This window comes from Pseudochrobactrum lubricantis (assembly GCF_041929865.1).
Classification (GTDB): Bacteria; Pseudomonadota; Alphaproteobacteria; order Rhizobiales; family Rhizobiaceae; genus Pseudochrobactrum; species Pseudochrobactrum saccharolyticum.
On record NZ_JBHEEE010000001.1, the window covers coordinates 634,387 to 692,057 of the forward strand.

At 51.5% G+C, this 57,671-nt stretch carries 51 protein-coding genes and 1 pseudogene (2 of these 52 only partly in view); 20 read left to right on the forward strand and 32 right to left on the reverse strand.

Annotated elements, in window-relative coordinates; all coding sequences use genetic code 11:
• Both JNC80_RS02685 and JNC80_RS02690 read right to left on the reverse strand, forming a co-directional pair.
• Positions 1 to 387: the 5' end (the start) of a sulfate ABC transporter substrate-binding protein gene (locus tag JNC80_RS02685; RefSeq protein ID WP_370637792.1), read on the reverse strand. The gene continues 633 nt to the left of window position 1, outside the view; 387 of the gene's 1,020 nt are visible here — the first part of the coding sequence; the start codon lies at positions 385 to 387; its stop codon lies beyond the left edge, outside the window.
• A 170-nt stretch (positions 388 to 557) separates the two neighbouring features.
• A complete protein-coding gene (locus JNC80_RS02690; RefSeq protein WP_306402117.1) occupies positions 558 to 953 on the reverse strand; it encodes a hypothetical protein in 396 nt (131 codons plus the stop codon).
• Between the two features lie 246 nt (positions 954 to 1,199).
• Between JNC80_RS02690 and JNC80_RS02695 the strand changes: the two genes are divergently transcribed.
• From JNC80_RS02695 to ilvD, 3 genes are all read left to right on the forward strand, one after another.
• The gene (locus JNC80_RS02695; RefSeq protein ID WP_022711318.1) at positions 1,200 to 1,589 is read left to right on the forward strand and encodes an MliC family protein; all 390 of its coding nucleotides are present in this window, start codon (positions 1,200 to 1,202) and stop codon (positions 1,587 to 1,589) included.
• 123 nt (positions 1,590 to 1,712) lie between these two features.
• The gene (locus JNC80_RS02700) at positions 1,713 to 1,949 is read left to right on the forward strand and encodes an Lrp/AsnC ligand binding domain-containing protein (protein WP_022711319.1); all 237 of its coding nucleotides are present in this window, start codon (positions 1,713 to 1,715) and stop codon (positions 1,947 to 1,949) included.
• A 233-nt stretch (positions 1,950 to 2,182) separates the two neighbouring features.
• The gene (gene ilvD / locus JNC80_RS02705) at positions 2,183 to 4,027 is read left to right on the forward strand and encodes a dihydroxy-acid dehydratase (protein ID WP_376709440.1); all 1,845 of its coding nucleotides are present in this window, start codon (positions 2,183 to 2,185) and stop codon (positions 4,025 to 4,027) included.
• Positions 4,028 to 4,070: 43 nt separating this feature from the next.
• On the opposite strand, the gene JNC80_RS02710 is transcribed toward ilvD, so the two are convergent.
• On the reverse strand, positions 4,071 to 4,886 hold the full coding sequence (locus tag JNC80_RS02710; RefSeq protein ID WP_376709441.1) for an aminotransferase class IV family protein: 816 nt from the start codon (positions 4,884 to 4,886) through the stop codon (positions 4,071 to 4,073).
• A 78-nt stretch (positions 4,887 to 4,964) separates the two neighbouring features.
• Between JNC80_RS02710 and JNC80_RS02715 the strand changes: the two genes are divergently transcribed.
• Entirely contained in the window at positions 4,965 to 5,318 is a 354-nt protein-coding gene (locus JNC80_RS02715; protein WP_376709442.1) for a MerR family transcriptional regulator, read from the forward strand.
• 50 nt (positions 5,319 to 5,368) lie between these two features.
• Here JNC80_RS02715 and JNC80_RS02720 read toward each other — a convergent pair whose 3' ends face one another.
• The 5 genes from JNC80_RS02720 to ccmA all read right to left on the reverse strand — a co-directional run bounded on the left by JNC80_RS02720 (position 5,369) and on the right by ccmA (position 8,362).
• Complete coding sequence (locus JNC80_RS02720) at positions 5,369 to 5,986, reverse strand: DsbE family thiol:disulfide interchange protein (RefSeq protein WP_376709443.1); 618 nt, start codon at positions 5,984 to 5,986, stop codon at positions 5,369 to 5,371.
• Between the two features lie 2 nt (positions 5,987 to 5,988).
• Positions 5,989 to 6,147, reverse strand: a complete 159-nt coding sequence (ccmD, locus tag JNC80_RS02725; protein WP_075654044.1) for a heme exporter protein CcmD — start codon at positions 6,145 to 6,147, stop codon at positions 5,989 to 5,991.
• Positions 6,144 to 6,959 (reverse strand): heme ABC transporter permease, encoded by an 816-nt coding sequence (locus JNC80_RS02730; RefSeq protein ID WP_376709445.1) that lies wholly within the window; start codon positions 6,957 to 6,959, stop codon positions 6,144 to 6,146. The genes ccmD and JNC80_RS02730 overlap by 4 nt, the downstream gene beginning before the upstream one ends.
• A gap of 81 nt (positions 6,960 to 7,040) precedes the next feature.
• Positions 7,041 to 7,706: a heme exporter protein CcmB gene (gene ccmB / locus JNC80_RS02735; RefSeq protein ID WP_022711326.1), complete on the reverse strand. Its 666-nt coding sequence runs from the start codon at positions 7,704 to 7,706 to the stop codon at positions 7,041 to 7,043.
• Positions 7,703 to 8,362: a heme ABC exporter ATP-binding protein CcmA gene (gene ccmA, locus JNC80_RS02740; RefSeq protein WP_376709630.1), complete on the reverse strand. Its 660-nt coding sequence runs from the start codon at positions 8,360 to 8,362 to the stop codon at positions 7,703 to 7,705. The genes ccmB and ccmA overlap by 4 nt, the downstream gene beginning before the upstream one ends.
• A 346-nt stretch (positions 8,363 to 8,708) precedes the next feature.
• On the opposite strand from ccmA, the gene acnA reads away from it, so the two are divergent.
• Both acnA and JNC80_RS02750 read left to right on the forward strand, forming a co-directional pair.
• Positions 8,709 to 11,399 carry an aconitate hydratase AcnA gene (acnA, locus tag JNC80_RS02745; protein WP_374828045.1) on the forward strand — a complete coding sequence of 897 codons (2,691 nt, stop codon included), beginning with the start codon at positions 8,709 to 8,711 and terminating at the stop codon, positions 11,397 to 11,399.
• A gap of 178 nt (positions 11,400 to 11,577) precedes the next feature.
• The gene (locus JNC80_RS02750) at positions 11,578 to 14,235 is read left to right on the forward strand and encodes an autotransporter family protein (protein WP_376709446.1); all 2,658 of its coding nucleotides are present in this window, start codon (positions 11,578 to 11,580) and stop codon (positions 14,233 to 14,235) included.
• A gap of 67 nt (positions 14,236 to 14,302) precedes the next feature.
• Here the strand turns inward: JNC80_RS02750 and JNC80_RS02755 are convergent, their stop codons facing one another.
• The 3 genes from JNC80_RS02755 to JNC80_RS02765 form a co-directional block, all read right to left on the reverse strand.
• Complete coding sequence (locus JNC80_RS02755; protein WP_075654041.1) at positions 14,303 to 15,034, reverse strand: Bax inhibitor-1/YccA family protein; 732 nt, start codon at positions 15,032 to 15,034, stop codon at positions 14,303 to 14,305.
• A 209-nt stretch (positions 15,035 to 15,243) separates the two neighbouring features.
• Complete coding sequence (locus JNC80_RS02760; protein WP_376709447.1) at positions 15,244 to 17,838, reverse strand: ABC transporter permease; 2,595 nt, start codon at positions 17,836 to 17,838, stop codon at positions 15,244 to 15,246.
• On the reverse strand, positions 17,835 to 18,572 hold the full coding sequence (locus JNC80_RS02765; protein ID WP_376709631.1) for an ABC transporter ATP-binding protein: 738 nt from the start codon (positions 18,570 to 18,572) through the stop codon (positions 17,835 to 17,837). The genes JNC80_RS02760 and JNC80_RS02765 overlap by 4 nt, the downstream gene beginning before the upstream one ends.
• Before the next feature lie 187 nt (positions 18,573 to 18,759).
• Between JNC80_RS02765 and JNC80_RS02770 the strand changes: the two genes are divergently transcribed.
• Both JNC80_RS02770 and thpR read left to right on the forward strand, forming a co-directional pair.
• Complete coding sequence (locus JNC80_RS02770) at positions 18,760 to 19,425, forward strand: arylesterase (protein ID WP_225685856.1); 666 nt, start codon at positions 18,760 to 18,762, stop codon at positions 19,423 to 19,425.
• A 302-nt stretch (positions 19,426 to 19,727) separates the two neighbouring features.
• The gene (gene thpR, locus JNC80_RS02775; RefSeq protein WP_022710200.1) at positions 19,728 to 20,348 is read left to right on the forward strand and encodes an RNA 2',3'-cyclic phosphodiesterase; all 621 of its coding nucleotides are present in this window, start codon (positions 19,728 to 19,730) and stop codon (positions 20,346 to 20,348) included.
• A gap of 178 nt (positions 20,349 to 20,526) precedes the next feature.
• Here the strand turns inward: thpR and JNC80_RS02780 are convergent, their stop codons facing one another.
• Complete coding sequence (locus JNC80_RS02780) at positions 20,527 to 21,015, reverse strand: low molecular weight protein-tyrosine-phosphatase (RefSeq protein ID WP_376709448.1); 489 nt, start codon at positions 21,013 to 21,015, stop codon at positions 20,527 to 20,529.
• Positions 21,016 to 21,253: 238 nt separating this feature from the next.
• On the opposite strand from JNC80_RS02780, the gene JNC80_RS02785 reads away from it, so the two are divergent.
• From JNC80_RS02785 to JNC80_RS02805, 5 genes are all read left to right on the forward strand, one after another.
• The gene (locus JNC80_RS02785; RefSeq protein ID WP_376709449.1) at positions 21,254 to 21,547 is read left to right on the forward strand and encodes a 4a-hydroxytetrahydrobiopterin dehydratase; all 294 of its coding nucleotides are present in this window, start codon (positions 21,254 to 21,256) and stop codon (positions 21,545 to 21,547) included.
• Positions 21,548 to 21,629: 82 nt separating this feature from the next.
• Complete coding sequence (locus JNC80_RS02790) at positions 21,630 to 22,022, forward strand: YkvA family protein (RefSeq protein ID WP_022710203.1); 393 nt, start codon at positions 21,630 to 21,632, stop codon at positions 22,020 to 22,022.
• A gap of 278 nt (positions 22,023 to 22,300) precedes the next feature.
• Positions 22,301 to 22,804, forward strand: coding sequence for an invasion associated locus B family protein (locus JNC80_RS02795; protein WP_022710204.1), 504 nt, complete (start codon positions 22,301 to 22,303; stop codon positions 22,802 to 22,804).
• Positions 22,805 to 23,104: 300 nt separating this feature from the next.
• Positions 23,105 to 24,343 carry a dual-specificity RNA methyltransferase RlmN gene (gene rlmN, locus JNC80_RS02800; RefSeq protein ID WP_221719157.1) on the forward strand — a complete coding sequence of 413 codons (1,239 nt, stop codon included), beginning with the start codon at positions 23,105 to 23,107 and terminating at the stop codon, positions 24,341 to 24,343.
• A gap of 14 nt (positions 24,344 to 24,357) precedes the next feature.
• A complete protein-coding gene (locus tag JNC80_RS02805) occupies positions 24,358 to 24,828 on the forward strand; it encodes a hypothetical protein (RefSeq protein WP_376709450.1) in 471 nt (156 codons plus the stop codon).
• A gap of 60 nt (positions 24,829 to 24,888) precedes the next feature.
• Here the strand turns inward: JNC80_RS02805 and JNC80_RS02810 are convergent, their stop codons facing one another.
• The gene (locus tag JNC80_RS02810) at positions 24,889 to 25,548 is read right to left on the reverse strand and encodes a LysE family translocator (RefSeq protein WP_022710207.1); all 660 of its coding nucleotides are present in this window, start codon (positions 25,546 to 25,548) and stop codon (positions 24,889 to 24,891) included.
• Positions 25,549 to 25,767: 219 nt separating this feature from the next.
• On the opposite strand from JNC80_RS02810, the gene JNC80_RS02815 reads away from it, so the two are divergent.
• Entirely contained in the window at positions 25,768 to 26,988 is a 1,221-nt protein-coding gene (locus tag JNC80_RS02815; protein ID WP_028233458.1) for an argininosuccinate synthase, read from the forward strand.
• Between the two features lie 177 nt (positions 26,989 to 27,165).
• Here JNC80_RS02815 and trhA read toward each other — a convergent pair whose 3' ends face one another.
• From trhA to JNC80_RS02855, 8 genes and pseudogenes are all read right to left on the reverse strand, one after another.
• Positions 27,166 to 27,825, reverse strand: a complete 660-nt coding sequence (trhA, locus tag JNC80_RS02820) for a PAQR family membrane homeostasis protein TrhA (RefSeq protein WP_376709451.1) — start codon at positions 27,823 to 27,825, stop codon at positions 27,166 to 27,168.
• Between the two features lie 322 nt (positions 27,826 to 28,147).
• Positions 28,148 to 29,044: pseudogene (locus JNC80_RS02825) on the reverse strand (transglycosylase SLT domain-containing protein); the annotation flags it as partial.
• On the reverse strand, positions 29,044 to 29,232 hold the full coding sequence (locus JNC80_RS02830) for a hypothetical protein (RefSeq protein ID WP_028233459.1): 189 nt from the start codon (positions 29,230 to 29,232) through the stop codon (positions 29,044 to 29,046). The pseudogene JNC80_RS02825 and the gene JNC80_RS02830, both read right to left, overlap by 1 nt.
• A 234-nt stretch (positions 29,233 to 29,466) precedes the next feature.
• On the reverse strand, positions 29,467 to 30,165 hold the full coding sequence (locus JNC80_RS02835) for a fumarylacetoacetate hydrolase family protein (protein WP_376709453.1): 699 nt from the start codon (positions 30,163 to 30,165) through the stop codon (positions 29,467 to 29,469).
• Between the two features lie 46 nt (positions 30,166 to 30,211).
• Entirely contained in the window at positions 30,212 to 30,856 is a 645-nt protein-coding gene (locus JNC80_RS02840) for a nucleoside triphosphate hydrolase (protein ID WP_376709454.1), read from the reverse strand.
• Positions 30,853 to 31,641 (reverse strand): ATP-binding cassette domain-containing protein, encoded by a 789-nt coding sequence (locus JNC80_RS02845; RefSeq protein WP_022710214.1) that lies wholly within the window; start codon positions 31,639 to 31,641, stop codon positions 30,853 to 30,855. Before JNC80_RS02845 ends, JNC80_RS02840 begins: the two co-directional genes overlap by 4 nt.
• On the reverse strand, positions 31,638 to 32,735 hold the full coding sequence (locus JNC80_RS02850) for an ABC transporter permease (protein ID WP_376709455.1): 1,098 nt from the start codon (positions 32,733 to 32,735) through the stop codon (positions 31,638 to 31,640). The genes JNC80_RS02845 and JNC80_RS02850 overlap by 4 nt, the downstream gene beginning before the upstream one ends.
• 187 nt (positions 32,736 to 32,922) lie before the next feature.
• A complete protein-coding gene (locus tag JNC80_RS02855; RefSeq protein ID WP_022710216.1) occupies positions 32,923 to 33,945 on the reverse strand; it encodes a substrate-binding domain-containing protein in 1,023 nt (340 codons plus the stop codon).
• A 311-nt stretch (positions 33,946 to 34,256) separates the two neighbouring features.
• Here JNC80_RS02855 and JNC80_RS02860 point away from each other — a divergent pair, with 311 nt between their 5' ends.
• Together JNC80_RS02860 and JNC80_RS02865 are read left to right on the forward strand one after the other, a co-directional pair.
• Entirely contained in the window at positions 34,257 to 35,516 is a 1,260-nt protein-coding gene (locus JNC80_RS02860; protein ID WP_220158845.1) for an ROK family transcriptional regulator, read from the forward strand.
• 159 nt (positions 35,517 to 35,675) lie between these two features.
• A complete protein-coding gene (locus JNC80_RS02865) occupies positions 35,676 to 37,307 on the forward strand; it encodes an alpha-D-glucose phosphate-specific phosphoglucomutase (RefSeq protein WP_376709456.1) in 1,632 nt (543 codons plus the stop codon).
• 49 nt (positions 37,308 to 37,356) lie between these two features.
• Here JNC80_RS02865 and JNC80_RS02870 read toward each other — a convergent pair whose 3' ends face one another.
• Positions 37,357 to 38,514, reverse strand: coding sequence for an Mrp/NBP35 family ATP-binding protein (locus JNC80_RS02870; RefSeq protein WP_376709457.1), 1,158 nt, complete (start codon positions 38,512 to 38,514; stop codon positions 37,357 to 37,359).
• 251 nt (positions 38,515 to 38,765) lie between these two features.
• On the opposite strand from JNC80_RS02870, the gene JNC80_RS02875 reads away from it, so the two are divergent.
• From JNC80_RS02875 to JNC80_RS02890, 4 genes are all read left to right on the forward strand, one after another.
• A complete protein-coding gene (locus tag JNC80_RS02875; RefSeq protein ID WP_151158746.1) occupies positions 38,766 to 39,197 on the forward strand; it encodes a hypothetical protein in 432 nt (143 codons plus the stop codon).
• A gap of 119 nt (positions 39,198 to 39,316) precedes the next feature.
• Positions 39,317 to 40,318 (forward strand): DUF1775 domain-containing protein, encoded by a 1,002-nt coding sequence (locus JNC80_RS02880; RefSeq protein ID WP_376709458.1) that lies wholly within the window; start codon positions 39,317 to 39,319, stop codon positions 40,316 to 40,318.
• 560 nt (positions 40,319 to 40,878) lie between these two features.
• Positions 40,879 to 41,385, forward strand: a complete 507-nt coding sequence (locus JNC80_RS02885) for a hypothetical protein (RefSeq protein WP_220158841.1) — start codon at positions 40,879 to 40,881, stop codon at positions 41,383 to 41,385.
• Positions 41,386 to 41,488: 103 nt separating this feature from the next.
• Positions 41,489 to 41,683: a hypothetical protein gene (locus JNC80_RS02890; protein WP_022710224.1), complete on the forward strand. Its 195-nt coding sequence runs from the start codon at positions 41,489 to 41,491 to the stop codon at positions 41,681 to 41,683.
• Between the two features lie 191 nt (positions 41,684 to 41,874).
• Here the strand turns inward: JNC80_RS02890 and JNC80_RS02895 are convergent, their stop codons facing one another.
• The 10 genes from JNC80_RS02895 to JNC80_RS02940 form a co-directional block, all read right to left on the reverse strand.
• A complete protein-coding gene (locus JNC80_RS02895; RefSeq protein ID WP_022710225.1) occupies positions 41,875 to 42,588 on the reverse strand; it encodes a L,D-transpeptidase in 714 nt (237 codons plus the stop codon).
• A 191-nt stretch (positions 42,589 to 42,779) separates the two neighbouring features.
• Positions 42,780 to 47,549, reverse strand: a complete 4,770-nt coding sequence (locus JNC80_RS02900; protein WP_376709459.1) for a translocation/assembly module TamB domain-containing protein — start codon at positions 47,547 to 47,549, stop codon at positions 42,780 to 42,782.
• Positions 47,546 to 49,441 (reverse strand): autotransporter assembly complex protein TamA, encoded by a 1,896-nt coding sequence (locus JNC80_RS02905; RefSeq protein WP_116086191.1) that lies wholly within the window; start codon positions 49,439 to 49,441, stop codon positions 47,546 to 47,548. The genes JNC80_RS02900 and JNC80_RS02905 overlap by 4 nt, the downstream gene beginning before the upstream one ends.
• Positions 49,442 to 50,001: 560 nt before the next feature.
• On the reverse strand, positions 50,002 to 50,520 hold the full coding sequence (locus tag JNC80_RS02910) for an SH3 domain-containing protein (protein WP_225685804.1): 519 nt from the start codon (positions 50,518 to 50,520) through the stop codon (positions 50,002 to 50,004).
• 212 nt (positions 50,521 to 50,732) lie between these two features.
• Positions 50,733 to 51,086, reverse strand: a complete 354-nt coding sequence (cyoD, locus tag JNC80_RS02915; RefSeq protein ID WP_022710229.1) for a cytochrome o ubiquinol oxidase subunit IV — start codon at positions 51,084 to 51,086, stop codon at positions 50,733 to 50,735.
• On the reverse strand, positions 51,083 to 51,709 hold the full coding sequence (cyoC, locus tag JNC80_RS02920) for a cytochrome o ubiquinol oxidase subunit III (RefSeq protein WP_022710230.1): 627 nt from the start codon (positions 51,707 to 51,709) through the stop codon (positions 51,083 to 51,085). The genes cyoD and cyoC overlap by 4 nt, the downstream gene beginning before the upstream one ends.
• A complete protein-coding gene (cyoB, locus tag JNC80_RS02925; RefSeq protein ID WP_022710231.1) occupies positions 51,706 to 53,691 on the reverse strand; it encodes a cytochrome o ubiquinol oxidase subunit I in 1,986 nt (661 codons plus the stop codon). The genes cyoC and cyoB overlap by 4 nt, the downstream gene beginning before the upstream one ends.
• Positions 53,692 to 53,767: 76 nt before the next feature.
• The gene (gene cyoA / locus JNC80_RS02930; protein WP_022710232.1) at positions 53,768 to 54,712 is read right to left on the reverse strand and encodes a ubiquinol oxidase subunit II; all 945 of its coding nucleotides are present in this window, start codon (positions 54,710 to 54,712) and stop codon (positions 53,768 to 53,770) included.
• Positions 54,713 to 55,641: 929 nt separating this feature from the next.
• Positions 55,642 to 55,860: a hypothetical protein gene (locus JNC80_RS02935; protein WP_022710234.1), complete on the reverse strand. Its 219-nt coding sequence runs from the start codon at positions 55,858 to 55,860 to the stop codon at positions 55,642 to 55,644.
• 280 nt (positions 55,861 to 56,140) lie between these two features.
• Positions 56,141 to 57,671, reverse strand: partial view of a DNA translocase FtsK gene (locus tag JNC80_RS02940; RefSeq protein ID WP_445482804.1) — the 3' portion only. 1,046 nt of this gene lie beyond the right edge of the window; the window shows 1,531 of its 2,577 coding nt (coding positions 1,047-2,577); the start codon falls outside the window, past its right edge; it ends in the stop codon at positions 56,141 to 56,143.

The following is a 57,671-nucleotide window of genomic DNA, read 5'->3' on the forward strand; positions in this document are numbered from 1 at the left end:
GCCCTTACGGGTCAGGAAGACGATGGTTGAGGTGTAAGGCGCGGAATTATTCGGAAATTTCTGCCGCCAGTCCGCATTGATCTTGCCGCTTTTCTCGACAATGGCATCAATATCGCTTTGCAAAGCAAGCGTCACAACATCTGCGGGGATACCGTCAATAACAGAACGTGCCTGCGCACCGGAGCCGCCATGCGATGTGCGCAGGGTTATCGTCTCTCCGGTTTCGGCCTGCCAGTGTTTGGCAAAGGCATCGTTAAATTCTTTATATAATTCCCGCGTCGGATCGTAAGAAACATTCAGCAGGGTCTGGGCAGCGGGTGCCTGCACAGGGATGGACACCGCAGATACAGCGATCAGCGCAGCAAAGGCGGAAAAAGTATTTCGCATCAGTATCATCAAGGCCTCCGTTTCATGTTCAAAAACAAACTAACAGAGCCGGAACGGAGAAGGATGCTACAGGAACCTCAATACTCCGCTCCCACGGAAATAATCTTCCTCAGATGAGCGCATTGTAAAATAAAAATTCGCCTTTGCCAAAGACAGTTCAGCGTCCCGCATCAAAAAACCATACCCGAACCCATACGGGGACTGCGCAGGCTGCACTTATAGCGCACCTCATAATAAGGATCGACAACCAGTGTCACATCACGGGTTTCGCAGCGTTTTCCGGTAGATTTCAGATATTCCTCCGCCACATCGCGGAATACAACCGGCGGCGTGACACCAAGCCCTGTTCCGGTGGAGAAACCTTTGACAAAATTCTGCGTGGCTGTGCCTGCCAGCCCCGGCCCGATCAGCAGACGGCTTTCGGTCTGGTTATCGACAATACGATAATTAACACCGCTTTTTCCGACGAATTCAACGGAAGGCAGCCCCTGATATTTGGCTTGTACATAATTCACACCGGCACAACCGGTGAGCACAGCGAGGGCAGCAAACGCACTGATGCGCATGCCCGCAGGGGTGAATATTTTGCGAAATGTCAAACCAGCCTGTATCACGCGCTATAATGCCTTTTCTGCTGAACTATGCTGTCTCTGCTTTTAAATATCTGACAAATAATCATATTAATGCCAGATACGGTTTTTATTGGACGATCAAAATAAGAATCTTATTTTAAATTCCGCAAACAGACCTGTTTTTCTGCCCGCAGGTTCCCTGCCTTCTCTGTAAGTGCTGTAAACGAAAAGGATAAACTGATGCTGAAAGCAATCATCCCATCACTCTCTGCCGGTCTTTTACTTTGCGGTTTTGCAGGCAGTGTTGCCGCGCAGGAAGCTGACGAGATGCAGGCGCTTACCAAAGTGACCTATATATGCGAGCGGAATGTTGAACTGGATGTTGTCTACATCAACGGTCTGAAAAATGATGAATCAGCAGCTGTTCTTTACACGGAAGGCAAGCTGGTGCCGATGCGTATCTGGCCAGCGGCTTCAGGTGCACGTTATATCGCTCTTGATGAACAGGACAGCTATCGCTGGCATACAAAAGGCGATGAAGGCATTCTGTCGTTTCTTGAAGCCGATGACAGCGCCAAAGAACAGACATTGTTCAGCAATTGTGTAAACAAGGATAAAGCTGCACAGTAAAATTGAGGCAGGATTTTTCGCTACCCTTAAAGCACACAGACTGCTATTTGTGCCGTCAGACAGCAGTCTTCCTGACCTGCTTTGAATTTTATATGATCCGTTCTCTTACAGGAAAGATGTGAGATGAAACCAGTATTCCTGCAAATCCAGTGCAAACCCGGCACAACCTATGATGTTGCCAAGACGCTCTATGAGCGTGAAATCGCCTCGGAACTTTATTCCACCAGCGGCGAATATGATCTTCTCGCAAAGATCTACATTCAGGAAGGTGATGATATCGGCAAATTCATCAATGATAATGTTCATGATATCCCGCATATCATCCGCTCGCTGACAACGCTGACTTTCAAAGCTTTCTGAGTTCAGTCACAGAAACGCCGGTAATATCGACGATGAAGCATTGCCCGTCTCAAACGGGCGATGCTTTTTTATTTTGCGCTGCTGCACGCGAAGAATTTTGCATGTGAGGCAATTTGTACTTTGCACCGTACGCTCGGGTACTGTAAGACATATCTGAAAAGATAACACTGCATTTCTGCAACTTCTGCAAACAGGAGTTTCGCAGCGCTGTTAATGCATAAGGGAATAAGATCATGCCAGCCTATCGCTCAAGAACTTCCACCCACGGCCGCAATATGGCGGGTGCGCGCGGCCTCTGGCGCGCCACAGGCATGAAAGACGGTGATTTCGGCAAGCCGATTATCGCTGTGGTCAATTCCTTTACCCAGTTTGTGCCGGGTCACGTGCATCTGAAAGATCTCGGCCAGATGGTCGCCCGCGAAATCGAAAAAGCAGGCGGCGTTGCCAAAGAATTCAACACGATCGCGGTCGATGACGGTATCGCCATGGGGCATGACGGTATGCTCTATTCGCTGCCATCACGCGAAATCATCGCCGACTCGGTTGAATATATGGTCAATGCCCATTGCGCCGATGCGATGGTGTGCATTTCCAACTGTGACAAGATCACACCGGGTATGCTGATGGCCGCATTGCGCCTCAATATTCCGGTTGTATTTGTTTCCGGCGGCCCGATGGAAGCTGGTAAAGTTGTCTGGAATGACAAGGTTAAAAAGCTTGATCTGGTTGATGCTATGGTTGCAGCCGCCGACGACAAATACACCGACGAAGAAGTGGACGCGATTGAGCGCTCCGCCTGCCCGACCTGCGGCTCCTGCTCCGGTATGTTCACCGCCAACTCGATGAACTGCCTGACCGAAGCGCTTGGCCTTTCCCTGCCGGGCAACGGCTCGACGCTGGCAACCCATGCGGCACGTAAAGAACTGTTTCTTGAAGCCGGTCGTCTGGTTGTTGACCTCTGCAAGCGTTATTATGAAGGCAATGATGAGAGCGTGTTGCCACGCGCAGTTGCCAGCTTTGCAGCTTTTGAAAATGCAATGACACTGGATATCGCCATGGGCGGCTCCACCAATACCGTTCTGCATTTGCTGGCGGCAGCGCATGAAGCGGAAATGGATTTCACCATGTCCGATATTGACCGCCTGTCACGCAAAGTGCCGGTGCTGTGTAAAGTTGCACCTGCCGTGCCGGATGTGCATATGGAAGACGTGCATCGCGCCGGTGGTATTATGGGTATTCTCGGTGAGCTTGACCGCGCGGGCCTGCTCAACACCGATGTCGGCTCGGTACATTCCGGCACATTGAAAAATGCGCTGGAAAAATGGGATATCAAACGTTCATCCGATGAAAGCGTGCATGAGTTCTTCCGTGCTGCACCGGGTGGTGTTCCGACACAGGTTGCATTCAGCCAGAACCGTTATTTCGACAACACCGACAGCGACCGTGAAAACGGCGTTATCCGCACCAAAGAACATGCCTTCTCACAGGACGGCGGTCTGGCCGTACTGTATGGCAATCTGGCGGAAGATGGCTGTATCGTTAAAACTGCCGGTGTGGATGACAGCATCCTGACCTTCTCCGGCCCTGCGCGTATTTTTGAAAGTCAGGACAGCGCGGTTCTCGGCATTCTCAACGGCAAGATCAAAGAAGGCGATATTGTTCTGATCCGCTATGAAGGCCCGCGCGGCGGTCCGGGTATGCAGGAAATGCTCTATCCGACCAGCTATCTGAAGTCGAAAGGTCTGGGCAAAGCCTGTGCGCTGATTACTGACGGCCGTTTCTCCGGCGGTTCTTCCGGTCTTTCCATCGGTCACGTTTCGCCGGAAGCCGCTGAAGGCGGCCTGATCGGTCTGGTTAAAGAAGGTGATCTGATCGAGATCGACATTCCGAACCGCAAAATCCATCTGGCTGTTGATGATGCTGTGCTAGTAAAACGCAGTGCAGAGATGGAAGCCAAAGGCATTGCCGCATGGAAGCCGACAGAAGTGCGCAAGCGCAAAGTCACCACAGCACTGCGTGCCTATGCAGCCATGGCTACCAGCGCCGCCAAAGGTGCGGTGAGACACGTGCCTGAGTAATTCAAACCATACTAAAAGGCCCCTCCACGGGGCCTTTTCAACATTAAAGCGAATAAGCTGGCTCGGCTTCATAAGCTTTATGAAGCAAATCTATAAATGATTTCGCTTCGGGAATAAGGGTTGATGCAATAGCTTTTACCGGTATTGCCGGTGTCCATGAATTCATAACCGCCGCTCCTTTTATCTCAGAAAGCCGCGCAATGGTTATTTCTTCATGACGTTGAGGAACCCCAAGGCGTTCCAATTGTCGCCGGACAATGCCCATCATTGTCCCCGTCAGCATTTCAGCTATTGGCCAAATAACCGTTTCACCATCCCAAAAAACAATATTCCAGATTGTTGCCTCACTCAGCCGACCCTGCCTATCGACAAATACCGCATCGTCAAACCCTTGCCTGATAGCCTCATGTAAATAGAAGGTTTTACCGGCCTCCCCCACATGTTTTATATTTGCAAGAGGTCTTTCGTGAGTAACCGCACTTAATCGTAAAGGCCCTTGCGGACCATCAGATGGCAATGCTGTGCGCACCAGCACAGCAGGCTCTACGTCCATACTCTGCGCCGTAAATTCACCATGACGGGAAAACACCGTCACCATAAGCGACTGATCCTCCGGTCCGGCATTGATTGCAGTTTTGATATAAGATTTCAGCACTTCATCAGATAATGCTCTGCCATAAAAAGCAGCCGATGCAGCTTGCAAGCGAGCCAGATGAAGATCCAACCCCTTCACTTTGCGGTTGCGCACCTGCATAGCAGTAAAATGCGCAAACCCGGAAAAAGCCAGTGGAATGAGCTCTTCTTTTGTTGCAGCAAGGCCATTAATCTGAGCCTGAAATTGTTCAGTTCCTGATGACATTCTATTGCTCCTGAATGATTTCAATGAAGGAGCAAATGCTTTACAGTCTGACAGCACTGTCAGAGTCAAGGGCATTCAATGAAAATCGGAGAACTATCAAAGCGGACAAATGTCACCATACGCATGCTTCGATATTATGAAGCTGAAGGGCTGCTGACACCTCAGCGCTCAACAAGTGGTTATCGGGATTATGATAGTAATGCGGTTCGTACTGTGAAGCGGATCAAACTGCTTGGCGCTGCCGGCATGACACTAACGACTATCCGGCAATTTCTTCCATGTATAAGAGGAGAAAACCCCGTATTTGAGCCTTGCGATGAACTGCGAAAGACCCTGCATGAACAGATTCAGCTGGTCGACCAAAAGGCAGCCAAACTAACCAAAAGCAAGAACATGCTGGAGAGCTTTTTACAGGAAATCGACAGCAACTAAAATTTACAACTGCACCGTGGCAAGTACAGTATAATCACATTCTTCAGACATCAGCTCTTATCTGATAAAGCTTTCTCAACCTCCGGCATGAATTGTTTGATGAGACTTTCTGTGCTCAAAGGCCCGACGAATTTATAAACAATCTTGCCTTCGCGGTTGACGATGAAGGTTTCCGGCACGCCGTAAACACCCCATTCAATACCGGCGCGGCCGGAGCGATCTGTGCCGACGACATTGTAAGGATTGCCGAGGCTGTTCAGAAAGGCCAGTGCATTTTCCGGCGCGTCTTTATAGTTCAGACCTACCACTTTAATGCGCGGATCCTGCCCCAGCTTCATAATCTGCGGATGCTCATCACGACACGGCACACACCACGATGCCCAGATATTGACCAGCGTCACCTGCCCCTTCAGATCAGCGCCTTTCAAGCCCGGCACCAGCGTTCCGTCAGCCAGCCGCAATCCTTCCAGCGGCGGCAGATCGGTCAGCGGTGCATCGCGCCCGATCAAAGCTGAGGGAATTTCCTGCATATTTTTTCCGCTCAGCAACTGCCATGTAAAAATACCGGCAAGTGCTGCAAAAATAAGCAGCGGCAGAAGCGCCACCACAACGCGTTTTTTGTTCTGCGGAGCATCCGTTCCGCCGGATGTCTTCACCGGATCAGTCATTATCAATCAGCCTTTTGCGAGCGGCGGCGAATGCCCTGCTTCTCAAGTCGTGCAAGCTCTGCCCGCAAACGTGTCTGGGTCAGCAATATCCATGCAACAATCGCCACAATCACCGTGGCAGAAACACCATAGGAAATAAGAACATAGCTCAGATGCGTCATGCCGCTTCTCCTGCCGGCTTACGGTTTTCGCGCTCGGCATTGCGGGCTGCGATCTTGCGCATTGCCGCAATACGGCGACTGAAAATCTCGTTACGCATTGCCATCAGATGCAGCGTGAAAAACAGCATGGTCATCGCCAGTGCCATTACCAGCAACGGATAAAGCATACTCGGCGGCATGGCAGGCCCCTCCATACGCAACACGGATGCAGGCTGATGCAATGTGTTCCACCAGTCGACTGAGAATTTGATGATCGGAATATTGATAAAGCCAACCAGTGTCAGGACAGCGGCAGCTCGCGCAGCTTTTGCCTGATCGTCCATGGCGCGGGTCAGCGCGATGATACCGAGATACATCAGAAACAGAATGAAAACCGAGGTCAGGCGTGCATCCCACACCCACCACGTGCCCCACATCGGCTTGCCCCACAGTGAACCGGTAACCAGCGCCAATGCGGTAAACATTGCGCCGAGCGGTGCGGCAGCTTTGGCCGAGACATCAGCCAGCGGATGTCGCCAGACCAATGTGCCGAGTGCTGCAATGGTCATCACCGTGTAGCACATCATCGACAGCCATGCGAAAGGCACATGGATGAACATGATCTTCACGGTCAGCCCCTGCTGATAGTCTTCCGGCGCGAACCACACCATATAAAGACCGGTCAGCAATAACAGCACAGTCAGCGCCGACAGCCATGGCAGGATTGCACTGCTCAGGCTCAGAAAGCGTGTCGGATTAGCCAGATCGAGCAGCGCCTGAAAGCGGCGCGGTGCATCTTTGGATAAGGCTTTATCAGTTGATCGTTCAGTCATAGATACCCGGATATATTTGTAAGCTTAAGCTATCCTTAGAGCGGCCTCACAAGAGGCAGCACTCTTATTCAGAATATGGGTTTAATCTGTCGAAATTTTCAATGCGAAAGCTGCGGCTAATGGCCCGATAATAGCAGCAATCAGTGTATTCGCCGACAGCATCAGCAAAGGTGAGAGAAAAGCTGCATTTTCAGTCACCGCACCATAGGATGCCGAAACACCGAAAATCAGCACCGGAATAGTCAAAGGCAGGATCATCACCGAGACCAGCAACCCGCCGCGCGGCATGGAAACGGCAAGCGCCGCGCCCAATGCACCGATAAAGATCACCGCCGGTGTGCCAATCAGCAAGGTAAGCGCTGTTGCACCGATTGCCAGCGGCTCCATATTCATAATCAGCCCGAGAAACGGCGCGGCAATCACCAGCGGCAAAACCGTTGCTACCCAATGCGCAAGACATTTCACAATCACTGTCAGGGTCAGAAAATGGCGTTCCCGCGCCATTATCATCACATCCAGCGAGCCGTCTTCACGATCCGCCTGAAACAACCGGTCAAGACCGAGAAGTACCGCCAGAAGTGCACCGAGCCACAACATTGCAGGGCCAATGCGCGCCAGCAATTTAAGGTCAGGCCCGACAGCAAAAGGCACGACGGCGGCAACAGCCAGATAAAACAGGATGCCGGTTAAAGCACCACCGCCTGCGCGGATGGCAATACGCAAATCTCGCCAGAACAAAGCCTTCATAGCAACCAGCCCTGCGCTTCAGCGCTATGGTCGCCAAACTGGTAATCTTCAAGCCGTAAATGCTGCACCGCATCAGAACCGGCCTGATCTAGCCCGAGCGCAATATGCGTGACCGTAACAATCATGCCGCCTTTTTTTAAATGTTCACGCATCACACCGGCAAACATCGCTTGCGCATAGGTGTCCAACCCCGAGGTCGGCTCATCCAGCAGCCATAAAGGCCGGTGCGAGCAGAGCAGCGTGGCAATAGTTACGCGGCGCTTCTGCCCTGTGGAGAGATAACCGTAAGGCAGATGATCAATATTATAGAGGCCGACAATTTCCAGCGCCTCATCAATGTCGTGCAGCGGGCTTCCGTGAAAATCCTGCCAGAATTTCAGATTTTCATAAACACTCAGCGCCGGCTTCATCGCATTGAGGGTACTGAGATAATGGCTGTGTGCCATCACCGGCTCCTGCGCCCCATCTATTTCCAGCCAGACCGTACCGTCAGAAGCGGGCAACAGACCGGCAATGATTCGCAGCAGTGTTGATTTTCCTGCGCCATTCGGCCCTGTGATAATCAAAGCCTGACCATCGCTCAGGCTTGCGCACAGAGAGTTGAACAGGAGGTTATCGCCCCGTTCTCCGCTCAGATTTTCCGCAACAAGCCGCATAAGGCCTCCGATACCACGAATATTCATCAAATTGTCCGGTTTTCCCTATCAGGAACCTCGACAAAACAAGCCGCAACATTTCGCCGCAACAGCATAATTTTACGCTTTAAGAGTCTGGAACAGTTTTAAAAAACTGACTATATAGCAGCTACCATGCCAGCGGTCGGCGTGGAAACCATTTTTGGCCGATCTCTAAAGCCTGATGTTTGTTAAACAAGTTCCTTGTTAAGCACAGGCCTCGGGACGGACAGCGGAAATGACTGCACCCGCACCTAAGCGCGTCCTTGAAACGCAGCAGAGGCGTTCGTCCTGGTTTTCCGGCCAGTAAGCATGAAGGACGAACATCGTGTCTCACATCGATAGTTTCAAATGCCGTAAGACGCTTACCGTCGACGGCAAAGACTATGTTTATTACAGCCTGACCGAAGCTGAAAAAAACGGTCTTGAAGGCGTATCCAAACTCCCATTCTCCATGAAGGTTCTGCTTGAAAACCTTCTGCGCTTCGAAGATGACCGCAGCGTCAAGAAAGCGGATATCGAGAATATCGCCAAATGGCTCGTTGATCGCGGTTCCGCCGGTGCGGAAATCGCCTATCGCCCTGCCCGCGTGCTGATGCAGGACTTTACCGGCGTTCCTGCCGTTGTTGACCTTGCTGCGATGCGCGATGCCATGGTGGCACTCGGCGGCGATGCTGAAAAAATCAACCCGCTGGTTCCTGTTGACCTCGTGATCGACCACTCCGTGATCGTTGACGAATTCGGCAACCCGCAGGCATTCAAAAACAACGTTGATCTCGAATATCAGCGCAATGCCGAGCGTTACCGCTTCCTGAAATGGGGCCAGCAGGCATTCCAGAACTTCCGCGTTGTTCCTCCGGGCACAGGTATCTGCCATCAGGTTAACCTTGAATATCTGGCTCAGGCCGTATGGACCAAGGAAGAAAACGGCGAAACCGTTGCTTATCCTGACACCTGCGTTGGTACAGACAGCCACACAACCATGGTCAACGGCCTTGGCGTTCTTGGCTGGGGTGTTGGTGGTATTGAAGCGGAAGCTTCGATGCTCGGCCAGCCGGTTTCCATGCTGCTGCCGGAAGTTATCGGCTTCAAACTGACCGGCAAGGTCAAAGAAGGCGTCACCGCGACTGACCTCGTGCTCACCGTTACCCAGATGCTGCGTAAAAAAGGCGTTGTCGGTAAATTCGTTGAGTTCTTCGGTCCGGGTCTCGACAATATGACCCTTGCCGACCGCGCAACCATTGCCAATATGGGCCCTGAATATGGTGCGACCTGTGGTTTCTTCCCTGTAGACAAAGAAACCCTCAACTATATGAACACAACCGGCCGCGACGAACATCGTCTCAAACTGGTTGAAGCTTACTCCCGTGCACAGGGCATGTGGCGTGAAGCTGACAGCACAGATCCTGTCTTCACAGACATTCTTGAACTGGATATGGGCGACGTTGTTCCATCCATGGCTGGTCCAAAGCGTCCTGAAGGCCGTATTGCTCTGGAAGGCATTGCTTCCGGTTTCGCGACTTCTCTGGAAACAGAATACAAGAAAACAACCGGTCAGACCGCACGTTACGCTGTTGAAGGCGAAGATTTCGATCTCGGCCACGGCGATGTTGTGATCGCTGCGATCACTTCCTGCACCAACACCTCGAATCCGAGCGTGCTGATTGCTGCCGGTCTGCTTGCCCGCAATGCTGTTGCCAAAGGCCTGAAAACCAAGCCTTGGGTTAAGACATCGCTGGCACCTGGTAGCCAAGTTGTTGCTGCCTATCTGGAAAATGCAGGTCTGCAGAAAGATCTCGACGCACTGGGCTTCAACCTGGTTGGCTTCGGCTGCACCACCTGTATCGGTAACTCCGGTCCGCTGCCTGCTCCGATCTCCAAGACCATCAATGAAAAAGGTCTGATCGGCGCTGCTGTTCTCTCCGGTAACCGTAACTTTGAAGGCCGTGTATCTCCTGACGTTCAGGCCAACTATCTGGCATCCCCGCCACTGGTTGTTGCTCACGCTCTGGCCGGTACAGTCACCAAGGATCTGACCAAAGAACCAATTGGTGAAGACAAAGACGGCAATCCTGTATTCCTGCGTGATATCTGGCCTTCATCGGCTGAAATTCAGGAATTCATTGCCAAGAACGTAACGCGCAAGATCTTCTCGGAAAAATATGCCGATGTGTTCAAGGGCGACGAAAACTGGCAGGCCGTTCAGGTACCAGCCGGCCAGACCTATGCATGGGACGATAATTCGACCTATGTGCAGAACCCGCCATATTTCGTAGGCATGGGCAAATCAGCCGGTGAAATCTCCGACATCAAGGGCGCTCGCGTGCTCGGCCTGTTCGGTGACAAGATCACCACTGACCACATCTCCCCTGCCGGTTCTATCAAGGCACAGTCCCCTGCCGGTAAATATCTGCTCGATAACGGCGTTGCCGTTGCAGACTTCAACCAGTACGGTACACGTCGTGGTAACCACGAAGTTATGATGCGCGGTACTTTTGCGAATATCCGTATCCGCAACCACATGCTCGGTGAAAATGGTCGCGAAGGCGGTTACACCATTCACTACCCAAGCAAGGAAGAAACCTCGATCTATGATGCAGCAATGCAGTATAAGGCAGAGGGCGTTCCGCTGGTTGTGTTTGCCGGTGTTGAATATGGTAACGGCTCGTCCCGTGACTGGGCTGCTAAGGGCACCAACCTGCTCGGCGTTAAAGCTGTGATCTCGCAGTCGTTTGAGCGTATTCACCGCTCCAACCTCGTCGGCATGGGCATTGTACCATTTGTGTTTGAAGAAGGCACAAGCTGGCAGTCCCTCGGCCTGAAGGGCGACGAAGTGGTAACCATTGAAGGTCTGGCAGACATTCGTCCGCGCCAGAAGACCAATGCAACCATCACTTTCGCTGACGGTTCAGTGAAGCAGGTACCTCTGATCTGCCGTATCGATACGCTGGATGAGCTGGACTACATGAAGAACGGCGGCATTCTGCAGACCGTTCTGCGTGATCTGGCCAAAGCCTGATAGCTAAGCGCTTAATATGAATAAAAACGCCGCTGAAGAAATTCAGCGGCGTCTTGCTATAAAAGTCACAGCGTAGATTTATAAACGTTAAATTATCATATAAATTAAAATCTTGTTAAATATAACAGCTGATATGAGTAAACATTAAACATATCAATTAAGAACCAAGGAGATAATCATGGTTCTTAAATCAAATAAATATTACGCATTAATTTTATCTACAACGATATTATATTCCCAACCAAGTATTTTACATGCAGCAGAATACACTTGGAGCGGAACAGTTAACACAAACTGGTTTGAGACAAGTAACTGGGCGAAAGGCAACGGGGCCGAGGTCAATGGCATACCAGGAGAGGCCGACAGGGTAATATTTAGTAAATCTGCTATTTTCGCCCCATCAATTACATCTGGTAATAACACCACAATAAATCAATTAAGTTTTGGTGCAACAACCAGCACAGACTCTCCAAAGTTAAATATTGATGGAGGAACACTCAATGTAATAGAATTCGTTCTGCTTGAAAAAGCAGAAACTGGAAATACAATAAGCATTTCCAGCAACGGAAAACTTTCAATCGGCGGAAACTTAAATCATGGATACAATCCAGGTCCAACTAAGATTGTACTGCAATCTGGCGCAAGTTTAATCCAAACCAACACAAATTCCATATTTTCAACAGGTGAAGATTATGCATCCTCATTGCAAATTTTTGCGAAAGATTCAGGAACTCAGGCAACCCTTGGCCAAACAACCTTCGCAAATAAAGGCTTTACGAGTCTACATATCACTGAGGGCGCTCAAATTTTTACTGAAAATTTGACTTTAGCCAAAATTCAAAACTCCGATTTTGAAGCAACAATATCGGATGCAGACAGCAAATTATTATCACGTGACAATATTATCTTAGCTGAAGGTGGTGACGCCACAATCACCCTTCTAAACAATGCAACATTGCAAACGGCCAATAAGATTATTATCGCCCAAAAACCTGGCTCAAAAGGAACAATTAACATTGGTAGCAACACCCAGTCAGGCGGTCAATTTATTGCCAATTCAATAGAAACAGGAGAGGGGATAGCGTTAATAAATTTCTTCAACACAAATGGAGTGTACAATTTAAATAGCAACATTACAGGAAGAGGGGAAATATACGTATTTAACAACTCCTACATACATACCGGATCACAACAAAATATATTAACCATTGAGAATAAAGTATTTCTACGAGACACATCTACACTATCAGGATTTGTAAATATTTCAGATATCTCTAGTGATGCAACTTTATCACCGGGTGACAGCTCAAATTTTTTTGAAATGAAAATCAATGGAAGTTACATTGGTAATGAAAACAGTAAAATTGTTATTGATGTAAATTTAGGTGATGACTACTCCTTCACTGACAAAATAAATATTACCGGAATTACATTAGGCTCATCAGCTATAATAGTACAAAATAAATATGGAAACGGTGCCTCCACTGTCAACGGCATTCAGATCATTGAAGTAGACGGGCAGTCAGACGCTACGATGTTTCTGGGTAATCCTGATTACACCACATCCGATGAAAAAGATGCCATTATCGCTGGCGCTTATGCCTATACGCTCGAAAAAGGCCTCCCTTCAACAGATGACGGTAACTGGTATTTACGCAGCTCTATTGTTTCTCCACCATCCCCCCCGGGGCCTCCTGTTCCACCAGGCCCGCCAGTGCCTCCCGGACCTCCGACACCACCCGCTCCGCCTGTACCGCCAACACCTCCAACACCTCCGGGGCCAAATCCGGATCCGCGCTATCAACCGGGCGTGCCGCTTTACAACAATAATGTAGAAAGCATGAGAAGCATCAATCAGACTTTGATGTCATCGCTCTATACACGCGCAGGAAACCGCTACTGGAGTGGTGCAGGAACCCATCATATTGCCCAAGGCGATGGCGTGGGGTCTGGTTATCAGCCACCTGAAGCCGGTACAGTCGTAACGGATACAGGACTGTTCTGGATACGCACAGAGGCCGGTCAGGAAAACTACAGCTCGCAATCATCAACCATTGCCAGCAAATACCGCCAGAATTACTGGCTGGTACAAGCGGGTCTCGACAGCCAGTTGCGCGAAACCGAGACCGGTCGCCTGATCGGAAGCGGCTGGGTGCATTATATTGACGCCAAAAGCAGAAGCTATTCGCGCTATGGCGATGGCGATATCAACACGCAGGCCTATGGTTTCGGCGGTGCTCTGACATGGTATGGCGATAATGGTTTTTATGTCGATGCCCAGACACAGGTCAGCTGGTACAAGACCGACCTTTATTCTGATCTGACACGGAAGAACCATGTCTCCGATCATAATAATGCCGGTTATGGTTTTGGCATCGAAGTCGGAAAACGTATCCAGTATAATGATTTCTGGTCATTCACACCGCAGGCACAACTGACCTATTCCGGTCTGAATCTGAAGGATTATACGGATTTCTACGATGCCAGAGTCCATCACTCCAATGAGAATGATGTGCTGGGTCGAATTGGTCTGGCAACGAACTATGAAAATGCATGGCAGGATGCTGCCGGTTTCACCCGAAAACTGGATCTTTACGGCATGATTGGTGTGCAGCAAAACTTCACAGGAAATTCCAATCTCATCCTTGTCTCCGGCACGCCTTTCTATACCGGCGGACAAGCCCGCACACAGCTGCAATTAACGCTGGGTTCGACCTATAGCTGGAATGACGGCAAATATGCCATCTTCGGGACAGTTGAAACCAGCGGCGCCACGAAGAATATCAGTGACAATTACAGTCTCTCCGGCAATCTCGGATTTAAGATACGCTGGTGAAACTACAAAGAAAAAGGGCAGCCCTGCGGCTGCCCTTTCTGATTTCAAAACCTGAAAACCTTCAGCACTATTCACGATTGCCCAGGAAGTTGAGCAGGAACATGAACATGTTGATGAAGTCGAGGTAAAGACGCAGTGCGCCCATTACAATCTTGCGACCCATCGCATCCGATGCATCACCTTCGTAATACATTTCCTTGATCTGCTGGGTGTCATAGGCGGTAAGACCGGCAAAGATCAGAACACCAAGAACCGATACTGCAAACTGCAGAGCAGAAGAGCCGAGGAAGATGTTAACCACGGAGGCAATGATAAGGCCGAACAGACCCATCATCAGGAACGAGCCCATTGCCGACAGGTCACGCTTGGTGGTGTAGCCGTAAAGCGACAGGGCACCAAAAGAGGCTGCGGTAATGAAGAACGTACGCACGATGCTCTCGCCAGTAAAGACGAGGAAGATCGAGGACAGCGACAGACCAACCAAACCGGCATAAACCCAGAATGTCAGCTGCGCGGTTGCAACGCTCATGCGCTCAATGCGGAAGCTCAGGAAAAATACGGCAGCCAATGGAGCAAGCATTACGACCCATTTCAGCGGGCTGCCATACATAAGTTGTGCGAAGGCCGGATTGTTCATGGCGAGATAGGATGTGCCGAGTGCAGCCAGACCGGTTACGGCCAGACCAATCGCCATCATATTATAAACGCCAAGCATGTATGAGCGCAGTCCCTGATCGACGGCTGCGTCTGCGCGCGCCCCGACCGGGCTCTGCGCCTGTACATTACGAAAATCTACCATAATATTCCTCTTGCCTTGTTCCGTCCGGTGTCGGGGGCGCTCCCCAGGCGCCGCTGGCGGAACCCCAGCATGCCTGCCTGATATAATGGTTATTTTGCATGTTCAAAACAAGACCAAACAACCCTTTACCAGTAAAAAAGCTTTGTTTTTAGAATCTTTTACGCTGCGCCCTGTTTCTCTCAGCACGATAAAACAGAGTATCTAAGCCTTTATAATTCCCGTAAAACACTCCCTGCCTTCTGCCCAAGCACCCGCCATGTACCGGCAAGACCAAAACCGACAGTCAGAACCAGCGCCGTCAGCACTGTGAAAAATGCCACGTCCGGCAGCATCCGCATCTGCAAATTCATCAGCTTTACCACCACAAACCATGCAGCCAGACCACCCGCTCCAAGGGCAAAAACGGCCGTTGCCAAGCCAAGCAGCGCATATTCATAGACAAAAGCGCGGATCAATGTGAGGCGTGTGGCACCCAATGTTTTCAGCACCACCGCATCATGCTGTCTGGCACGATTACCTGCCGCCAGTGCTCCGGCCAGCACCAGAATTGCCGCCAGCAAGCCAACCGATGCAGCCCAGCGGATAGCCACCGCCAGCTGGCTGATCAGATCATTGGCCACTTCAATCGCATCTTTAACCCGCACAGATGTGACCGCAGGGAAAGTTTGCGTTACCGTGCGCAACACATTGGCCTCCTGCTCCGGTGCCGCATTGGCATCAGTCAGTGTCGCCAGCCATGAATGCGGCGCGCCGGCAAAAGTATTCGGCGAGAACACCATAACAAAATTGATTGCCAGTGTTTCCCACTGTACCTGACGGAAATTGGCTATCTTCGCAGTAATATTGCGGCCAAGCACATTCACTGTCACCGTATCACCGATTTTCAGCCCGAGCTCTTCCGCCTCTTTGGCCGCAAAAGATACCAGCGGCTCACCGCTGTAATCTGCTGGCCACCACTCACCCTGTGTCATTGTGGAGTTTTCTGGCAGATTTTTCGCATAAGTAATACCGCGATCTCCGCGCAGCACCCATGCACCCTGCGGCGGCACAGTCACCTTATCAACATCAGTGCCGTTCAAAGCCACTATGCGTCCACGCAACATCGCGGCACTGACGACTTTGCCTTCCGGTGCTGTTTTCGCCAACAGATCGCGGAAGCCATCAATTTCCGTATTCTGAATATCGACAAAGAAGAAATTCGGCGCATGAGCAGGCAGGCTCTGGGTGATCTGACGGCGCAGATTACCGTCAACCAGAGCCAGCGCCACCACCAAAGTCAGGCCAAGACCGAGCGAGAGCACAACGGACGGCGTCAACGCACCCGGACGGTGAATATTACCGACTGCCAGCCGCAAAGCCGGAGAGCGGAACCGCGGCGCTTTACGCGCCAGCATCCGCAACCCGTATGAGACCCCGCGCAGAATGATAAACGCAGCAACCGCTCCCACGATAAACACACCGGCAATGCGCTGATCTTCAACAAAAAACAGCACCAGCCCGATCAATATCAGCAGCAGAAGTCCGGCAGTCAGCATATAGAGCAGCGGCGGCCAGCCGCTTTGGTCAAAACCTTTTTGGCGGAACAAAGCCGTTGCCGGAATTGTCCGTGCCCGCCCCAAAGGCAGAAGGGCAAAGATCAGCGTGGTAATCAGCCCGAAAGCTGTCGCCAGCAACAGCGCTTGCGGGTAGAGTTTGAGCCCGCCGTTGACCGGCAGATAAGATGACAGGCCATAGATCGCCGCGGCGCTGAGCCCCAGTGACAGTACCAGACCAATGACAATTCCGATCAGCGCAATAGCCACGATCTGAAACAGATAAATCAGCACCACAAAATCAGCCGATGCGCCGAGCGATTTAAAGGTCGCAATAACAGGCCGTTTGCCGTCGAGAAAACTGCGCACTGCATTGGCAACACCGACACCGCCGATAATCAGCGATGTGAGGCCGACAAGAGTGAGAAATTGCGAGAACCGCTCAATATTAGCAGATAAAGCCGGTGCCGCATTATTACGGTTGCGGATATTCCAGCCTGCTTCAGGGAAGTTTTTCTCTGCCGCAGCTTCCAGTGCTGTCAGACGTGTATCCCGTGCCCCCGCCTGCGTTGTATCCGGCAAGGCGATTTTATAAATATAGTTGACCAGACTACCCGGCTGAATAAGACCGGACGCCCGCAGAGCCTCATCAGATGTCAAAAAACGCGGTGCCAAAGCCATGCCGGAACCCAGCATATCCGGCTCGCTCTCAATAATCGCCCGCAACGCAAACTTTGCCGAGCCGAGCATGATCTGGTCACCGAGCTTCAGACCCAGACGATCCAGCAAAAGCTGCGGCACAGCCGCGCCATAGGCTCCGTTCTGCAATGCAAAACGCTCTGAAGCCGCCAGATCCGGTGCCAGTTTTAATGTGCCATAGAGCGGATAGGCGCTATCCACGGCCTTCACTTCAACCAGTGCCTGATCGGAGCCATCTGTCATGCGTACCATTGAACGCATGGTGATATTCTCAGACACAGTGCCTTGCGCGTTCAAAAACTGCCGTTCCTGCTCCGTCACCTCACGCTGATTGAGCATAAAGCTGACATCACCGCCGAGGATGGCCTGTCCTTCAACTGCCAGACCATCGGCAATAGAACGGGCAACGGAATTCACCCCGCCAATGGCAGCAACACCAAGCGCGATACAACCGAGAAAAATATAAAAGCCGGTCAAACCGCCACGCATTTCACGCAATGCAAAGCGCAGCGCCAGTGCGAAAGACGGCTTCGTTGCAACTTTACCTGTCATCCCTGTCGTGCCCGCCGTCATTGCGCGGCTTCCGCCTGAACGACCTCTTCATGTGTGTGGCTCTTGCCAGACACAGGATCAGAATGAATACGACCGGAGCGCACCTGAATTTCCCGTCCGCAACGGGCAGCCAGCAACGGATCATGCGTCACCAGCACCATTGTCAGCCCGTATTCTTCTTGTTTGGAGAAAAGCAGATCAGCAATCTGGTTGCCGGTTTCACTGTCAAGATTTCCGGTCGGCTCGTCGGCAATCAGAATAGCCGGTCGCGGTGCCAAGGCACGGGCAATCGCCACACGCTGCTGCTCACCGCCGGAAAGTGCCGCCGGATAATGCGACAGACGATGGCCAAGCCCGACGGATTTCAAAGCCTGTTCGGCAACGACAAATGCATCATCGCGCCCTGCAAGCTCCAGCGGTACCGCCACATTTTCCAGTGCTGTCATATTGGGGATCAAATGAAAGGACTGAAAAACAATGCCTATATTGCGCCCGCGAAAGGCGGCGGCCTGATCTTCACTCATCCGGTCGATCCGTTCGCCGCTGATAAGCACCTGACCGCTATCGACCTTTTCGAGACCTGCCAGCACCATCAGCAATGTAGACTTACCCGAACCCGAAGGGCCGACAATACCAACAGATTCACCGCTTTGTATTTTCAGGGAAATATCATTGAGAACATGGACGCGGGCGGCATTGCTGCCCAGTGTGAGATCAATATTCTCAAGCGTAATACCGGATTGGTGAGGCTGCATGGTCACGTCATTTCCCTGATAAATGGCGGAGGCTCTGAAGACAGATTGTTTTCTATCTGGGGTCACAGAAAGCTAATGTACAGGGCAAAGGGTGAAATACTGTTGCCCTGACCATAAATTTGGCTCTTGCAAGCTACAGAATATTCGCCATATGCAAATAAGAAAACTCGGACAGGATCAACAACCAATGGCATTGCGGTTCATACATCTTACAGGCATGGCTTTGCTGCTGGGTCTTTTTTGGGCTGTCTCATTACCCGCAAAGGCACAGGAAAATGCTGCAGATACAGTGCAGATTGTAGGTTTCGGCGACAGTTTGATGGCCGGATATCAGCTAGCGCAGACCGACGGCTTTACCGCCCAATTGCAGACAGCACTCAGTGAAGCCGGTTATAAAACCGCAGTTGCCAATGCCGGTGTTTCCGGCGACACCTCCAGCGGCGGTCTGGCTCGTCTTGACTGGTCTGTGCCGGATGAAGCGCAACTGGTTATTCTGGAGCTTGGTGCGAATGATGCCCTGCGCGGCATTTCCCCTGAACTGACCGAGAAAAATCTCGACCAGATGCTGGCGCGTCTAAAGGAACGCGGCATTCCGGTGTTACTGGCCGGAATGATTGCACCGCCGAATATGGGTGCAGATTATGCCGCCAAATTTAATCCGCTTTATCAAAAGCTCGCAGACAAATATCAGGTCAGACTTTACCCGTTCTTTCTTGACGGTGTGGCAGCTGACAAAAAACTGCTGCTGGAAGACGGAATGCATCCGAACCCGCAAGGTGTGAAGGTCATGGTTGCCAATATTCTGCCGGATGTGAAGGCCATGCTGGATCAGGAATCAATTGATCTCAACTGATCCTGCCGGGAAGATTATCAACAAGTGCGATTCATCTTCCTGACACAATCTGTATGATAGTTATTCAATCAGCAACACATGATCTGGTAAAAACCCGCAAAACTTAACACGAGCAGACAAAGTTTTGGGGCTTATCTCACAAAGCACTTGTGCAATGAGCAGATCGGTGGTTCGCTGTCAGTTAAGGCTTTGCAATCTGCTTCACTTGCAGGTTGAGGAGCCGCTCCAGATCAGACCGCAAGTCAATGGTGCTGGTTTGGAAAGAACCATATTTGAGACCATATCCCATTGAGGAGGATGCTATGCCGCGCCTTTTCACTGCCCTCGAAATCTCCCGGGATGCTGCCCTGTCACTCTCACTTTTGCGTGGCGGGCTTATCGGACCCAAAGGTTCTGTCCGCTGGATTGATCCGGAAAATTATCACATCACATTACGGTTCATCGGCGATGTCGAAGGTCATGTGGCCGATGAGATCGTTCACGCGCTTGACCGGATTGACCGGCCCGGCTTTACGCTGCAACTGACCGGCGTCGATGTGTTCGGCACCAAAAAACCGCATAGTATTTATGCCGGTGTTACGCCATCCCCTGAACTGCTGGCCTTGCAGGCAGAGATGGAACGGATATGCCAGAGATTGCGGCTGCCGCCTGACCCGCGCAAATTTACCCCGCATGTCACATTGGCACGGCTCAAAGGCCTGCCGGATATGCAGATTGCCCGCTATCTCTCGGAGCGGGGCAATTTCACCACGCTGCCGTTCAACGTCACCCGTTTTGTGCTGATGTCGTCGAAGGAATCCACCGGCGGCGGGCCTTATGTCACGGAAGAAGTGTGGCCGCTGCGCAAGCCTTCATTTAATGCGGGCTTTGAAGACGGGGCATCGCCTCTGCATTATCAGTTTCGTGCCGGTGCTGCAGAGTAGCTGCAGCACCCTGCTAAACAAAGCGCTGCAGAGTAAGTTGCGGCATCCTGCGAAACAAAGCGCCGCAGAGTAAGTTGCGGCACCATAATAGACAAAGTGCTGCATCAGCCTATTAAACAAAAAAGCGGCAGATTACTCTGCCGCTTTTTTAGTAAGCTGTCTTTCGGCCAGTGCCACATTATAACCTGTCGGCCAGTGCCTCGGCTGCTTCCCGAACCATCCGGTAAACCCGTTCGAAATCGGCGTTTCCGCCATAATACGGATCAGGGATTTCTTCTCCGCGATCAGCGCTATTGCCCGCAAAACCATCCCGTGCCACTGCGGTGAACAAGCCTGTCACCGCAGAACTGCCTGCTGGTGCAAGACGGTTGATTGTCATCAAATTATTCTGATCCATGCCCAAAATAAGATCAAAGCGATTGAAATCCACAGCCCCAAGCTGGCGGCAGCGTTGTGCGGAAATATCAATTCCGTTTCTTGCCGCAACGGCAACAGAGCGCTCATCCGGAGCCTCTCCTGTGTGATACCCGTTGGTACCGGCGGAATCGATCAAAAATTCCCGCTGCGGGAAGCGTTCCTGCAAAACGCTGCGCATAACACCTTCAGCCAGAGGAGAACGGCAAATATTACCAAGACAGATGAAAAGTATCGAAAATGGCTGCGACATACATTCCCCCCCGACATTCACACTATAAGACTTATAAGCAACAGATGCGGGCGTGTTTCAGCCTGTGCAATCATTGGATCAATGATTGGCTCCGATCAGAATTTGCTCTGATACAGCATCAATATAAAATGTGAAATGAACCGAAACTGTATAAAAAACAAGTTACGATAATTTAATCCGGTTTTATGCTAATATCCCGTTCTAATATCCCTGTTTTTGACCGTCTCAGGAGCTTGCCATGTCCCGGACACCCCTAACCCGTGAAGAAATTTCAGCAGCCATGTCCGGCCTGTCCGGCTGGGAATTATCGGCAGATCACGGCTCAATCCGTAAAAGCTTCAAATTCCGCGACTTCAATGCAGCCTTTGCCTTTATGACCCGTATTGCCATGGCCGCAGAAAAACTCGACCACCATCCGGAATGGTCAAATACCTATAATAAGGTCGAAATTACCCTCACCACCCATTCGGCCAAAGGTCTGACAGCGCTGGATATGCGCATGGCGCAACTCATCAATGATTATGCTGGGTGATCCGTTTTCGGTACCGGCAACAATTCTGATATCTTGTAAAGGCGCTCAGGTCACACCATCTCTTTCCCGATGAGGTTTTGCTATGGATGATGTCAAAATAGGTGAAATTTTGCAGCCGGGCTCAGAGCGCGAACAGGAAAGCCGTGCACAGCGTGTGCGCAAAAATTTCTGGAAGACCCTGAAAAAGACCGCAGGCAAAGTGCCTTTTACAGAAGATCTGGTCGCATCCTATTATTGCGCGCTGGATACGAAAACACCTGCCCGTGTGCGTGCAACTTTGCTTGCCGCACTTGCTTATTTCGTGCTGCCTTTTGATTTTGTACCGGATCTTCTGGTCGGCATCGGCTTCACCGACGATATGGCTGTCTTAATGGCAGCGCTGGCCTCTGTACGCCGGCATATTACACCGGCGCATTATGCCGCCGCGCGACAATCCTTAAGTCAGAACCCTGACGCGGAACCGCAGGAGCACTGACCTCTGTCCGTCTGCACAAATCGCTGATTTCAAAGAATACAGAATCAAAAAACCTGAGAACAAACTATCGCCGTTTTCCTGATGCTGAAGTCACGCATAAGGGCAAGTGAGTGAGAATTTCTGCATATTCTTCAGAAAAACCTCTCTTTTGCCTCAAAACTTCACGGTTTGGTAACCCAGATTAAGTCAAATTAAGACAAACAAACGGGACGTGCCTTAAACAGCATGTTTCCCGGATTTTGAGTTTGAAGCAAAACGAAAGAGAACCGGTAGGACCTATGCTTGGAAAATCGATCGTCGCGGCTTCTGTGTTCACAATGGCTATGGCAGGCAGTGCGCTTGCCCAGTCGCCGAGCCAGATCAGCCAGTTCAACGCCTGGGGCGCATACAGCTATCAGTCGGGCAACGGTAAAGTATGTTATGTCCTGTCCGTCCCGACCCAGAAGCAGCCTGCATCTGTAGACCACGGAGATAATTTCTTCCTCGTCAGCCAGAAGCCAGGCCAGAACGTATCTTTTGAGCCGCAATTTATGGCCGGTTATGAATTGCAGGCCAATTCTAAAGTGACCGTCACCATCGGCAATGCGCGCTTTAATATGTTCACCAATGGTAAATCCGGCTGGATGGAAAATGCCGCAGAAGAACCAAAGCTGATTGCTGCCATGCGCGGCGGTGCGGATATGGTTGTAAATGCTGCATCAAAGCGTGGTACAAAAACCACCTATACCTATTCCCTGAAGGGCATTTCAGCAGCGCTCGCTGCAATTCAGAAGTGCCGCTAAAGCGGGCTGGTCAGAAATGCCGCAAAAGCGGGTAAAATCTGAAAAGTTTAAAAGCCGGATTTATGTCCGGCTTTTTTGCATTCCGGCAATGAATACAAAAAGTCGCAAATCATAACCCTTGATAAAAGCGTGACGCAGCGCCATTTCCGTGCTATGAGGCCGCACTTCAGGGTATTCTTGCGGATCTCATCGCGAAAAACGCCCCCATTAAATCATGCAACAGTGCCGTTTTATCAGTTTCCAATCAGGGCTTTTGTCCTTCTGATGCGGCTATGCAATTGTGAGCCTTAAGTAAAACCGATGTCTATTTCTTATGACCTTACCACGCCTCAGACCCGTGATGCACTGGCCGCCAATGCCCGTGCAATGCTGGCACCAAAGCCGACTTTGATCGGTCTTTCCCGTGAGGAACTGGGTGAGGCCTTGCTGGAAATCGGCATTCCGGCCAAACAGATCAAGATGCGCGTCGCGCAGCTCTGGCACTGGCTCTATGTGCGCGGTGTTTCAGACTTTGCCGATATGGCGAATATTTCCAAAGACCTGCGCAGCGCTTTGACCGAGCATTTCACCATTGCCCGTCCGGAGGTTGTGGAAGAACAGATTTCCACCGACGGTACACGTAAATGGCTGTTCCGCTTTCCGCCACGCGGCGCGGGACGTCCGGTTGAAATCGAATGTGTTTACATTCCTGAAGAAGGCCGCGGCACGCTGTGTATTTCCTCTCAGGTCGGCTGCACCCTCACCTGCTCTTTCTGCCATACCGGCACACAGAAGCTGGTACGCAATCTGACTTCAGAAGAAATCCTCTCGCAGCTGCTCACCGCCCGTGACCGTCTCGGCGACTTCCCTGAAACCAACACACCGGATGGTGCGATTGTGCCTGCGGAAGGCCGCAAGATCACCAATATCGTGATGATGGGTATGGGCGAACCGCTCTATAATTTTGATAATGTCAAAAAAGCACTGCTGATTGCCTCGGATGGTGATGGTCTGTCGCTGTCCAAGCGTCGTATCACACTCTCCACCTCCGGCGTTGTGCCGGAAATCTACCGCACCGGCGAAGAAATCGGCGTGATGCTGGCGATCTCGCTCCATGCCGTGCGCGATGATCTGCGTGACATGCTGGTGCCGATCAATAAGAAATACCCGCTGGAAGAACTGATCAAAGCCTGCCGCGCTTATCCGGGTCTGTCCAATGCCAAGCGCATCACCTTTGAATATGTGATGCTCAAAGACGTCAATGACAGTCTGGAAGATGCCAAGAAACTGGTGCAGCTGCTCAAAGGTATTCCGGCTAAAATCAATCTTATTCCGTTCAATCCGTGGCCGGGCACCAACTATCAGTGCTCCGACTGGGAGCAGATTGAACGCTTTGCCGATTATGTGAATGCAGCGGGCTATGCCTCGCCGATCCGCACACCGCGCGGCCGCGATATTCTCGCCGCCTGCGGTCAGCTGAAATCGGAATCCGAGCGCATGCGTAAAACTGATCGTCTGGCTCTGGAAGCCATGATGATCGCCAATCACGGCGAAGACTGAGATAAGTCCTCAACATGGATAAAAGCCTGCAACTGATCGGCCGGTTCACAGTCATCATCTTTGGCTATGGCTGTGCTGTTCTGGCTGCAGGTCTTTTTCTGAATATTATGCTGATCTCCACCATCGGCATGCTGCCGGATATCATCAATGATGGTTTTGAATATGGCTTCGGCACAGGACTGTTCGTTGCCACACCATTCATGGCAATGATTATCGGTTATCTCGCCTTCTGGCCTGCACTTGCAGCTATTGCCATCGGTGAATATTTCAACAAACGCGACAGCCTGTTTTACAGTCTCTGTGGTTTGGCAGCCGGTATTATTCTCTTCGTGGCAGGTTTTCAGCCCGATGTGAAAAATGCTGACGAAGCCATGATGATGATGAGCTGCGCAGCCGCAGGAATTATCGGCGGTTTTACCTATTGGCTGATAGCCGGACGCTGGAGCAATCTGGTTTCCGGCAAAGACACACCGGAAACCAAATAATTTTTCTTTTCACGCATGTCTCCCAAAACCGGCATCCGCTTTTGGGAGACATGCTATAAATTATTTGCCTTCAGCCAGCAGAATTTTCAGCGCAAAAACTGAGAACACACCCGCAAAAACATAATCCACCCAGCGTGTGACCGTCGGATTTTTCTTCAAAAGACCGGCAAATTTATCTGCCGCCAAAATCATCGGCACCACTACCGGCAGGCTAAGCGGAATGAAAGACAGGCCGAGGAAAAACAGTTTCCCTGGTGCATGCGGATCATGCGCTGACACGAATTGCGGCAGGAAGGTCATGTTGAACAGGATGATCTTCGGGTTGAGCAGATTAATCCCTAAACCCGTTGCCCAATTCTGAAACAACGTATGTTTTTTGCCGCTGCTTTTTTCCGGCGAAAAGGCAGAACCTTTACGCAGCGCCTGAATAGCCAAAAACACCAGATATCCGGCACCGACAACTTTCAGCACCCAGAAGGCACTTGGTGACGCAATAATCAGCGCAGACAAACCAATCGCCACCATTGTGGTATGGATGACGATGCCGCTGGAGGCTCCCGCAAGACAGGCAAAACCTGCTGCCTTCCCTTCAGATAAGGCACGACCAACAAACAGTGTCATATCCGGGCCCGGTGTGATCGACAGGATAAATGTCGCAATAGCGAACTGAACCAGAACCGGCCAGTCCGGAATAAAAGTCAGAGAATTTAAGAATGACATGCATGCGCCCCGAAGCGGTTAAGTTTGGCCAAACTAACGCAGAATTTGTTTCTGCGGAACCGGATTTACACGGGCATATCTAAAATTTAACAATCTCACGACTGTGCCATTAAGACGGCTTGCTTCACACTATTGAGATGATAAAAGAAATATCAGAATTTCATCGCTGCAAAGCGAAAAACACTCAGATGCCGTACCGGCTCGTACTGGATGCATAAAATGAACAACTGGAAAGACGTTAAAAAAGTCGTGCTCGCTTATTCCGGCGGTCTCGATACTTCTATCATTCTGAAATGGCTGCAGACCGAGCTCGGTGCTGAGGTTGTGACTTTCACTGCTGATCTCGGTCAGGGTGAAGAACTGGAACCGGCACGCAAAAAAGCTGAAATGCTCGGCATCAAAGAAATCTTCGTTGAAGATGTCCGTGAAGAATTCGTCCGCGATTTCGTTTTCCCGATGTTCCGCGCCAATGCAGTTTATGAAGGCGTTTACCTGCTCGGCACCTCGATTGCCCGTCCGCTGATCTCCAAACACCTCATCGAAATCGCCAAGAAAACCGGCGCGGATGCGATTGCACACGGTGCAACCGGCAAGGGTAACGATCAGGTTCGTTTCGAACTGTCAGCCTATGCACTGAATCCGGATATCAAGATCATTGCTCCTTGGCGTGACTGGTCGTTCAAGAGCCGTACAGACCTGCTCGATTTTGCTGAAAAGCACCAGATTCCTGTGGCAAAAGACAAGATGGGCGAAGCACCGTTCTCCGTCGATGCCAACCTGCTGCACTCTTCCTCGGAAGGTAAAGTACTGGAAGATCCGGCTGTTGAAGCGCCTGAATATGTGCATATGCGCACAATCTCGCCGGAAGCGGCACCGGACAAAGCCACCATCATCAAAGTCGGCTTTGAGCGCGGTGATGCGGTTTCGATCAACGGCGTGCGCATGTCGCCTGCGACCCTGCTGGCTGCACTCAATGACTATGGCCGCGACAATGGTATCGGTCGTCTTGACCTCGTTGAAAACCGTTTCGTTGGCATGAAGTCCCGCGGCGTTTATGAAACACCGGGCGGCACTATCCTGCTGGCAGCACACCGCGCGATTGAAAGCATTACGCTGGATCGCGGCGCAGCACATCTTAAAGATGAACTGATGCCACGCTATGCGGAACTGATCTATTACGGCTTCTGGTTCTCGCCGGAACGCGAAATGCTGCAGGCTGCAATCGACCACAGCCAACGTCATGTAGAAGGCGAAGTGACACTGAAGCTCTATAAGGGCAATGTGATTGTGACCGGCCGTGAGAGCGACAAGTCGCTCTATTCCGACAAGCTGGTGACATTTGAAGATGATCACGGCGCTTATGACCAGAAAGATGCTGCGGGCTTTATCAAGCTTAATGCACTGCGTCTGCGCACACTGGCTGCCCGCAACCGCGGCTAATCAAGCCAACTAAAGACTGAAACAGTAAGAACAGCCGGAGCAATCCGGCTGTTTTTTATTTATCTTTTGGCATCACAAACGCAGCGTTGGATTTTGGTTATGGCGTGGCGAAAATGGTGATTTTCGAGAACCGGAGCGGAGAAAATTGCCATTTGCAGACCGCCAGAGCCGGAATCCCTAGTGGACGGCGAGAAAGACAGCACTGTAGTGGAGCGCCGCTCCCGCCACGACAAAGCCGTGCCAGATTGCATTCTGGAAACGCAGGCGTTCCCAGACGTGGAAAATAACGCCGAGTGAATAAATAATCCCGCCGGCGGCAATCAGCACCACCACTTGCAGGGGCAGGAACTGCAACAGCTGGTCGTAAATCAACACACCGCTCCAACCGAGCGCCAGATAGAGCAGAATTGCCAAGCGGTCAAAACGACCGGGCATTGTCAGCTTCAGTGCAATACCACAAAACGCGATCAACCAGACCAGCCCCAAATGCCAACCTGCTCCCTCACCCATTTTCATGATGAAGGGCGTATAGGTTCCGGCAATCAGCACATAAATCATGGAGTGATCGAAGCGGCGCAGAAACTGCTTCACCGGTGAGATCGGCCATATATTATAAATTGCAGAAATCGTCAGGGCAGCCACGAGGCTCAGCACATAGATCAGCGCGGAAATATAAATCACCGGTGAAATCTGCCCTGCAAAATACCACAGCATCACGGCTGCGCCGCCAACGGCCAGAGCCACGCCCACAACATGGACAATGCCATCCGCCCATAATTCTGCCTTGTCATAGAGACGTGCAACGGAGGCTTCGGCCTTTTGTAAAATCTGGTTCATGGTGCCGCCTGCACAATTTCGGGGTGATGATAAAAAGCGAGTTCAAATTGAGTATGCGTCAGAATGATTATAGATTCATGACGACAAAATGACCTGCCTGTAAAATTACCCGATCAGAGATGCAGACAATAAAAAACCGCCTGCTTCATTAGAAAACAGGCGGTTTAAAACTTGCAAAATTTTCAGATCAGCGGGTGCTGAAATCCCGTCTGTTCGGCTGCACACGCGATGTTTTTGCAGATTTAGCAACAGACTGCGTGACCATAGGATCGGTTTGCGCCACATCAACAACATTGCCGGTTGCTGCGGCTGTCACAGCCTTTGCGGCTTCTGTAGCTTTACCCGGTTCAATAAAAGCGGTGCGGATGGAGTTCGGGCCTTTACGCAGACCGGTTTCTTCCAGCAGACCTTTGCGCTTGGCATCATAATAATAGCCGCGGGCATAGAATTTCACGGCCTGCGTTTCATTGCCACCGGCAACTTTATAGGCACCGGCCAGATATTTTACCGCATAACGCAGATTGGTATTGGCATTGAGCAGTCCCTGCGGGCTGCCATCATAGCCCATACCGCGTGCCGTGGCATGGCTGATCTGCATCAGGCCGAAATACGGACCATTACGGGCAACAGGATTATAACGGCTCTCACGCTGCACAACGCGGTGCACCAGACGCTCCGGCACCTGATAGGCTGCCGCATATTGGCCGATTAGATTATGCAGTTCCGGCTTGCTGTCTGCCGCAATCTCAGCGCGCTGCTCGACCAGATGGTTCGCAGTGCCGGATTTGGTAACGCCGGTATATTTCACTTCGCCCGGTGTATTATGTGCACCGGTTGCCAGAGATGGTGTTGCCGTTGCAATCAAAGCCTCTGTTGCAGTCTGGCGGAATGCCGGTGTCGGCACGGTAGCCGGCAAAACCGGATCGCCTGCTTCTGTCACGGCCAGAGCGGCGACCTGTGCAGCATTGCCCTTTTCTGCCGCATAGGCAGAAGCTGCGATTGTAGCACCTTTTGCGCTGCCGTCAGGATTAGCGTCGATAGAAGCAGCCTCTGCGGGCGCTCCGACGGCTGTCGCCATATCAGCCACGGCAACATCAACAGCCTGAGTTGTTGCCGAATTAGCGGCAGTTTTTGAATTATTTGTGGTGGTACAGGCCGACAAGGCCACAACACCGGAGAGCAGAACAGCAGAACGGAGAGCCAGAGCTGAAAATCGCATCAGGCACCCGTTTCGTTGTTGAGACGTTTTTCGAGTTCAACCAGATCTTCCGGCAATGGCAGACCACTGGCTCTCATCGCATTGAGCTTCTCACGAATGGACTCAGCCAGTTCATGCATGTCTTCCGGCTGGTTGACCATCTGCTCAAACAGTAAAGCGATTTCCGCCTTGATCTCTTCGAATGCCATCGGGCGATCCTTTTTGTTGTCTTCGTTTGCGGGCAGCACAAGCCATCGCCCGACAAACGTAAGAAGCGACACAGCAGAATGCATTGATTAAACGCAACCGGAAACTGTATCGCTCATGCAGTAGAAATCGTCATAGAATCCCGAAGATTGAGGATTCCATCTCATGGTTGATGAAATATTTACAGAGATTCCGCCCGTGAGACCAGCCGTAAAATGCAATCCGCGCCAAAAGGGTCAGACAACTTTTGTTGTCAGATGTCCGATAGCGTCAACGCCGCCCTCCAGAATATCGCCCCGCGCAACAGCGCCGACACCCGCAGGCGTACCGGTAAAGATCAGATCACCGGCCTGTAATTCATAGAGTGTGGAAAGAATTGCAATGGTTTCCGGCACAGACCAGATCAGCTGATTGATATCACCTTTTTGGACAGTTTTACCATTAACTTTCAGCCAGATAGCACCATCCTGCGGATGACCGATACGGCTTGCAGGCACCAATGCAGAACATGGAGCGGAATGCTCAAACGCTTTGGCAGTCTCCCAAGGACGCCCCTGTTTTTTAGCCTGACCCTGCATGTCGCGCCGTGTCATATCCAGCCCGACGGCATAACCGTAAATATGGTTGTGCGCCTCAGCTGCCGGAATATTTTTTCCGCCTTTATGAAGGGCAACAACCAGCTCAATTTCATGATGCACATCATTGGACAGCGGCGGATAGGGAAAATTACCGCCATCTGTCACCAGATTATCAGGATTTTTCTGGAAGAAAAATGGTGGTTCACGATCCGGATCATGTCCCATTTCCCGCGCATGGTCTGCATAATTGCGGCCCACACAATAAATACGGCGAACAGGAAAGCGCTGATCGCTCCCCTCAATCGGCAAGGTTACCGGCGGGCGGGCAGGAAAGATCAGCGTCTCAGACATGGGCATTCTCTTACTGGTAAATTCTGAATTTGCCCGAGCCTACAGGAAAGTTTCAATCCTGCAAGATAAAGTCTGCCTCACGGGACTGCTCTGTCACGGTTTGCGCATTCGGAATATCATTAGCAAGCGCACGCGCTCTGGCTGCTTCATAATCCGCACCATGATCCAGCCAGCGCTGAATAAGACGCTGTTCCAGAACCGGAAGCGGCACTTGCAAGAAAATGCTCAAATCAAAATATTGGCGCAAATCGCACCAGACAGGCTGATCCAGCAGCAGATAATTACCCTCGACCAGTAAAATCTGATGTTGCGCTGTGACCATGGCAGCCCCCGCCCGCGCCAGATCCATTGACCGGTCAAAAACCGGAATCGCAATATCACCGGTTTCCGATTTCAAACGGGACAACAGCGCCCGAAAACCATCCGCATCAAAACTATGCGGTGCACCTTTTCGCGCCCTGTAACCACGCACATCCAGAATGGCATTATCATAATGAAACCCGTCCATCGGCACGACAACAGATGGCTGAGCGGCGGACAAAACATTAATCTCCTGACACAGTGACTCCGCCAGCGTGGATTTTCCCGCAGCAGGTGCTCCCGCAATTGCAACAATCAGACGCTCGCGCCCCTTTGCGCGTGCCAGAATTTCCGCAGCCAGCGCTTCACGCTTTATCACAGGTGTTTCAGGCATCATGCAGCCAGCATCTCATCAGTCGGAGTCAGTGCGCCGGTCATCAGCGCCACGGCATCAGACATAGAACATTGACGGGGATTGATCACCGCCAGTCTTTTGCCAAGCCTGTGCACATGCACACGATCCGCCACTTCAAACACATGGGGCATATTATGAGAGATCAGTACAATCGGCAGTCCGCGTGATTTCACCTCCTGAATAAGATCAAGCACGCGACGGGATTCTTTAACCCCTAACGCGGCTGTCGGCTCATCCATAATCACCACTTTGGAGCCAAAAGCCGCCGCACGCGCCACTGCCACGCCCTGACGCTGACCGCCGGAAAGCGTTTCGACCGCTTGCGAAATATTCTGGATGGTCATCAATCCGAGTTCTGAAAGCTTATCGCGGGCGATCTGCTCCATTTTCTTATGATCGAGCTGGCGGAACACACTGCCCATCAATCCGGGTTTGCGCAACTCGCGCCCCAGAAACATATTATTCGCAATCGACAAAGCAGGCGACAAAGCCAGATTTTGATAAACAGTTTCAATGCCTGCTGCCCGCGCGGCAATCGGTGAACGGAAGCTCACCGGTTGGCCATCAAGGAAAATCTCACCTTCATCCGGCTGGATCGCACCGGACAGCGCCTTAATCAGTGAAGACTTTCCTGCACCGTTATCGCCGATAACCGCCAAAACTTCTCCCGGATAGAGATCAAAATCTGCATGATCCAGTGCCGTAACACGGCCATAGCGTTTGACGAGGCCTTTTGCCGATAAAACCGGCTGAACTGACTGTTTCATGCCGCAGCCTTTCTGATCCACTGGTCAATTGCGACCGCAACGATAATCAGGACACCAATCAACAGATAGGTCCATTGCGGATCAGTTCCCCACAGGCGCAGTCCCAGCGAAAACACGCCGACAATCAATGCACCGAACAATGTGCCGAGAATGGAACCGCGACCACCGAACAGGGAAATCCCGCCGATCACCACAGCCGTAATGGATTCAATATTCGCAAACTGCCCCGCCGTCGGTGAGACCGAACCGAGACGACCGATCATCGCCCATCCGGCCAGTGCGCAGATCAGTCCGGCCAGAATATAAACCGACATCAAAACCGGTTTGACACGTACACCGGAAAGCTGTGCCGCTTCGGGATCATCGCCGATCGCATAAACATGCCGCCCCCATGCCGTATGATTGAGCACATACCAGAGAACCAGAACCAGCAGCACCATGGCAATCACACCATAGGTAAAGACCGCACCGCCGAAGCGGATATTATTTCCGAAAAACTGCAATATTGGCGCTTTTTCGGTGATTTCCTGCGCACGGATGGTTTCATTGGCGGAATAGAGAAAATTGGTTGCCAATACGATTTGCCACATACCAAGCGTGACGATGAAAGGCGGCAATTTCCAATAGGCCACGAACCAGCCATTGAAAAAACCGCATAATGCACCGACGGCAAAACCGCACAGGATGGAAAGTTCCGGCGGCAGACCATAGCGGAAAGTAAACTGCCCCATTACCACCGAAGACAGCACCATGATTGCACCGACAGACAGATCAATACCGGCCGTCAGAATGACAAGTGTCTGCGCGGAAGCAATGATGCCGGTAATGGCAACCTGCTGCAAAATGAGTGTCAACGCAAAGGCAGAGAAAAACTTGGATCCGACCAGAACAGCAAAAATCGCCAGTGACATCACCAGCACGATCAGCGGTACTGCTGCCGGATTGTGATGCAGGATCACACGCATTCTGTAGAGCAGACTGCGATCCTCATTCTCAAAACTCGCAACGCCGGAAGCGCTGTTCACCAGAACCTTTTCAAAATCCTGCGGGGTGCGCTTGACTTCCGTTTCATGATTTTGCGTGGTTTCTGTCATAGGAGCTTCCGGTTGCTGCAGCCTGAAAAGGAACCGGCATGAAGATCACGCCGGTTGATTTTTTAGAGCGCCGTGCGCCCGACCGGGCGCTACACAAGGTCGCTCTAACACTTTAAAATTAGAGCATAATTTTACCTTCAACTGATTCAAGTTTAAGAAATTATGCTCTATTAGAAAGGCACGGGGATCAGCCCCAGCACTTCGCCAGACCTTCTTTGGTGTCAATGGATTCAACACCTTCAACCGGCTGGTCGGTTACCAGCATCACACCGGTATCAACAAAGGTCTTGCCATCTGTCGGCTTCGGCTTTTCACCGGTATCAGCAAATTTCTTAATTGCCTCAATACCAAGTGTTGCCATCTGCATCGGATATTGCTGCGCTGTTGCGCCGATCACGCCGTCAGCCACATTTTTCACACCCGGGCAACCGCCATCGATGGAAACAATCATCACATCTTTTTCGCGGCCAACAGCTTTCAGCGCCTCATAGGCACCGGCAGCAGCAGGTTCGTTAATGGTGTGTACCACATTGATATTCGGGTCTTTTTGCAGAAGGTTTTCCATGGCGCGGCGGCCGCCTTCTTCATTGCCGTCAGTCAGATCGCGACCGGCAATACGCGGATCATCCTCATCGCCGAGCACATCCTTGTTTTTCGGATCAATACCGAAACCTGTGGCAAAGCCCTGATCGCGCAGCACGTCAACACTCGGCTGCATGGCGGTAAGGTTCAGGAAAGCCACTTTAGCATCTTTGGCTTTATCACCCAGACGCCCTGCAGCCCATTTGCCGACCAGTTCACCGGCCAGAAAATTGTCTGTTGCGAAAGTTGCATCCGCAGCATCTGCCGGTTCCAGCGGTGTATCCAGTGCGATCACCAGCATACCGGCATCACGCGCCTGTTTCAGTACAGGAACAATGCCTTTAGTGTCGGAAGCGGTGATGAGAATACCTTTTGCACCATCGGCAATACAGGTTTCCACTGCTGCAATCTGACTTTCCGTATCGCCGTCAATTTTACCCGCATAGGATTTCAGATTGATGCCAAGCTCTTTGGATTTGGCAGTCGCGCCTTCTTTGATCTTTACAAAAAACGGATTGGTATCTGTTTTGGTAATCACGCAAGCCGTCACTTCAGCCGCCTGCGCTCCCGCACCCGCAACGCCCAATGCCAGAAGGGCAAAAGCAGAGGTAAGAATAGTTTTTCTCATGAACTCCTCCCAGAGTCATTTTTCTACGATCAGTTCAAGCACCGAACTGCGTAGCTGAACCAGCCAAATCAATTATCTCAGGCGCCCTCTTCCGCCGCCTCTGCGCTGCGATTTCATGAAAGGGCAAATTTATTGCCCCCAGAAATATGTGCAAGCGCGATCATGGAAACACGGGTTTTCAGTCCTGTCAATTAATAAATCCACTTGATTTATTAATTCGCTATGTCAGTCTAAGATCAGCGTGATGACAAAAACTGTCCGCGCAGGCTTTACTTCAAAAATAATTCTCTTATTCCAGCTCTTTATCCCGAATGCTCCTTACAGGACACCCGATGCACTATCCGCAAGGCGCCCCTATTGACCCCGCCACAACCAGCCGCGGCTCTGACCAGACCGGCATGCGCGCCTATAATGAAAGGTTGATCCTTTCCGTTGTGCGCCGTCATGGTGCCATGCCGCGGGCAGATATTGCCAGACTAACCGGCCTGTCGGCGCAAACCGTGTCCGTCATCATCCGCAATCTTGAGCAGGACGGATTATTGCTCAGCGGTGAGAAACAGCGCGGACGTGTCGGCCAGCCAAGCCAGCCGATGATGCTCAATCCTGACGGGGTGTTTTCCTTTGGCCTGAAGATCGGGCGTCGCAGTGCAGAACTGGTTCTGGTTGATTTTACCGGTACGATCCGCGCACGTATGCACCAGACCTATCTGTGGCCGGTGCCGGACAATATTCTGCATTTCACGCTTTCGGCTATTGAGCAATTCACGGCGCAGCTCACGCCTTTCCAGCAAAGCCGCATCGCCGGTCTCGGCATTGCCATGCCGTTTGAACTCTGGAACTGGGTTGAGGAAGTCGGCGCACCACCTGCGGATTTGCAGGCCTGGCAAAGCACCGATATTTGCGAAGCACTGAGCCTGAAACTGCCTTTTCCCGTTCTGATCCAGAATGATGCCACCGCCGCCTGCGGCGCGGAACTGACCTTCGGTTCAGGGCCGGACTATGCGGATTATGTCTATTTTTTCATCGGCTCATTTATCGGCGGCGGCGTTGTCCTCAACAATACGCTTTATGCCGGACGCAGCGGCAATGCCGGCGCACTGGGTTCCATGCCGATGGGCAACGGTTTCGTCACCACAGCAGGCCAGATCAGCCGTCCTGCCCAGCTGATTGATACCGCATCTCTGTTCATATTGGAGCGCAGTCTCAAACAGCAGAATATAGACACGGCTCCGCTTTGGGCGGCACCGGATAATTGGGAAATTTTCAACCCTGTGCTTGATGAATGGGTATTGCTGACCGCGCGCAGCCTTGCCCATGCCATTTCATCGGCCGCCAGCGTGATTGATTTTCCTGCTGCCATTATTGACGGCTGGATGCCGGAAAATTTACGCGCCAAGATTGTTGAAACTACACGCAATGAAATCGGCAGGCTTAATTTACAGGGAATCATCCCGCCGGTGATTGAAGAAGGCACAGTTGGTGTTCATGCCAAAGCACTGGGGGCAGCGCGGCTGCCAATCTTCAGCCGCTATCTCTTTGATCAAAATGTTCTTTTTAAACACATACAATAAACCCGTCTTACCAAAGTTGAACAATAAACCGCTATTTGTGTGAAATCATTTACTTCGGCTTCACAGGACTGCCTATAATATCCGTCATGAATGCAACTTGTTCATTCCACATGCATTTATCTTTTGCGAGAGCCGTTATTGTCAGGACAAAGCCAGATCATGACTTTTAAAACTATCAGCACCACAGCTTTTACAGATCAGAAGCCGGGCACTTCGGGCTTGCGCAAAAAAGTGACTGTCTTTGCTCAGGAACATTATGCGGAGAACTTCATCCAGTCGATCTTTGACAGTCTGGAAGATTTTCAAGGCAAGACACTCGTGCTCGGCGGTGACGGACGTTATCTCAACCGCAAGGTTATCCAGAGCACGATCAAAATTGCTGCTGCGAATGGTTTTGGCCGCATTCTGGTCGGTCTTGGCGGCATTACCTCGACGCCTGCGGCTTCCAATCTCATCCGCAAGAATAAAGCCTTTGGCGGTATTATTCTCTCTGCCAGCCATAATGCCGGCGGACCGCAGGGTGATTTCGGCATCAAGTTCAATATCAGCAATGGCGGTCCCGCTCCGGAAAAACTGACCGAAGCGATGTTCGCCAATTCTAAAACCATCACATCCTATAAGATTGCCGATTGCGCCGATATCGACATTGATACACTTGGTTCGCATCAGATCGGCGATACGGTGGTGGAAATCATTGATCCGGTGAAAGATTACGCCGCCTTGATGGAGAGCCTGTTCGACTTTCAGGCGATCCGCACCCTGCTGCAATCCGGTTTCACCATGCGTTTTGACGCCATGCATGCCGTGACCGGCCCTTATGCTACAGAGATTTTTGAAAACCGGCTCGGCGCAAAAGCGGGCAGCGTTTTCAATGCCGTGCCTTTGGAAGATTTTGGCGGCCATCATCCTGATCCGAATATTGTCTATGCCCATGAGCTTTATGAAGAGCTGATGTCGGCCAATGCACCGGATTTCGGTGCGGCATCAGATGGTGACGGCGACCGCAATCTGATTATCGGCAAGGGCATGTATATTGCCCCGTCGGATTCTCTGGCAGTTCTCGCCGCTAACGCGCATCTGGCTCCGGCCTATAGCAAAGGCATTGCCGGTATTGCCCGCTCCATGCCGACCAGTTGTGCCGCAGACCGCGTGGCTGAAAAACTGAAGATCGGCATGCATGAAACACCGACCGGCTGGAAGTTCTTCGGCAATCTGCTGGATACCGGTCTTGTCACTATTTGCGGTGAGGAAAGTGCGGGAACCGGCTCTGACCATGTGCGTGAAAAAGACGGGTTGTGGGCTGTGCTGCTATGGCTGAATATTCTGGCGGTACGCAAACAATCTGTCGCCGAGATTATGCATGAGCACTGGCAAACCTATGGCCGCAATTATTACTCACGCCATGATTACGAAGAAGTGGCCTCGGATGGTGCCAATGCGCTGATGGATGCATTGCGCGCCAAACTGCCTGATCTTAAAGGCAAGACCGTGCAGGGCATGGTTGTGGAATCAGCCGATGATTTTGCCTATCATGATCCGGTCGATCATTCAGTGAGCAAGCATCAGGGCATCCGCATTCTTTTCGCCGGTGGTTCCCGTCTTGTGGTGCGTCTGTCCGGCACCGGCACCGCCGGAGCAACCATCCGCATCTATCTGGAACGCTATGAGGCTGACAGTAACAAGCATGATCTGGAAACCCAGTCTGCCCTGACCCCGCTGATCGCAGCCGCTGCGGAACTCACAGAGATCACGCATTATACCGGCCGCGAAAAACCAAGCGTCATTACCTGACCCAACAAAAAAGGCCTGCATTGCAGGCCTTTTTCAATTTCATCATCTGTTATTCAAATACAATCTTCGGTGCTGTGCGGGATGAACCGCCGCTCACCTGCGCCCAGGCTTTTTCGGCAATTTCACGATAAATTTGCGCATGCGGGCTGTCCGGCTCTTTCACCGTGATCGGCATACCCGCATCGGACAATTCGCGGATCTGCATATCCAGCGGCACTGCGCCGAGGAAAGGTACATTGAGCCGCTCAGCTTCGCGCTGCGCTCCGCCATGACCGAAAATATCATAACGTTTGCCGGTATCCGGCGCGATGAAATAGCTCATATTCTCAACAATACCGAGCAGCGGTACATTAACTTTGGCAAACATATTCAGCCCTTTACGGGCATCGATCAGCGCCAAATCCTGCGGGGTAGAAACAATCACCGCACCGGCCAGCGGCACCTGCTGCGCCATGGTCAGCTGGGCATCGCCAGTGCCCGGAGGCATATCGACAACCATCACATCGAGATTGCCCCACTCCACTTCACGCATCATCTGATTGAGCGCCGACATCACCATCGGGCCGCGCCAGATCATCGGGGTTTCTTCTTCCACCAGAAAGCCCATCGACATGACTTTGAGGCCGTAATTGCTCATCGGCTTCATGATGCGGCCATTGACCGTTTCCGGACGACCGGAAATACCGAGAAGGCGCGGCATTGACGGCCCGTAAATATCGGCATCAAGAATACCGACTTTCAGCCCCAGTGCCTGAAGCCCGAGCGCAATATTCACCGAAGTCGTGGATTTACCGACACCACCTTTGCCGGAAGCCACGGCAATAATCTTGCCAACACCCGGAATACCCGGCTTTGCCTGCGGCTGCGGTACTGCATGAGTATGCGCAGCCGGACGCGCCTGAGCAGCGGGCTGAGGGCGGCTTGGCGGAGGCGCATCATCGCTGGTGCGGCCGCCTTTGCGCTCGGCGGTCAGTGTGACCAGCGCATCGGCAACCCCCGGAATCTCTTTTACCAGTTTTTCCGCCCGCAAACGCAACGGCTCCATCGCCTGCGCACGGTCAGACGGCACGGTAATAGAGAAAAACACTTTATTATCAGCGATAAAAATATCGGACACCAGTCCAAGGCTGACAATATCACCTTCGAAATCCGGTCCAGTGACCTGTTTCAGCTGAGCCAGCACCACATCTTTGGTGACCTGTGACATGCCTCATACCCCGTCGAATAATCTGTTCACCATTGCCGGCACAGTATTTTATCCTGCGACCGGCATTTCATGCATCATCGTTAAATGATTTTGCGTCTGAGAGAAAGTTATCTTCATCCCTTTCCGCGCAAACCTCTGTGACATCGTGAGGCAGAGGGAGATCCGGCATCATTATTACAGAGGAAAGCTCTTTCCTTCCGCAAAGCACCGCGCTAAAAAGCGGAAAGCGCAGTTATATATAGTTCAGGGTGATGGTTCAGACACACAAAAACAAGCTGGTTTTAATACGCATCCTGTGCGTATTGGCGCTTGTTTTGCTGTCTTTTGCCCATAGACCGGTGGATGTCAGCGCCCCCCTGCTGCAAATGACCACCAAAAGCGGCACCTCCGCTGAACCGGTTTTCATCCGTTATGAAACAATGCCCGATGGCAGTATTGTTTCGATCTGCGTTTCCGAAAACAGCGCCGCATCTGACCAGCATCATAAAAATCATAATATGATGGTTGATTGCGAGGCCTGCCGTATCTCGGCGGCTTTTGCACTGGTTACACCACCTGCAGCCGGTGGTCCGGTTGTTGCCAAAGATACAGGCAACAGCGTCAGACGCACGGCCAAAGTTCTGCCCCGCTCCCGACCTTATCCGCCCGCCGCCCCGCCGCAGGCGCCACCTTTCCTTGCCTGATACAGGTCTGCGCATTCTCGCAATGCCGCAGGAAATATCAGTCATGCGCTTTAAGCGCCTTCATGCTTTCTGCCTGCAATTTGCAGCCGGAAAGCAGGATATTCGCAAGGAATAAATTTATGAAAACCATTTTCACACCACTCTGTGTTGCCAGCCTTCTTCTCGGCACTGCCGGTCTGGCACAGGCACATGTGTCACTTGAAACAGCTCAGGCTAATGCAGGAAGCGGCTATAAAGCCGTCCTCAAAATCCCGCATGGCTGTGAAGGTGCCGCGACCACACAGATCAATGTCAAAATTCCGGAAGGTTTCATTGCCGCTCAGCCGCAGATGAAAGCCGGATGGGATATTGAAACTGTTAAATCCGACTACCAGCACAGTTATAAAGTGCACGGCAAGGACGTGAAAAACGGCGTGACCGAAGTGATCTGGAAAGGCGGCAAACTGCCGGGCGATTTCTATGATGAATTCTCGGTTGTCGGCAAACTTGCAGCCTTCGACAAGGATACAACATTGTCGTTCCCGACAATCCAGACCTGCGAAAACGGTAAAACCGAAAACTGGACAGATATCGCAGCAGAAGGCCAGAACCCGCATGATCTGAAAAACCCTGCGCCGCAATTGCTCGTTACTGCTGCCACAAAACAGGCAAGTCATGACGGCCACGGTGCGCATGGTGGCAATAGCGCCGAGGTGGTGACAGCCGGTGATCTGGAGCTTTCCGAAGCTCATAGCATCGCGACAATCCCGAATGCCCGCGTTGCAGGCGGCTATATTGTCATTACCAATAAGGGCAAAGAAGATGACCGCCTGATCGGCGGCACCACAGATGCAGCCGGAAAAGTCGAAATTCATGAAATGTCGATGAAAGACAATGTCATGAAAATGCGCAAACTGAGCGAACCTCTGGCAATTCCTGCCGGTCAAACTGTGCAATTGGCACCAACCGGCTTCCACATCATGTTTATGGATCTGGCCAAACCGTTCAAAGAAGGTGAAACAGTCAATGTTGTGCTGGAATTTGAAAAAGCCGGAAAGGTTAATTTACCGTTTCACGTGAATCCATCCAAGGGTTCTTCAGGTAATGCTGGCGGCAAGGCCAATGACCATAGCCATCACTAATTTCTGTTTCTCCGAAACCGTATCGGTTCGGAGATAAAAGACTAAGGCGGAGCGCCGGTCATATCGGCGCTTCGCATTGTGATTCTGGAACCGCTCCTTTTTGTCTGTCCTGTTTACAGGCTTCTGCATGAGGCGGGACATCGCAGAGCTTAAAAATCCGGCCGGAATGTCGTTCAATCCGGCCAGCTGCGACAATCACGCAAAACATATACGGATTCATATAGATAGCATTGCATTTTAGAATAAAAACATGAGTAAAATACTCTGGAATTATTCTAAGCTATTGAAATAAGAACACTTTTCTAAATAAATGCTGAAAATTAGGTTTGACAACCGACCGTTTTCACCGGCATATTCCCGCTGTCAGAGCTTTCGGGAGGGATACTTCCGGCTCGTGGCAATAAATTCAACCTTTGATGTTTGGGCCTTGAACCCGCTCTATTGGAGGACCTCATGTTTGGTCAGGCACTTTACCGCCCAAGGGCGGTACTATCGTCGCGCCCTCAGCCGCGACGCATATTCATCGCTCCTTCGCGTCCGTTACAGATCGGATGCCGCCCATGAATATGCAGGTCAGAAATCTCTTTGAAACATCCAGTCATTATTTCGAGCGGCAGGCTGAAAAGCTGGTGCTTGAAGGCTATCGCCACTGGACGTCCGGCTTCGAAACCGGATCGGTTATTCCGTGGGAAATGGCCTGGACGATTTACACTCAGGAACTCGGCCTCGATAAAGCCAAGCTCGCGCTGGCCGAACTCTCCCATTTCATTCGCACCCTGCATTTTTGTGCAGCTTGTCAGCTCAAGGCCTTTCCTTATGGTTCGATGCATATCTGCCGTGAAGAATGCCTGCTGATGGGACTGATCTCCGCCTTGCAAAACGGTGACGATACAACCCGTGATGCCTGTCTGGATGCTCTGGTAACCGGCAGCCGTGTCGCGGAAGTTAAAAAAGCCGCGCAGGATTATGCACAGGTCATGGCAGAGCTCAATCAGGTGCTGCTGCCTATCCCTCATTACGCCGTTGCCTGTGTTTTATCACCGGCAGGGCACAAAACCTTTCACTGATATGAAGAGCTGAAACCTCTTTCATAACTTTACCATGATTTTAGCCCAGTGACTGCGAGCGAAGCGCTCCGGATCCGCGGGCAAAACCGACAGGACGAATATAATGAATGCAAAAACTGAAAAGCGCTTGGGTATTATGGCTGCGCTCCTGCTGACCGCAGCAATGTTTGTGGCGCCTAATCCGATCCAGCAACAGCAGAATTTTCATTTTCTCAGCATGACTGAAGAAGCCGTCAAAGATGTACCGGCTCTGATTGTTGTTGCGCAAAACCATCAGACCGGCTCAGCTATCCGCTAACAGCACCCATTTGAACTATCATATTTGATCATTTTTTTATCACTGTCCTCCCAAGACAGAAAAAAGCCGCGCTAAAGCATTTTCAGCAAAAGTGGAAACCGGTTTTGCATATGAAAATGCGTAAAATAAATAGCCGGAGCATTTAAAAAATGCTCCGGCACAGCGCGGCTTTTATTTTCAAATAGTTTTAATCAGGCCTGCACAACAATCGGCGCTTTGCCCTGCACGCGATCATAAAGATCAATAATATCCTGATTCATCAGACGTACGCAGCCGGAAGACATAGCCTGCCCGATCGACCACCATTCCGGATTGCCATGGATACGATAGCCGGTATCAACGCCGTCACGGAAAATATAAAGTGCGCGCGCGCCCAGCGGATTGGCTGGTCCCGGCTCCTGACCATTACGGTATTTTTCCAGCTCCGGCTGGCGTTTGATCATTTCCGGTGGTGGTGTCCAGCGCGGCCATTGCTTCTTATATTGCACATTGGCGCGGCCTGACCATTCAAAACCTGCACGTCCGACACCGATGCCATAACGCATGGCCTCGCCGCCCTGCAGCACCAGATACAAATATCGCTCATTCAGACGCACAACAATCGTACCCGGTGCCTCACCGGTCGGATCCGGCACGATCTGGCGGCGGAACTGTTTCGGCACTTTCTCATAAGGAATAGCAGGCAGGGAATAACCGTTCTCATGAACAGCCGCATACATCACTTCATTGCTGGTGACGCCTTTATCAACGCTGATCTGCGGGCGCATCACACTGCCGGTTGAAGACATATCAATATCCGGCTGAAAAGCCGACATATCCAGCGACTGGGTACAGCCAGCCAGACCAAAGGCACCGGCGCCGGTCAGAAAAATGCGACGGTTCAGAATTTCACCCTGCTTTGCCATGATAAATCCGTATCTTCAAAACCTTTTCAGAGGTCGGATTGTGCGCCCGCATGGTTGAAAAATCATTAAATTCGCCGGATCTTCATTTACCATAAACAATGACCACACATTAAAAATGCAGTAAAAAGCAAAAAACCGGCACAAATTTGTGCCGGTTTTTCAATTCGATCAGTATCCGCATCTCTGACGGATCAGTAATCTTTTTCGTAGAATACACCCAGACCGGAATCACCATTCGTACCGACAGAGCCTTTGGCTTTGAGATCCCGTGTAATATCCAGATTGATCGTGCCTTTGGTGCCATTGGAACCGCTGGCTTCCACACCGAGATAAATATTATCGCGGATATAGCTGCCTGCGCGAACCGCTGCATTGCCCTTGCTGTCGGTGACAACATCAAGATCATCCAGCCCTACGCCCTGACGCAATGCCCCCAGCAGATTGGCGTTTTTACCACCCGCCAGTTCAGCGGCCGCAGCGGCAAGCTGTGCAATCTGGAAAGGAGACAGTTCCGAGATTGAGCGTTTGAAGATCAAACGCGCCAGAACTTCATCCTGCGGCAATTCCGGCTCCGAGGAGAATTTGATATCCGGATTATCCACCGTGCCCTGCACCGTCACCAGCACGATGATATCGCCGCCGTCACTGCGGGCCACGAAATAGAGCTGCGGGTTCATATCCCCGATCAGGGTCACACGGCCTTCATCAAAGGTTACACGCTGGGTCAGAATATCCAGACGGCCACGCAGCAGTTCAAAACCACCGACCGGACGCACATTGGTTACAGGACCTGTCAGACGGACAGCACCGCCCAGTTCCGTATCCAGACCGCGACCACGCACGAAAATCTGGTTCGGCGCAATCACGCGCACATCCAGTTGCGGCACGGTCGGACGGGATGTCGGCACCGGTGCCGAACCCTTGGCACGGGTTTCCACCTTGGCACGTTGCAACGTCATCAGCACTGATGCCGGTGTATTGACGTGGCGCACATCAATATTGGCACCGCCGCCGCCAAAACTTTCAGGCACGGTAATTTCCGCGCGTTCAATCTCGATCTTACCGGCAATCAGCGGATCGCGCATCAACGGGCCGGTAATGGTCAGGCCGCCATTAATGGTCGCAACCACCATGGAACCATCCGCATAACGTGCTTTGTCAAAATTGATCCGCAGATCGGCAGGGAAATTCTGCGCGGCATTGATCGAAATCGTGCCATCCGCATTGATTGAACCACCGGTCGACAAAGCTGCGCTTGCATTGCGAAGGCGGATTGTCTGACCTTCCATGCTGCCATTGATGGTAATATTATTGAGGCGGATATTGGTTTCCGGATCAACCATCTGCGCGCCGCTTGTCGAGAACATACCGCGGATTTGCGGATTGTCGAAACCACCGCTGACATTAGCGGTCAAAGCCAGTGTACCGGTTGCCTGTGCGCCACGATCCGACAGAAAACGATTGGCAAGCGCCAACGGAATCTGCCCCGTCACATCAATACCCAAACCGCTGCCAGACAAAGGCACACGCCCCTGCGCGGTCACGCTGAGATTTTGCGGGCCGTCAACAGACAGCGAGCTGATATTGACGGTCTTATCACCATAACGACCGGCAGCTTTCAGATTCAAAGGCGCAAGCCCGTTCTCAGCCAGCGGTTTGGCGCTCAGCGCGCGTCCGTTCAGATTGAACTCGGCGGCAGGATTGGTCAGAGCGCCGGTGACTTTTGCAGTGCCGGTAACATTACCGCCCAGATTCTGATCCTTCACCACGCCATTGAGCAAAGCCAGCGGCAGGTTGGTCAGTTCAACATTCACATCCAGCGCACCGGCAGATTTATCCGTGCCCAGCGGCACAAAACCATTCACACGGGTATCAAGACCATTACCGCCGGTAATCCGGCTGTCCACTTTCAGGCGGTTCTGGCTCGACGTGCCTTTAGCTGTCGCATTCAAGGCACCAATGCCAAGTTCACGCGTCTGGCGGGCAATCACATCGCGCGCATTAATGTCAAAACTGACATCAGGCTGGTTGCGCGAACCGGTAACCTTGGCCTGACCATTGATCAGACCGCCAAGTCCCAAATCCGGCTGAATGCTGTTTGCCACATTCAGCGGCAGATTATCCAGTTTCACATCCAGATTGAAACGATCAGCCAAAGCACCATTAAGGCTCAGACGACCTTCTCCCACCTGCATGATGATATTGTTAAAGGTAACATCACTGCCTTTCAGCGCCAGAGATGCCGGTTGTGCCAGTCTGGTCAGCATTGAGCCCTGACGCAGCTCCGCATCTGAAAGCGACAGCAACAAACCACCGTCCTGCGGCTCCAATGCGCCGTTGACTTTAACTTTGGTGCCGATTTTCAGATCAGTTGCAGCCTGAAAAACCGTTTTGCTGCCTTCAGACTGAGCCGTTGCATCAACCGTATTAATTTCAAATGTACCGGCGCGGATGGACTGTGCTTTCACAGTGCCGTCAACAACAGGAACATTAAACAGGTCGGCAAGCGTCGCATTAATATCCGCCTGCCCGATCACATTGCCTTCAACATTCAGATTACGGATATCTGCTTTGACCGCAGCATTCTGGCGGTCATTTTCATAAGACAGATCAATATCCGCATTGATGCTACCGGTTGCTTTGGCAAGGAAAAGAGCGGCAGCGGTTGAGACATCCGGCGCATCCACTTTCAAACGACCGGCGAGCAGGTTCTTGTCCGCAATATTCAGATCACCACTGACGCGCGTGCCGCCAGCAACAAAACTCAGATCACTCAGGCGTTTGCCTTGCTCATCCAGCGCAACTTTACCGGCAAGATCGAGTTTTTCACCGCTTAAGAAGCCACTGCCGCTGAAACCACCGCTCAAAGACGGAGCAAGCTTCGGATCAGAACCGTCCAGCACAGCATTGAAGTCGAGCAGACCATCATTCAGCTTGCGCCCTTCCAGCGAACCGGAAGGCACAGATGCGCGGGCAGCCAGAGCAATCCGGTTTTCTGTTCCGCGTGCACTGGCTTTCAGCGACAATGGTCCCGTTGCCTTATCGGACAGATCGGCAATATCACCAATCTCAACGCCCAGATCGAAATCGGCATCTTTGCTCGAGAATGAGCCATTGGCAGTGATTGCATTTGCATCATTACCAATACGGAAACCACGGGCGGAAAAACCGTTTTCAGAACGTGCCAGACCACCGCTCAAAGTGGAGCGGCCATTGATAATACGGTCAGCAATATCCTCACCGGTTTTGATATTCTCTGCTGTGCCATCCAGCGTCAGGTCAAACCCGCCGGTGAGAAGCGCAACAGTGCCGGTTGCTTTCAGATCAAGACTGCCGGCAAGCGAACGGTCTGCCAGTGCCGAAAACGGCATGAGGCTGTTTGCCTGCAAAACAATGTCACCGGTATAAATGAATTTATCGATTGCACCTTTTAAGGCAGCGCTCAGACCATTGCCGGTGAGTTGCAATTTTTCAAGCTGCACAGGAGAACCGGCACGCCATTGCCCCAACACGGCCAGATCAAAACGATCACCCAGCGCCTGCGCAACCTCAGGCTGCCTGGCATTAATTCCCGTTATATTCCCTGTAATATTGAAACCGACATGGCGGTTTTGTGCGTCCTGCAGATTTTCTGCTGCGCCGCCCATATCCAGCACAGTCTGCTGTGCGGAGAAATCACCGGCCTGCAGACCTTCAACCAGCAACTTGCCTGTCCAGTCTGCGGATTGACGGTCGCCGTAATCCAGTGTCAGACGCGCAGACGCCAGAGAGGTCTGGCCGCCGCTGATCGGCAGAAGCACACGGCCTTTTTCCCGATCTGCAATCAGCGCATCAAGGGTCAGACGTGTCAGAAAGCCGTCATTGGCGGTTTCGGCCTTGGCCTGTACCTGCAGAGCGGCATTGGAAAGATTGAAATTATCCAGACGGAAACCACCGCCATCCTTGATAAAACCATTGGCTGCAAGGCTTGAGGTTGCGCCAAAGAAATCACGGAATTTTTCCGGAATGAGTGCAGCAATCGGACCTTTGACATCCGCATTAAACACGCGGCCGGTAACAGTGCCGTCCGCATTGCGGTTCAGGGTCAGAAGTCCGGTCAGAATGCGCTGGCTGTCCGCATCAAGCGTCAGGTCAACTTTCAGATCATCAAGCTTGCCTGCGCCGGTCAGCGCCAGTTCAACAGGCGGTTTGCCTGCAATATTCAGGAGATTGGCGGCAATACCATTGGCAGGCTCGGAAAGACGCATATCCAGATCAAGCTTCTGATCGGCATTGGCGTAATTCGCCTTCAGCTTCATCGTGCCGCCCGGACCATCCAGACGCTGCATGTCAAACAGGGACTCCAGCGATCCGTCCTGAAGGGTCAGATTGCCTTTCAGTGCCACTTCCGATGCCAGACCAAAAACCGGCTGACCGAATTTCAGGCGTTCAATATTCAGCTCACCCAGCAAAACCGCCAGCGGCAGTTCCGGCAAAGCAAAGCCACCGGCTTCCGGTGACGGCAGTCCCTCATCCGGCAAAGGTGTGCGGATAAATTCAACTTCCTTGGCCGAGAGTGTATCCACGCTCAGACGACCGCGCAAAAGAGCCAGACGGCTCCAGACAAGCTGGGCATCTTTAATGCGCAGCCAGATACCTTCGCGGTCAGCAACCGTGATAGCCCCGACTTTTGCCTCAGACGACAAAACACCTTCAATACCGGTAATACTGATCTTGCGGTTCGGCCCCGACAGTTTTTCTTCAACAAAAGACAGGAAGTAGGACTTCTCCTCTTCGGCTTCCTGCGTGGAAACAGAAGTGTCAGCCTGTGCGGTCTGCGTGTCTGAACCCGCAGGATTGCTCTGGCCGGTGGCAGGCGTCGTTACGCTGTCCGCTCCCTGAGGCAGCAGCGATGCCCCGATATAAATACCGAGCGGCAGAATGATAAAGAAAGTGGCTACGAAAGCGAGAAAACGGTTCAAAACGCCTGTCCTATGCCGACATAGAATGCAAAACTTGAGTCACCTGCCTTGCGGTTAAGCGGCACGGCAACATCGAAACGGATCGGTCCGAGACTGGTATCATAACGCAAGCCCGCACCTGCCCCCAAACGCAGATTCTCCGCAAAATCAGGGTAGGATTCCTCCCCGACATATCCTCCGTCTACAAACCCGACCACACCGATACTATCGGTAACCTTTGTGCGAACCTCGCCGGACATTTCCATCAGCGAACGTCCGCCGATCACCACATCCCCCGGCTTATTCACCCCGATGCTGCGATAAGCATAACCACGGACAGAACCGCCGCCACCGGCAAAGAAGACTTTATCCGGCGGCAGATCGCTCATATCGGCACCGACAATCGACCCGACTTTAACACGACCGGCCAGCACAACGCGTTTATCTTCACCAAAGCCGTAATAGCCACGGCCTTCTGCGGTAAATTTGGTCGAGAAACTGCCGTTTTTGAGCTCGTAAAACGGCTCAACCACGCCCTCGGCATAATAACCGGAAGTAGCATTGGTCTTGTTATCGCGCTTATCCAGCAGAATACCGCCCAGCATCCCCACGGTGAAGAACTGGCGTTTGCCGTAATAATCATCATCAAACTGCGCACGAGACACATTGGCAAACAAACGTCCGCTCAGATCTTCATTGAAGATATGCGTAAAACCTGCCTGTCCGCCGACCGATGTCTCGGTATAATTATCCAGAACCTCACGCTTACCGGTCAGAGACGAAACGAAATCCGTATCCGGTGTGAACACGCCCGGTTTGGTGAAGGATGTACCCAGCACATAGGTGAAGTTTTTCGGATCATAGGAATTATCCTGCGAACCGCCGATACCGCTGACCTTGGCATCAAAGCGCAGACGCTCCGCCTTACCGAACAGATTGCGATGCATCCAGAAGGCTTCTACCCCTGCACCGTCCAGCGTGGAATAACTCGCACCAAGACCGAAGCGGCGCGGTTTACGTTCCTGCACGATCAGATCCATCGGCAGAATACCGTCGCGGTTGATTTCCTGTGCTTCCTGAATAGATGTTGAGCGGAAAACATCCAGCCGCGCCAAACGGCGGCGTGCACGCTCAATATCATCCGGATCATATTCCTGACCCGGTTTCAGATCTGTCATATAGGCAACGAATTCCGGATCCATGCGGGCTGTGCCCTGCACTTTGACAGGGCCGTAATGGGCAACACGTCCCGGTTCCAGCGTGATATCCGCATTCAGCACATTGCCTTCATGATCGGCAACAATATCCTCACGCGTAACTTTCGCTTTGGCATAACCCTGCTGACGCCATGCCTCAACGGCAAGACGCTCTGCCTTCAGGATTGTACCGGATTTGGCAATTTCACCGCTTTTGAAACCGGCCTTTTCAGGCGACTGCACCTGATCGCGGCGGTCATCTGTCGGCGGTGCAAGTTCATTAATGCTGGCGCGGGCAAACAGGAATTGCGGGCCCGGATCAACATTGATGACAATTTTGGATGTATCCGGCAATTGTGTATCCGGCGGCAGGTTTGCAGCTTCGCGGCCATCAACCAGAATACTGATGGTGCCGCCATAACGACCTTCACCATAAAGTGCCATCAGAATACGACGGTAATCACCACGTGCTTTGGCTAGCAGTCCGCCGGAGCCGGAAGCCGCTTTTTCTTCATCAGCCACAAGCCGTGAAGCGCCTTTAACAAGATCTTCCACATCGGCTGCCGTGCCGTCTTTATTGGTGCGGGTGCCGCCGGAAGTGACTTCAACGCTGTAGCGTTTTGGTTCGGCAATGACATCATCGGCTTCTTCAGCCTTGTCTTTACCCCAAAGTTTAATGCCAAAGAGCTCAAAAGCATGCGCAGGCGATGCCGCCATAACCGGCAGCAGCGCAGTGAACAGCAGGAGGGTGCTGACTTTACGGATTGGAGCTCTCCTTAATTTATTACCTGCATATCATCCCATTCAACGGGGTCAATATGCATATTCCTCGGCATAGCCCGCTCCACCCATCGCGCGATGCCTAACAATCAAACTAGCGGAGAGTATAATCCAAAAGCTTACACTGCTTTTTTAAAATTTATGCTTAACAAAATATTAATTTGTATTTTCCTTTACCTAAAGAAAAACTTAATTTGTGGCTTTCAATCAAATATGAATTTTGAATATTTAATCTTAAGAAAGAAACAAAAACGAAAATTACAGAGGCATAAAGCCGTAAAATATTGAAAATATTTGTCTTTTAAAAATACAGCCGCACAGGGCAATTTAAAACCGACATGAAAGATTGTTCCGGAAAGCATTTGTCATACGGATTGCAACACGTTCCAAGAAAATGCGCATTGGTTAAAATACAGCCACCTCCCTTAAAGAGTCCTGCCACGGAACCACGTTTTCCATAACAGGGAATCGCCTTGCAGAATCTGCCTTATCAGATCCTATCTGCGCCATCCTCCGCGCGGAAAATGCACAGGCCCCACACCCCATCGGGGGCTCCAGCCCTGCCGGCCAAAAGGACGAGGATTATAGCGTGGCCCATAAGGCCGGTAGCCCGGACGATACCAAGGCCGGTAATAAGGCGGGTGCCAGCCCGTGTAATAAGGTTGATAATACGGGGCATAAAACGGATCATCATAAAAACCTGATCCGATATTCAGCCCGAAAGTGACTTGCGGCTGCGTATTATAGACCGGTGCAGCATTATAGCCCTGATAGGATTGAGATAAATAACGGCCACTTATCCAACCTATCCCCCAGCTGCTTCTGATCTGACACCAGCTGCCGCGGCAACTCTCAATATGCACCGCCGCACCGCGCGGCAAAGCTGCAATCCGCGTATAGTTTGTGCCCGGCCCCTGCCGTAAATTGACAGTACCCGAAACAGTAGCGACCTGCGCCTGCACAATGCCGGTTCCTACCAGCAGCATTAGCCCTGAAATTATTGAAATAATCTTCATCGAAATCACCAAGTTAAAATTGAAAAAATTTAAATGAATGCAAATTTTAAATGACGCGCTTTGAGAAGATCAAAATTATGAAAGAATAAGGACTGTAATTTGAGACAGGTTACCAATGCATCTCAATATAAAATGCATAAAAAACGGCGCTGCCAAAGCAGCGCCGTTCATTGTTATTCCCGTGAGTGAGACAAGCTCACCCATATTGCACCTTATGGCAGCGCGCGTGCGGCCTCAGGGCTGACTTCCATCATATTGATGGCCAGATGGTTCATGATCCACAGCGAGCCGATCAGAACAATCGCCAAAATCAGCACGGTGAAGAGCAGAGCCAGCAATGTCCAGCCGCCCTCGGATTTGGAATCCATGTGCAGGAAGTAAACCAGATGAACAATCATCTGTACCGCACCGAAAACCATAATAATGGCAACGGTTGTGGTGGTGTCAAAATACTGTCCCATCACCACGCCGAAAGGAACGGCTGTGAGGATGACGGCCAGAATGAAACCGATGATATAATTCTTGGTTTCGCTGGCTGATGCTTCAGTTTTATGCGCGGAACTCATGCCTGAACTCCCATCAGATAAACAATCGAGAATACACCGATCCAGACAACATCAAGGAAGTGCCAGAACAGGCTGAGGCACATCAGACGGGTCTGGTTGGCTTCTGTCAGACCGGAACGCAGAACCTGCGCGACCAGAACCAGAATCCAGATCAGACCAAACAGAATGTGCAGACCGTGCGTACCGACCAATACGAAGAAGGCGGACAGGAATGCAGAACGGCCAGGACCGGCACCGATTTCGATCAGGTGATGGAATTCATAGATTTCCATCGCCAGAAAGGCTGCGCCGAGCAGGAATGTCACGGCAATCCAGCCAAGCATGGCGGATTGTTTTTTACGTGACATCGCGATCATCGCGAAGCCATAGGTCAGGCTGGAGAACAGCAGCAGAGCGGTTTCCACAGCAATGAAGTTCAGATCGAACAGTTCCCAGCCGGTCGGTCCTCCCGCGTATGAACGCGAGAGAACTGCAAAGGTGGCAAACAGACCCGAGAAGATGACACAGTCACTCATCAGGTAGATCCAGAAGCCGATCAGTGTCGTGCCGCGGGAATCGTGGTGCTCGTGATCGTCGTCATGCCCGTGGGCGTGATCGTTAGCGTGCGTTACAGCGGCACTCATGGCTTAACTCCCAAAGACTGCAGCTTGAGCGTATGCTCATCTTCGATGCGCTGCACTTCTTCCGCAGTGACATAGTAGTCGCGGTTATTGTTGAAGGAATGGATGATGCTGATCGCGATGATGGCCAGAGTAGCGGCAATTGCCAGCCACCAGATATGCCATACACCGGCAAAACCAAGCGCGATACAAACCATACCGATGATGAAACCGGTGCCGGTATTACGCGGCATATGGATTGGCTTGAACTTGTCGGTTTTACGCTTCACGCCACGCTTCTTCATATCCCAGTAAGCATCAACATCCTGAACACGCGGTGTTTCAGAGAAGTTGTAGAACGGAGCAGGAGAAGCCACAGACCATTCCAGCGTACGGCCGTTTTCCCACGGATCACCGGTGTGGTCACGCAGTGCTTCGCGGTTGCGGATGGACACCAGAACCTGAATGATCTGACAGGCAATACCAACCAGAATGATTGCAGCACCGATAGCGGCAATAATCAGGTAAATCTGCCATGCCGGATTTTCAGTGTGGTTGATACGGCGGGTCATACCCATGAAGCCCAGAATATAGAGCGGCATGAAGGCAAGAATGAAACCGGTCAGCCAGCACCAGAATGCGCGTTTGCCCCAGGTTTCATCGAGACGGAAACCGAATGCTTTCGGGAACCAGTAGATGAAGCCGGCAAAACAACCGAACAGCACGCCGGAGATAATCACGTTATGGAAATGCGCGATCAGGAATACGGAATTGTGCAGTACAAAGTCCGCAGGCGGAATTGCAAGCATAACGCCGGTCATACCACCGACCACAAAGGTACACATGAAGCCGACAGTCCACAGAACCGGCGTTTCCATACGCACGCGGCCTTTATACATCGTGAACAGCCAGTTGAAGATTTTCGCCCCTGTCGGGATCGAAATAATCATTGTCGCCACGCCGAAGAAGGCGTTAACGGAGGCACCGCCACCCATTGTAAAGAAGTGGTGAGCCCAGACGAGGAAGGCCAGAACGGTAATGGCAACGGTCGCATAGACCATTGAAGTATAACCGAACAGACGCTTGGCAGAGAAAGTCGCGATAACTTCCGAGAACACACCAAAGCAAGGCAGAACCAGAATATAAACTTCCGGGTGACCCCAGATCCAGATGAGGTTGATATACATCATCGGATTGCCGCCGAAATCATTGGTGAAGAAATGCATACCAAGATAACGGTCAAGCTGCAGGAGCGACAGGGTAACTGTCAGGATCGGGAAAGCTGCAACGATCAGAATGTTCGAGCAGAGGGCAGTCCATGTGAAAACCGGAACCTGCATCATTGTCATGCCGGGAGCGCGCATTTTGATGATGGTTGCGATAAGGTTCACACCGGAGAGCAGCGTACCCATACCGGAAATCTGCAAAGCCCAGAGGTAATAATCAACACCGACACCGGGGCTGTATTCCAGACCGGACAGCGGCGGATAAGCCAGCCAGCCTGTACGGGCGAATTCACCGACGCCGAGCGAGATGTTTACCAGAATAGCACCGGCAACAGTCAGCCAGAAGCTCAGGGAGTTCAGGTAAGGGAACGCAACGTCGCGGGCACCGATCTGCAGCGGAACTGCAAAGTTCATCAGACCAACGATAAACGGCATCGCCACGAAGAAGATCATGATCACGCCATGGGCAGTGAAGATCTGGTCATAGTGGTGCGGAGGCAGGAAGCCTTCATTGGCGCCGGAGGCCATAGCCTGCTGGGCGCGCATCATCACGGCATCGGAGAAGCCGCGGAACAGCATCACCAGCGCCAGAATGATATACATGATACCAACGCGCTTATGATCGACAGTTGTCAGCCAGTCACGCCACAATACGCCCCATTTACCGAAATAGGTAATGGCTGCGAACAGAGACAAACCGCCGAGTACAACGGCACTTAAAGTGACCACAAGTATCGGTTCGTGAAGCGGAATATCCGCCAGGGTAAGTTTTCCGAACATTTCTCTACACTTTTAATGGCAAAACCATTGGCCATAATCTGCCAATGGTCTGCCTGCCTAAAGTCACGAAATCCCGTCAGTTAGACGCAGGTTCCGCAGGCGATTCTTTTTTCACAGAGGATGTGATGAATGGTGAAAGCTTCTGTACGCTGCCGCCGCCATGGCTGACACACGGGGTCTTGCCATCCACACAACGACCGATAACAGCACTGAACAGACCAGGCTCAGTTGAGGCATAATGTGTAACCGGATGCTTCTCTGTCGGCTGATCCAGTTCGATATAACCGGCACGGTTCAGCGCTTTGTCAGAGGTGCGAACTTCGGAAACCCATTTTTCAAAGTCGGCTTCGTTTTTCACATGGGTTGTGAAACGCATCTGCGCAAAACCGTCACCGCTATAGTTCGCGGAGATACCTTCATAAGCACCGATTTCATTGCCGATGAGGTGCAGCTTGGTCTGCATGCCAGGCATTGCATAAACCTGACCGCCCAGAGCCGGAATGAAGAAGGAGTTCATCGTGTGACCGGAAGTGATACGGAAGTTCAGCGGACGATCAACCGGTACGACCAGTTCGTTCACCGAGGCAATCCCCTGCTCCGGATAGATGAACAGCCATTTCCAGTTCATAGCCACAACTTCAACCTGAACCGGCTTTGCCGCATGTTCCAGCGGGCGGTATGGATCGAGCTCATGGGTCTTAATCCAGGTCACATAACCAAGAATGAGAATGACGATGCACGGAATAATCCAGACAGCGGCTTCAATCTTGTTTGAGTGATGCCAGTCCGGCAGATATTCATTATCTTTGTTGGCGCGATATTTATTCGCGAAATACAAGGTCGCGATAATGACCGGCACAACAATCAGCGACATGATGACTGTCGCGAAAACAATCAGGTCGCGTTCTTTAATGCCGACTTCGCCTTTAGGAAACAGCACAACCTGCTGACACCCTGCCAGTATAGCCGTCAGCATCAGAACCGCACCGATACCTGCCGACCGGAATAATCTGTGTTTCATTTAATTTTTCCGTCTTGAATGCGCCCGGGACAGGCCACATATCAACATTCACCAAGATATTTCAGGCTCATGAATAAGCTCAAAAACATCTTAACTGCTTTGAAATGCTGTATTATTTCTTATCTGACATTGTTTCAGACTAAGAAGAACATACAGTAGTTTCGGTAAATTCTGAAATTCATAAACAAAAAAGCGCCGTATTTCAACACCGGCGCCTATACGCACATATTTCAGAAAACCCGGCTGGAGCAATTTCATCTCTCAAAAAAGATAAAAGCTGCTCCCATCAGACCGGAATATCGAATGTCTGAAGCCACAATTGACGGGCATATCAGACCGATTCACTCCGGCATCCAGAACTTTTGCGGTTTCTATAAGCAGGAAAGCATCTAACAGCAAGATGAATCTCGGTCACGTTTCCGCGTCCGGAGCAAAAACTATCCGGCAGGCATAAGACGGCACATGAAACAGGGAAATCAGGAAACAGCTGCAAAGGTCCAAAGCATTTCACAGTCAGGCGGGCTCAGCTTGACGCCCTGAACTTAGTCAAGTCGGTTCAACTTGACGGCAGTGATAATGCGACCAAATAAAGAATCCAGAGCATGTCACGGAAAAGCGGGCACCGGTTTTCCGATAACGACATGCGTAAAAACAAGGAGACAGAGCGAGCGATATGATGCAATCCGGATGTCAATCGCTTCAGGCAAAAAAGCTTTAGAAATGAAAAAGGCCGGGATGTCCCGACCTTCCATGAAACGCCTCAACCAATGCCAGTACATCCGTGGTCAATAGTCAGGCGAATTTCTTAAACTTTATTTATGTATAGGCCCCGATTATTTCAAGAGCATGACAGATTTACGTTATCTTTGTGTCATCTATCTTGCTTTTGCATCCTGCTGCTCCGGCATAAGCACAGCCCGACAGCCGGATTATGCTACGGCGCGATCCTGATACAGTTCCTGTTCTCTTTCCTCTTCCTGCGCAATATAGGCATAAACCTCATCCATACATTGCTGCAGCATATCGAGATCAACAGGCCCCATGCGGCTGAGATAAATATCCATCTCGGAAGCAGGCACACCACGCTTAATCATTTCGACAATCGCCTGTACGACTATGGTTTTCTGATCAAATCTGTAGCGCTGCATACCCCACCTCACGCATCTCAGGGTTCTCCTCCCCTTTATGCACCCATATGGTTAATATGACGTGAAGATGGCACATTTAACAACAGCAAATAACTGTCATTTTTTAACAAGATCTCCGCAAAATGATATTTCGCGCAATAAAAACGACCTGAATTACATTATAAAATTATAACTTACATATATCTAATAGCTTAAAAACAAAAACTGCCCGCCGGTATATTTTTCGGCGGGCAGTATTGATATTTCTATTTGCTGAAAGACAGCAGATCAGCTTAACGGATTACATACCGTCATTCTGGCCGATGATCTCGCGCTTACCGACGTGATTGGCAGCGCCGACAAGACCTTCCTGCTCCATACGCTCCACCAGAGATGCGGCACGATTGTAACCGATCGACAGGCGGCGCTGGATATAGGATGTCGAGCATTTTTTATCCCGCAACACCACTTTGACAGCCTTTTCGTAGAGATCATCGCCGTCGTCGGATGCCATATCGCTCTTGTCAAAGACCGCACTGTCATCTTCAACTGCTTCCGTGTCTTCTTCATCAGCAGTTACGGTTGCCAGATAATCAGGACGCCCCTGTTCTTTCAGGTGATTGACGACCTTTTCCACTTCTTCATCGGAGACGAAAGGACCATGGACGCGGACAATACGACCGCCACCGGCCATATGCAGCATATCGCCCTGACCAAGCAGTTGCTCAGCACCCTGCTCACCGAGAATGGTACGGCTGTCAATCTTCGACGTCACCTGGAAGGAAATACGGGTCGGGAAGTTCGCCTTGATCGTACCGGTAATCACATCAACAGAAGGTCGCTGTGTCGCCATAATCAGGTGAATACCGGCCGCACGCGCCATCTGCGCCAGACGTTGGATCGCACCTTCGATTTCCTTACCGGCAACCATCATCAGGTCGGCCATTTCATCGACGATAACGACGATGTAAGGCATTGGCGTCAGATCCATTTCCTGTTCTTCATACAGGATTTCACCGGTCGCCTTGTCAAAACCTGCCTGAACGGTACAGGTAACAGTCTCACCTTTTTCACGCGCTGCAGCTGCACGGGCATTGTAGCCGTCAATATTACGCACACCGAGACGCGACATCTTGCGATAGCGCTCTTCCATTTCGCGCACGGTCCATTTCAGTGCCACGACGGCCTTTTTCGGATCGGTTACGACAGGAGTGAGCAGATGCGGAATACCGTCATAGATCGACAGTTCCAGCATTTTCGGATCGATCATGATCAGGCGGCATTCTTCCGGCTTCAGACGGTAGAGCAGCGATAGGATCATCGTATTAATGGCTACCGACTTACCGGAACCGGTTGTACCGGCCACCAGCAAATGCGGCATCTTTGCAAGCTCAGCAATTACCGGCTCACCGCCGATGGTTTTGCCAAGGCAGAGCGCCAAACGGCAATTGGTGCGCTCGAAAGCAGGCGATTCAATCAGTTCGCGGAAATAAACGGTTTCTCGGATCGAATTCGGCAGTTCAATACCGATCACATTACGGCCCGGAACCACTGCAACACGGGCAGAGAGTGCCGACATGGAACGGGCAATATCATCAGCCAGACCAATTACGCGGGAGGATTTAACACCCGGTGCCGGTTCAAATTCATAGAGGGTGACAACCGGACCCGGACGCACATGGATGATTTCACCACGCACACCGAAATCTTCCAGAATGCTTTCCAGCAAACCAGCGCTGCGCTCCAGCATTTCCTGCGAAATAATCGCACCGTCTTTATAAACAGGCTCCTGCAACAAAGCACGAGGCGGATATTCATAACCTTCACCGGAC

Excerpts from the sequence above, each read along its gene's own strand:
- JNC80_RS02690 (WP_306402117.1), bottom strand. The coding sequence starts at position 953 with ATGCGCATCAGTGCGTTTGCTGCCCTCGCTGTGCTCACCGGTTGTGCC.
- JNC80_RS02695 (WP_022711318.1), top strand. The coding sequence starts at position 1,200 with ATGCTGAAAGCAATCATCCCATCACTCTCTGCCGGTCTTTTACTTTGC.
- JNC80_RS02700 (WP_022711319.1), top strand. The coding sequence starts at position 1,713 with ATGAAACCAGTATTCCTGCAAATCCAGTGCAAACCCGGCACAACCTAT.
- ilvD (WP_376709440.1), top strand. The coding sequence starts at position 2,183 with ATGCCAGCCTATCGCTCAAGAACTTCCACCCACGGCCGCAATATGGCG.
- JNC80_RS02710 (WP_376709441.1), bottom strand. The coding sequence starts at position 4,886 with ATGTCATCAGGAACTGAACAATTTCAGGCTCAGATTAATGGCCTTGCT.
- JNC80_RS02715 (WP_376709442.1), top strand. The coding sequence starts at position 4,965 with ATGAAAATCGGAGAACTATCAAAGCGGACAAATGTCACCATACGCATG.
- JNC80_RS02720 (WP_376709443.1), bottom strand. The coding sequence starts at position 5,986 with ATGACTGATCCGGTGAAGACATCCGGCGGAACGGATGCTCCGCAGAAC.
- ccmD (WP_075654044.1), bottom strand. The coding sequence starts at position 6,147 with ATGACGCATCTGAGCTATGTTCTTATTTCCTATGGTGTTTCTGCCACG.
- JNC80_RS02730 (WP_376709445.1), bottom strand. The coding sequence starts at position 6,959 with ATGACTGAACGATCAACTGATAAAGCCTTATCCAAAGATGCACCGCGC.
- ccmB (WP_022711326.1), bottom strand. The coding sequence starts at position 7,706 with ATGAAGGCTTTGTTCTGGCGAGATTTGCGTATTGCCATCCGCGCAGGC.
- ccmA (WP_376709630.1), bottom strand. The coding sequence starts at position 8,362 with ATGCGGCTTGTTGCGGAAAATCTGAGCGGAGAACGGGGCGATAACCTC.
- JNC80_RS02750 (WP_376709446.1), top strand. The coding sequence starts at position 11,578 with ATGGTTCTTAAATCAAATAAATATTACGCATTAATTTTATCTACAACG.
- JNC80_RS02755 (WP_075654041.1), bottom strand. The coding sequence starts at position 15,034 with ATGGTAGATTTTCGTAATGTACAGGCGCAGAGCCCGGTCGGGGCGCGC.
- JNC80_RS02760 (WP_376709447.1), bottom strand. The coding sequence starts at position 17,838 with ATGACGGCGGGCACGACAGGGATGACAGGTAAAGTTGCAACGAAGCCG.
- JNC80_RS02765 (WP_376709631.1), bottom strand. The coding sequence starts at position 18,572 with ATGCAGCCTCACCAATCCGGTATTACGCTTGAGAATATTGATCTCACA.
- JNC80_RS02770 (WP_225685856.1), top strand. The coding sequence starts at position 18,760 with ATGGCATTGCGGTTCATACATCTTACAGGCATGGCTTTGCTGCTGGGT.
- thpR (WP_022710200.1), top strand. The coding sequence starts at position 19,728 with ATGCCGCGCCTTTTCACTGCCCTCGAAATCTCCCGGGATGCTGCCCTG.
- JNC80_RS02780 (WP_376709448.1), bottom strand. The coding sequence starts at position 21,015 with ATGTCGCAGCCATTTTCGATACTTTTCATCTGTCTTGGTAATATTTGC.
- JNC80_RS02785 (WP_376709449.1), top strand. The coding sequence starts at position 21,254 with ATGTCCCGGACACCCCTAACCCGTGAAGAAATTTCAGCAGCCATGTCC.
- JNC80_RS02790 (WP_022710203.1), top strand. The coding sequence starts at position 21,630 with ATGGATGATGTCAAAATAGGTGAAATTTTGCAGCCGGGCTCAGAGCGC.
- JNC80_RS02795 (WP_022710204.1), top strand. The coding sequence starts at position 22,301 with ATGCTTGGAAAATCGATCGTCGCGGCTTCTGTGTTCACAATGGCTATG.
- rlmN (WP_221719157.1), top strand. The coding sequence starts at position 23,105 with ATGTCTATTTCTTATGACCTTACCACGCCTCAGACCCGTGATGCACTG.
- JNC80_RS02805 (WP_376709450.1), top strand. The coding sequence starts at position 24,358 with ATGGATAAAAGCCTGCAACTGATCGGCCGGTTCACAGTCATCATCTTT.
- JNC80_RS02810 (WP_022710207.1), bottom strand. The coding sequence starts at position 25,548 with ATGTCATTCTTAAATTCTCTGACTTTTATTCCGGACTGGCCGGTTCTG.
- JNC80_RS02815 (WP_028233458.1), top strand. The coding sequence starts at position 25,768 with ATGAACAACTGGAAAGACGTTAAAAAAGTCGTGCTCGCTTATTCCGGC.
- trhA (WP_376709451.1), bottom strand. The coding sequence starts at position 27,825 with ATGAACCAGATTTTACAAAAGGCCGAAGCCTCCGTTGCACGTCTCTAT.
- JNC80_RS02830 (WP_028233459.1), bottom strand. The coding sequence starts at position 29,232 with ATGGCATTCGAAGAGATCAAGGCGGAAATCGCTTTACTGTTTGAGCAG.
- JNC80_RS02835 (WP_376709453.1), bottom strand. The coding sequence starts at position 30,165 with ATGCCCATGTCTGAGACGCTGATCTTTCCTGCCCGCCCGCCGGTAACC.
- JNC80_RS02840 (WP_376709454.1), bottom strand. The coding sequence starts at position 30,856 with ATGATGCCTGAAACACCTGTGATAAAGCGTGAAGCGCTGGCTGCGGAA.
- JNC80_RS02845 (WP_022710214.1), bottom strand. The coding sequence starts at position 31,641 with ATGAAACAGTCAGTTCAGCCGGTTTTATCGGCAAAAGGCCTCGTCAAA.
- JNC80_RS02850 (WP_376709455.1), bottom strand. The coding sequence starts at position 32,735 with ATGACAGAAACCACGCAAAATCATGAAACGGAAGTCAAGCGCACCCCG.
- JNC80_RS02855 (WP_022710216.1), bottom strand. The coding sequence starts at position 33,945 with ATGAGAAAAACTATTCTTACCTCTGCTTTTGCCCTTCTGGCATTGGGC.
- JNC80_RS02860 (WP_220158845.1), top strand. The coding sequence starts at position 34,257 with ATGCTCCTTACAGGACACCCGATGCACTATCCGCAAGGCGCCCCTATT.
- JNC80_RS02865 (WP_376709456.1), top strand. The coding sequence starts at position 35,676 with ATGACTTTTAAAACTATCAGCACCACAGCTTTTACAGATCAGAAGCCG.
- JNC80_RS02870 (WP_376709457.1), bottom strand. The coding sequence starts at position 38,514 with ATGTCACAGGTCACCAAAGATGTGGTGCTGGCTCAGCTGAAACAGGTC.
- JNC80_RS02875 (WP_151158746.1), top strand. The coding sequence starts at position 38,766 with ATGGTTCAGACACACAAAAACAAGCTGGTTTTAATACGCATCCTGTGC.
- JNC80_RS02880 (WP_376709458.1), top strand. The coding sequence starts at position 39,317 with ATGAAAACCATTTTCACACCACTCTGTGTTGCCAGCCTTCTTCTCGGC.
- JNC80_RS02885 (WP_220158841.1), top strand. The coding sequence starts at position 40,879 with ATGAATATGCAGGTCAGAAATCTCTTTGAAACATCCAGTCATTATTTC.
- JNC80_RS02890 (WP_022710224.1), top strand. The coding sequence starts at position 41,489 with ATGAATGCAAAAACTGAAAAGCGCTTGGGTATTATGGCTGCGCTCCTG.
- JNC80_RS02895 (WP_022710225.1), bottom strand. The coding sequence starts at position 42,588 with ATGGCAAAGCAGGGTGAAATTCTGAACCGTCGCATTTTTCTGACCGGC.
- JNC80_RS02905 (WP_116086191.1), bottom strand. The coding sequence starts at position 49,441 with ATGGCGGCATCGCCTGCGCATGCTTTTGAGCTCTTTGGCATTAAACTT.
- JNC80_RS02910 (WP_225685804.1), bottom strand. The coding sequence starts at position 50,520 with ATGAAGATTATTTCAATAATTTCAGGGCTAATGCTGCTGGTAGGAACC.
- cyoD (WP_022710229.1), bottom strand. The coding sequence starts at position 51,086 with ATGAGTTCCGCGCATAAAACTGAAGCATCAGCCAGCGAAACCAAGAAT.
- cyoC (WP_022710230.1), bottom strand. The coding sequence starts at position 51,709 with ATGAGTGCCGCTGTAACGCACGCTAACGATCACGCCCACGGGCATGAC.
- cyoB (WP_022710231.1), bottom strand. The coding sequence starts at position 53,691 with ATGTTCGGAAAACTTACCCTGGCGGATATTCCGCTTCACGAACCGATA.
- cyoA (WP_022710232.1), bottom strand. The coding sequence starts at position 54,712 with ATGAAACACAGATTATTCCGGTCGGCAGGTATCGGTGCGGTTCTGATG.
- JNC80_RS02935 (WP_022710234.1), bottom strand. The coding sequence starts at position 55,860 with ATGCAGCGCTACAGATTTGATCAGAAAACCATAGTCGTACAGGCGATT.